The sequence below is a fragment of the Pseudonocardia sp. ICBG601 genome, assembly GCF_020496245.1.
In genome coordinates this window covers 851,502-908,976 of record NZ_JAHLJA010000148.1, presented here as the reverse complement: position 1 = coordinate 908,976, position 57,475 = coordinate 851,502, and the positions used below count along the sequence as shown (strand labels likewise).

51 protein-coding genes (2 of these 51 only partly in view) are annotated in these 57,475 nt (G+C 75.1%); 29 read left to right on the top strand and 22 right to left on the bottom strand.

The window, feature by feature from the left end; translation table 11 throughout:
* Positions 1-294, bottom strand: partial view of a GtrA family protein gene (locus tag KPL57_RS33475; protein ID WP_308016874.1) — the 5' portion only. Its footprint begins 162 nt before the window's first position; the window shows 294 of its 456 coding nt (coding positions 1-294); its start codon is at positions 292-294; its stop codon lies off the left edge, out of view.
* Between the two features lie 160 nt (positions 295-454).
* Here KPL57_RS33475 and KPL57_RS33470 point away from each other — a divergent pair, with 160 nt between their 5' ends.
* From KPL57_RS33470 to KPL57_RS33455, 4 genes are read left to right on the top strand one after another with little or no spacing between them, the layout of a single operon-like run.
* A complete protein-coding gene (locus KPL57_RS33470) occupies positions 455-1,066 on the top strand; it encodes a hypothetical protein (RefSeq protein WP_226354595.1) in 612 nt (203 codons plus the stop codon).
* Positions 1,063-1,380, top strand: coding sequence for a transcriptional regulator (locus KPL57_RS33465; protein ID WP_226354594.1), 318 nt, complete (start codon positions 1,063-1,065; stop codon positions 1,378-1,380). Before KPL57_RS33470 ends, KPL57_RS33465 begins: the two co-directional genes overlap by 4 nt.
* Positions 1,377-2,249: an ABC transporter ATP-binding protein gene (locus tag KPL57_RS33460; protein WP_226354593.1), complete on the top strand. Its 873-nt coding sequence runs from the start codon at positions 1,377-1,379 to the stop codon at positions 2,247-2,249. Before KPL57_RS33465 ends, KPL57_RS33460 begins: the two co-directional genes overlap by 4 nt.
* Positions 2,246-2,986 carry an ABC transporter permease gene (locus KPL57_RS33455; RefSeq protein WP_226354592.1) on the top strand — a complete coding sequence of 247 codons (741 nt, stop codon included), beginning with the start codon at positions 2,246-2,248 and terminating at the stop codon, positions 2,984-2,986. Before KPL57_RS33460 ends, KPL57_RS33455 begins: the two co-directional genes overlap by 4 nt.
* Positions 2,987-2,995: 9 nt before the next feature.
* Here KPL57_RS33455 and KPL57_RS33450 read toward each other — a convergent pair whose 3' ends face one another.
* A complete protein-coding gene (locus KPL57_RS33450) occupies positions 2,996-3,586 on the bottom strand; it encodes a DUF1707 domain-containing protein (RefSeq protein ID WP_226354591.1) in 591 nt (196 codons plus the stop codon).
* An 18-nt stretch (positions 3,587-3,604) separates the two neighbouring features.
* Positions 3,605-5,401, bottom strand: coding sequence for a hypothetical protein (locus tag KPL57_RS33445; RefSeq protein ID WP_226354590.1), 1,797 nt, complete (start codon positions 5,399-5,401; stop codon positions 3,605-3,607).
* Between the two features lie 52 nt (positions 5,402-5,453).
* Between KPL57_RS33445 and KPL57_RS33440 the strand changes: the two genes are divergently transcribed.
* Both KPL57_RS33440 and KPL57_RS33435 read left to right on the top strand, forming a co-directional pair.
* Complete coding sequence (locus KPL57_RS33440; protein ID WP_226354589.1) at positions 5,454-6,860, top strand: FAD-binding oxidoreductase; 1,407 nt, start codon at positions 5,454-5,456, stop codon at positions 6,858-6,860.
* Positions 6,861-6,880: 20 nt separating this feature from the next.
* Positions 6,881-7,636 carry a decaprenylphospho-beta-D-erythro-pentofuranosid-2-ulose 2-reductase gene (locus KPL57_RS33435; RefSeq protein ID WP_226354588.1) on the top strand — a complete coding sequence of 252 codons (756 nt, stop codon included), beginning with the start codon at positions 6,881-6,883 and terminating at the stop codon, positions 7,634-7,636.
* A 13-nt stretch (positions 7,637-7,649) separates the two neighbouring features.
* Here KPL57_RS33435 and KPL57_RS33430 read toward each other — a convergent pair whose 3' ends face one another.
* The 3 genes from KPL57_RS33430 to KPL57_RS33420 all read right to left on the bottom strand — a co-directional run bounded on the left by KPL57_RS33430 (position 7,650) and on the right by KPL57_RS33420 (position 11,411).
* On the bottom strand, positions 7,650-8,300 hold the full coding sequence (locus KPL57_RS33430) for a nitroreductase family protein (protein WP_226354587.1): 651 nt from the start codon (positions 8,298-8,300) through the stop codon (positions 7,650-7,652).
* Between the two features lie 10 nt (positions 8,301-8,310).
* Complete coding sequence (locus tag KPL57_RS33425; RefSeq protein ID WP_226354586.1) at positions 8,311-8,997, bottom strand: hypothetical protein; 687 nt, start codon at positions 8,995-8,997, stop codon at positions 8,311-8,313.
* 245 nt (positions 8,998-9,242) lie between these two features.
* Positions 9,243-11,411, bottom strand: coding sequence for an acyltransferase (locus KPL57_RS33420; RefSeq protein ID WP_226354585.1), 2,169 nt, complete (start codon positions 11,409-11,411; stop codon positions 9,243-9,245).
* Positions 11,412-11,741: 330 nt separating this feature from the next.
* Here KPL57_RS33420 and KPL57_RS33415 point away from each other — a divergent pair, with 330 nt between their 5' ends.
* On the top strand, positions 11,742-14,966 hold the full coding sequence (locus tag KPL57_RS33415) for an arabinosyltransferase domain-containing protein (protein WP_226354584.1): 3,225 nt from the start codon (positions 11,742-11,744) through the stop codon (positions 14,964-14,966).
* Positions 14,967-15,021: 55 nt separating this feature from the next.
* A complete protein-coding gene (locus KPL57_RS33410; protein WP_226354583.1) occupies positions 15,022-16,926 on the top strand; it encodes a glycosyltransferase in 1,905 nt (634 codons plus the stop codon).
* Between the two features lie 18 nt (positions 16,927-16,944).
* On the opposite strand, the gene KPL57_RS33405 is transcribed toward KPL57_RS33410, so the two are convergent.
* The 4 genes from KPL57_RS33405 to KPL57_RS33390 all read right to left on the bottom strand — a co-directional run bounded on the left by KPL57_RS33405 (position 16,945) and on the right by KPL57_RS33390 (position 23,245).
* Positions 16,945-17,802 carry an SDR family NAD(P)-dependent oxidoreductase gene (locus KPL57_RS33405; protein WP_226354582.1) on the bottom strand — a complete coding sequence of 286 codons (858 nt, stop codon included), beginning with the start codon at positions 17,800-17,802 and terminating at the stop codon, positions 16,945-16,947.
* The gene (locus KPL57_RS33400) at positions 17,799-18,254 is read right to left on the bottom strand and encodes a MarR family winged helix-turn-helix transcriptional regulator (protein ID WP_226354581.1); all 456 of its coding nucleotides are present in this window, start codon (positions 18,252-18,254) and stop codon (positions 17,799-17,801) included. The genes KPL57_RS33405 and KPL57_RS33400 overlap by 4 nt, the downstream gene beginning before the upstream one ends.
* A 63-nt stretch (positions 18,255-18,317) precedes the next feature.
* On the bottom strand, positions 18,318-21,245 hold the full coding sequence (locus KPL57_RS33395) for an arabinosyltransferase domain-containing protein (protein ID WP_226354580.1): 2,928 nt from the start codon (positions 21,243-21,245) through the stop codon (positions 18,318-18,320).
* Positions 21,242-23,245 carry a glycosyltransferase gene (locus tag KPL57_RS33390; RefSeq protein ID WP_062399243.1) on the bottom strand — a complete coding sequence of 668 codons (2,004 nt, stop codon included), beginning with the start codon at positions 23,243-23,245 and terminating at the stop codon, positions 21,242-21,244. The genes KPL57_RS33395 and KPL57_RS33390 overlap by 4 nt, the downstream gene beginning before the upstream one ends.
* A 192-nt stretch (positions 23,246-23,437) precedes the next feature.
* On the opposite strand from KPL57_RS33390, the gene KPL57_RS33385 reads away from it, so the two are divergent.
* Complete coding sequence (locus tag KPL57_RS33385; RefSeq protein ID WP_226354579.1) at positions 23,438-23,824, top strand: nucleotidyltransferase domain-containing protein; 387 nt, start codon at positions 23,438-23,440, stop codon at positions 23,822-23,824.
* A 7-nt stretch (positions 23,825-23,831) separates the two neighbouring features.
* The gene (locus KPL57_RS33380; RefSeq protein WP_226354578.1) at positions 23,832-24,221 is read left to right on the top strand and encodes a HepT-like ribonuclease domain-containing protein; all 390 of its coding nucleotides are present in this window, start codon (positions 23,832-23,834) and stop codon (positions 24,219-24,221) included.
* Positions 24,222-24,225: 4 nt separating this feature from the next.
* On the opposite strand, the gene KPL57_RS33375 is transcribed toward KPL57_RS33380, so the two are convergent.
* Together KPL57_RS33375 and KPL57_RS33370 are read right to left on the bottom strand one after the other, a co-directional pair.
* Complete coding sequence (locus tag KPL57_RS33375; RefSeq protein ID WP_226354577.1) at positions 24,226-25,353, bottom strand: iron-containing alcohol dehydrogenase family protein; 1,128 nt, start codon at positions 25,351-25,353, stop codon at positions 24,226-24,228.
* The gene (locus tag KPL57_RS33370) at positions 25,338-26,450 is read right to left on the bottom strand and encodes a mandelate racemase/muconate lactonizing enzyme family protein (RefSeq protein ID WP_226354576.1); all 1,113 of its coding nucleotides are present in this window, start codon (positions 26,448-26,450) and stop codon (positions 25,338-25,340) included. Before KPL57_RS33370 ends, KPL57_RS33375 begins: the two co-directional genes overlap by 16 nt.
* Before the next feature lie 170 nt (positions 26,451-26,620).
* Here KPL57_RS33370 and KPL57_RS33365 point away from each other — a divergent pair, with 170 nt between their 5' ends.
* A complete protein-coding gene (locus KPL57_RS33365) occupies positions 26,621-27,403 on the top strand; it encodes an IclR family transcriptional regulator (RefSeq protein ID WP_226354575.1) in 783 nt (260 codons plus the stop codon).
* A 74-nt stretch (positions 27,404-27,477) separates the two neighbouring features.
* Here KPL57_RS33365 and glf read toward each other — a convergent pair whose 3' ends face one another.
* Positions 27,478-28,698: a UDP-galactopyranose mutase gene (gene glf, locus KPL57_RS33360; RefSeq protein WP_374203823.1), complete on the bottom strand. Its 1,221-nt coding sequence runs from the start codon at positions 28,696-28,698 to the stop codon at positions 27,478-27,480.
* 115 nt (positions 28,699-28,813) lie between these two features.
* Between glf and KPL57_RS33355 the strand changes: the two genes are divergently transcribed.
* The 4 genes from KPL57_RS33355 (at position 28,814) to KPL57_RS33340 (ending at position 35,922) form a co-directional block, all read left to right on the top strand.
* The gene (locus KPL57_RS33355; RefSeq protein WP_226354573.1) at positions 28,814-30,931 is read left to right on the top strand and encodes a DUF6541 family protein; all 2,118 of its coding nucleotides are present in this window, start codon (positions 28,814-28,816) and stop codon (positions 30,929-30,931) included.
* 135 nt (positions 30,932-31,066) lie between these two features.
* Positions 31,067-33,283 carry a DUF6541 family protein gene (locus KPL57_RS33350; protein WP_226354572.1) on the top strand — a complete coding sequence of 739 codons (2,217 nt, stop codon included), beginning with the start codon at positions 31,067-31,069 and terminating at the stop codon, positions 33,281-33,283.
* A 27-nt stretch (positions 33,284-33,310) separates the two neighbouring features.
* Complete coding sequence (locus KPL57_RS33345; RefSeq protein WP_226354571.1) at positions 33,311-34,075, top strand: bifunctional 2-polyprenyl-6-hydroxyphenol methylase/3-demethylubiquinol 3-O-methyltransferase UbiG; 765 nt, start codon at positions 33,311-33,313, stop codon at positions 34,073-34,075.
* Positions 34,076-34,077: 2 nt separating this feature from the next.
* Positions 34,078-35,922, top strand: a complete 1,845-nt coding sequence (locus KPL57_RS33340; RefSeq protein WP_226354570.1) for an arabinofuranosyltransferase — start codon at positions 34,078-34,080, stop codon at positions 35,920-35,922.
* Positions 35,923-35,926: 4 nt separating this feature from the next.
* Here the strand turns inward: KPL57_RS33340 and KPL57_RS33335 are convergent, their stop codons facing one another.
* Positions 35,927-36,325, bottom strand: coding sequence for a VOC family protein (locus KPL57_RS33335; protein ID WP_226354569.1), 399 nt, complete (start codon positions 36,323-36,325; stop codon positions 35,927-35,929).
* A 55-nt stretch (positions 36,326-36,380) separates the two neighbouring features.
* Here KPL57_RS33335 and KPL57_RS33330 point away from each other — a divergent pair, with 55 nt between their 5' ends.
* Complete coding sequence (locus KPL57_RS33330; protein WP_226354568.1) at positions 36,381-37,988, top strand: hypothetical protein; 1,608 nt, start codon at positions 36,381-36,383, stop codon at positions 37,986-37,988.
* On the opposite strand, the gene KPL57_RS33325 is transcribed toward KPL57_RS33330, so the two are convergent.
* Entirely contained in the window at positions 37,981-38,865 is an 885-nt protein-coding gene (locus KPL57_RS33325) for a glycosyltransferase family 2 protein (RefSeq protein ID WP_226354567.1), read from the bottom strand. The two genes, KPL57_RS33330 and KPL57_RS33325, sit on opposite strands and share 8 nt — an antisense overlap.
* 72 nt (positions 38,866-38,937) lie before the next feature.
* On the opposite strand from KPL57_RS33325, the gene KPL57_RS33320 reads away from it, so the two are divergent.
* Positions 38,938-40,005 (top strand): hypothetical protein, encoded by a 1,068-nt coding sequence (locus KPL57_RS33320; protein ID WP_226354566.1) that lies wholly within the window; start codon positions 38,938-38,940, stop codon positions 40,003-40,005.
* Positions 40,006-40,014: 9 nt separating this feature from the next.
* Here KPL57_RS33320 and KPL57_RS33315 read toward each other — a convergent pair whose 3' ends face one another.
* From KPL57_RS33315 to pseB, 3 genes are read right to left on the bottom strand one after another with little or no spacing between them, the layout of a single operon-like run.
* Positions 40,015-41,415, bottom strand: coding sequence for a lipopolysaccharide biosynthesis protein (locus tag KPL57_RS33315; protein ID WP_226354565.1), 1,401 nt, complete (start codon positions 41,413-41,415; stop codon positions 40,015-40,017).
* 13 nt (positions 41,416-41,428) lie between these two features.
* On the bottom strand, positions 41,429-42,559 hold the full coding sequence (locus KPL57_RS33310) for a DegT/DnrJ/EryC1/StrS aminotransferase family protein (RefSeq protein ID WP_226354564.1): 1,131 nt from the start codon (positions 42,557-42,559) through the stop codon (positions 41,429-41,431).
* The gene (gene pseB, locus KPL57_RS33305) at positions 42,559-43,542 is read right to left on the bottom strand and encodes a UDP-N-acetylglucosamine 4,6-dehydratase (inverting) (protein WP_226354563.1); all 984 of its coding nucleotides are present in this window, start codon (positions 43,540-43,542) and stop codon (positions 42,559-42,561) included. The genes KPL57_RS33310 and pseB overlap by 1 nt, the downstream gene beginning before the upstream one ends.
* 78 nt (positions 43,543-43,620) lie before the next feature.
* Between pseB and KPL57_RS33300 the strand changes: the two genes are divergently transcribed.
* Together KPL57_RS33300 and KPL57_RS33295 are read left to right on the top strand one after the other, a co-directional pair.
* Entirely contained in the window at positions 43,621-44,346 is a 726-nt protein-coding gene (locus tag KPL57_RS33300; protein ID WP_226354562.1) for a cytidylyltransferase domain-containing protein, read from the top strand.
* A gap of 2 nt (positions 44,347-44,348) precedes the next feature.
* Positions 44,349-45,872, top strand: a complete 1,524-nt coding sequence (locus KPL57_RS33295) for a bifunctional UDP-2,4-diacetamido-2,4,6-trideoxy-beta-L-altropyranose hydrolase/GNAT family N-acetyltransferase (RefSeq protein WP_226354561.1) — start codon at positions 44,349-44,351, stop codon at positions 45,870-45,872.
* 15 nt (positions 45,873-45,887) lie between these two features.
* Here KPL57_RS33295 and KPL57_RS33290 read toward each other — a convergent pair whose 3' ends face one another.
* From KPL57_RS33290 to shiA, 3 genes are read right to left on the bottom strand one after another with little or no spacing between them, the layout of a single operon-like run.
* Entirely contained in the window at positions 45,888-46,883 is a 996-nt protein-coding gene (locus KPL57_RS33290; RefSeq protein WP_226354560.1) for a C-terminal binding protein, read from the bottom strand.
* On the bottom strand, positions 46,880-47,746 hold the full coding sequence (locus tag KPL57_RS33285; RefSeq protein WP_226354559.1) for an oxaloacetate decarboxylase: 867 nt from the start codon (positions 47,744-47,746) through the stop codon (positions 46,880-46,882). The genes KPL57_RS33290 and KPL57_RS33285 overlap by 4 nt, the downstream gene beginning before the upstream one ends.
* Positions 47,747-47,772: 26 nt before the next feature.
* Positions 47,773-49,104 carry a shikimate transporter gene (gene shiA / locus KPL57_RS33280; protein ID WP_226354558.1) on the bottom strand — a complete coding sequence of 444 codons (1,332 nt, stop codon included), beginning with the start codon at positions 49,102-49,104 and terminating at the stop codon, positions 47,773-47,775.
* Here shiA and KPL57_RS67615 point away from each other — a divergent pair.
* The 9 genes from KPL57_RS67615 (at position 49,092) to KPL57_RS33240 (ending at position 55,790) form a co-directional block, all read left to right on the top strand.
* Positions 49,092-49,220: a hypothetical protein gene (locus tag KPL57_RS67615; RefSeq protein WP_264198700.1), complete on the top strand. Its 129-nt coding sequence runs from the start codon at positions 49,092-49,094 to the stop codon at positions 49,218-49,220. The genes shiA and KPL57_RS67615 overlap by 13 nt on opposite strands.
* Positions 49,221-49,318: 98 nt before the next feature.
* A complete protein-coding gene (locus KPL57_RS33275) occupies positions 49,319-50,038 on the top strand; it encodes a GntR family transcriptional regulator (RefSeq protein WP_226354557.1) in 720 nt (239 codons plus the stop codon).
* Positions 50,039-50,136: 98 nt separating this feature from the next.
* Complete coding sequence (locus KPL57_RS33270; RefSeq protein ID WP_226354556.1) at positions 50,137-50,718, top strand: biotin transporter BioY; 582 nt, start codon at positions 50,137-50,139, stop codon at positions 50,716-50,718.
* Complete coding sequence (locus KPL57_RS70520) at positions 50,715-52,037, top strand: class I adenylate-forming enzyme family protein (RefSeq protein ID WP_226354555.1); 1,323 nt, start codon at positions 50,715-50,717, stop codon at positions 52,035-52,037. Before KPL57_RS33270 ends, KPL57_RS70520 begins: the two co-directional genes overlap by 4 nt.
* Positions 52,034-53,149, top strand: a complete 1,116-nt coding sequence (locus KPL57_RS33260; protein WP_226354554.1) for a thiolase family protein — start codon at positions 52,034-52,036, stop codon at positions 53,147-53,149. Before KPL57_RS70520 ends, KPL57_RS33260 begins: the two co-directional genes overlap by 4 nt.
* Positions 53,146-53,823, top strand: coding sequence for an energy-coupling factor ABC transporter ATP-binding protein (locus KPL57_RS33255; RefSeq protein ID WP_226354553.1), 678 nt, complete (start codon positions 53,146-53,148; stop codon positions 53,821-53,823). Before KPL57_RS33260 ends, KPL57_RS33255 begins: the two co-directional genes overlap by 4 nt.
* Entirely contained in the window at positions 53,820-54,437 is a 618-nt protein-coding gene (locus tag KPL57_RS33250) for an energy-coupling factor transporter transmembrane protein EcfT (RefSeq protein WP_226354552.1), read from the top strand. Before KPL57_RS33255 ends, KPL57_RS33250 begins: the two co-directional genes overlap by 4 nt.
* Positions 54,438-54,465: 28 nt before the next feature.
* On the top strand, positions 54,466-54,939 hold the full coding sequence (locus KPL57_RS33245) for a GbsR/MarR family transcriptional regulator (protein ID WP_226354551.1): 474 nt from the start codon (positions 54,466-54,468) through the stop codon (positions 54,937-54,939).
* A complete protein-coding gene (locus tag KPL57_RS33240; RefSeq protein ID WP_226354550.1) occupies positions 54,936-55,790 on the top strand; it encodes an alpha/beta fold hydrolase in 855 nt (284 codons plus the stop codon). The genes KPL57_RS33245 and KPL57_RS33240 overlap by 4 nt, the downstream gene beginning before the upstream one ends.
* Here KPL57_RS33240 and KPL57_RS33235 read toward each other — a convergent pair.
* Complete coding sequence (locus KPL57_RS33235) at positions 55,787-56,227, bottom strand: Rrf2 family transcriptional regulator (protein ID WP_226354549.1); 441 nt, start codon at positions 56,225-56,227, stop codon at positions 55,787-55,789. The two genes, KPL57_RS33240 and KPL57_RS33235, sit on opposite strands and share 4 nt — an antisense overlap.
* 163 nt (positions 56,228-56,390) lie before the next feature.
* On the opposite strand from KPL57_RS33235, the gene KPL57_RS33230 reads away from it, so the two are divergent.
* A protein-coding gene (locus KPL57_RS33230) for an NADH:flavin oxidoreductase (protein WP_226354548.1) crosses the window boundary here: on the top strand, positions 56,391-57,475 show its 5' portion. Its footprint extends 40 nt past the window's final position; 1,085 of the gene's 1,125 nt are visible here — the first part of the coding sequence; its start codon is at positions 56,391-56,393; its stop codon lies off the right edge, out of view.

The window sequence follows — 57,475 nt, the reverse complement described above, 5'->3', positions numbered from 1 at the left end:
GGCCACGAAGCCGGCGAACCTCGCGCGGCCGCCGGTGTTCGCGCCGGTGAAGGTGAAGCGCTTGTTGAGCAGGTACGCCGTCGTCGTACCGAGGATGAAGCTGATGCCCTTGGCGAACGGCACCCACAGGCCCGCGTTCAGGAGCAGGTGGTAGACGCCGAAGTCGACGATCGCGGAGAGCACACCGATCGCGACGAAGCTGCCCAGCTGGCGGACGAGGCCGAGGCGCGGGGCCGGGGCGTCGGCCGGACCGGTGGCCGGGGGCTCGGCCCGGGTGGGCTCGGTGGCGGTCACCCATCGAGGGTAGCGGCGCGCGCCGCAACGACGGCGTCGACCCACCGGAGCGCAGGTCGTACCCCTCCGACCTGCCGATCCGTACGCGGCCGTGGACAACACAGTGCACTTTGCCGTACAAAGTTGATGACAGAGCAAACCAGTTGGCAGTGGGGGAAGCATGCAGGACCGGACGGACACCGACGTCGACGACCAGCCGCCGCGCTCACCGGCCGACGCGCTCGCGATCATCGAACGCGAACAGGCCCGGCAGATCCCGCCGTACTGGATCTTCTATCTGATCTGGGGCGCGGCCTGGGCGGTCATCGGGCTCGCCTGGTTCGCTAACGGGACCGGCGCGGTCACCGCGACCACCGCGGGCGTCCTCACGGGGCTGGCGATCGCCGGGGGGTCGATCGGCAGCGGTCTGGTCGGCGCCCGGATGGGACGCGGCGTCACCGGGCCGAGCCAGCTCCACGGCGCCCTCTACGGCTGGGTGTGGCCGGTGGCGATGATCGGCGTCGTCGCACTGACGGTCGGCCTGGGCCGGCTCGGGGCGCCGGTCGGGTTCGCCATGCCCGCGCTGTTCGTGTTCGTCACCGGCGGTCTGTTCGCGGTCGGGGCCGCGGTCTGGCGCAACATCCCCGACTACGCGCTCGGGCTCGGCCTGCTGGTGCTCGGCGCGGCGCTGCCGTTCGTCCCGGCGCCGTGGCACGCGCTGGCACTGGCCGTCGTCGGCGGGGGCGCACTGGTCGCCACCGGGCTGTGGACGCGGGCGCGGGCGGTCCGGTGACCGAGCTCGACCCCGTCATCCACGCCCAGGCCCGGCTGCGGGTCACCGCCACCCTCGCCGCCCTCGACGACGGCGACCGCATGACCTTCCCGCGCCTGCAGGAGCTGCTCGGCATGACCGCGGGCAACCTGTCCACCCACCTGCGCAAGCTGGAGGACGCGGGCTACGTCGCGATCACCAAGACCCACCAGCGGCGCACCCCGGTGACCTTCGTCGAGCTGACGAGAACGGGCAGGCGGGCCTTCGAGGACTACACGGCCGCGCTGCGGACGCTGCTCGACCCGGCCGCCGACCCGTCGGAGGTGCCGTCGTGACCGCACCGGTGGAGCTGCACGGGGTGACCCGCCGCTACGGCGACACCGTCGCCCTCGACGACGTCGACCTCGTCCTGGAGCCCGGCAGTCTGACCGGCCTGCTCGGACCGAACGGGGCGGGCAAGTCGACGCTGGTCAACCTCGTGTCCGGGCTGCGCCGACCGGACACCGGCACGGTGCGGCTGTTCGGCGGGGACCCGCGCGACGCGGCGAACCGGGTCGCGCTGGGCACCACCCCGCAGCAGACCGGGCTGCCGGACACACTGCGCGTCGGGGAGATCGTCCGGTTCGTCGGCGCCCACTTCCCCGACCCGGTCGGGGCCGGTGAGCTGCTGGAGCGCTTCGGCCTCGACGGGCTGGAACGACGCCAGGCGGGCGGGCTGTCCGGCGGCCAGAAGCGCCGCCTCGCACTCGCGCTCGCGTTCATCGGCCGCCCCCGGCTGGTGCTGCTCGACGAGCCGACGACCGGCCTGGACGTCGAGGGCCGCCGTGCCCTGTGGGACACCGTGCGCGCGTTCCACGCCGGCGGCGGGACGGTCCTGTTGACCACCCACTACCTGGACGAGATCGAGTCGCTGGCCGAGCGCGTCGTCGTCCTGGCGGGTGGCCGGATCCGCGCCGACGGCGACGTCGACGCCGTCCGCGGGGCCGTCCGGGTCGGGCGGGTGTCCTTCCGTGCGGCGGCCCTCCCCGACCTGCCCGGCGTCGAGCGGACCGAGCGCGACGGCGACCACGTCACCCTGCACACCGCCGACGCCGACGAGCTGGTCCGCACCCTCGTCCGGCACGACGTGCCCTTCACCGGCCTGTCGGTGTCCCGGGCGTCGCTGGAGGACGCGTTCCTGACCCTGACCGGAGGCCCGTCGTGAGCATCGCCGCAGCGCACGCCCGCTACCTGATCCTGGAGCAGCTGCGGATCCCGGTCGCGGTGCTGTCCACCGCGCTGTTCCCGGCCCTGACCCTGTGCTTCTTCGTGCTGCCGTTCGACTGGGGCGACGACCCGGCCGCGGCGACCCGCGCGGTCGCCCAGCTCGCGTTGTTCGGCGTGCTCAGCGGGTTCCTGTTCACCTTCGGCGTGGGCGTGGCCGACGACCGGGAGAAGCCGTGGGACCCGTACCTGCGGACGCTGCCGGCGCCGCCGTCGGCCCGGGTCCTGGGGCGGCTCGCGGTCGGGGCGCTGTTCGCGCTGCTCGGGATGCTGCCGGTGGTCGTGCTGGGGGCGCTGCTCACGCCGGCGTACGTGGAACCGGTGCGGCTGCCGCTCGCGTTCGTGACGCTGCTGGTGGCCGGGCTGCCGTTCCTGTTCGGCGGGCTCGCGATCGGCTACTCGCTGCCGACCAAGGCCGCGCTGCCGGTGACCCAGCTGGCGTTCTTCCCGATGGCCTTCGGTGGCGGGCTGCTGCTGCCGCCGGAGCTGTTCCCCGGCTGGCTGGCCCGCGCGACCGAGGTGCTGCCCACCCGCGGGGCCCGTGACCTGCTGCTCTGGTCGCTCGGCGGACCGGTCCCGAGCGGTCTGGCGCTGGGCGCGTTCGCGGTGTGGACGGTCGGGCTGGCGCTGCTGGTGGGCTGGGCGTACCGCCGCGACGAGGGGCGCCGCTTCCGATGAGCCCGGCGCTCAGAAGTGGCGGCCGGCGAAGGTGTAGCGGGGCCGCACCGTGACCGAGCCGGCGGCCGTCCGGCCGTAGACGCGGAAGTGCGGGCGGCCGTGGACGGCGCGGCTGGGCATCTTCGAGCGGACCGAGCCGTACTGGGAGACGAGGCCGTCGACGTCGGCGGTGGCGTTCTCCGGGACCAGCAGCCGGGCCGACCCGGCGCCGAGCTCCAGCTCCACCTCGACGACGGGCATGGGCAGCTGCGCGTCGCAGAAGTCCAGCAGGACCGCGCCGAGCGAGGTCTGCACCCGCAGCCGGGCCGGGACCGCCCAGTCGCCGCGGCGCTTGACCCCGCCGACGCCGCCGCGCAGCACGGTCGGTGGGCCGACGGGGGTGGCGAGAACGTCCGCCGAGAGGTTCAACGGGTCGCCGGGCAGGTCGGACAGCACCGGCACGAGATCGGAGCCGAACCGGGCTCCGTAGACGACCGACAGCCGCTCCTGCAGCTCGTCGACCGAGATGCGGCCCTCGGCCATCGCGCGGTTGAGCCGCTCGGCGACGCGTTCGCGGTCGGCGTCGGAGATCCTGATCTCGTGGCTCCCCGGACCGGTCACCCGTCCAGCCTAGATCGGTCAGCCGACCGGGGCCGTGCCGGGCAACCGGAACAGCCACACCCCGCCGTCGAACCGGCCGGGGTCGCCGGTGACCCGCCGGGTCCAGTCCAGCGCACGGGCCTCGTCGCCGCCGGCGTACCCGGGGACGAACACGACGGCGGTGATCCCCAGGTCGCGCAGCTCGCGGTGGGCGGCGGCGGTGTAGTCGTCGCTGGGGTCGTTCTTGCCGTCGGCGACCCACTGCGCGCCGATCTGGTAGCGGTTCCAGCGGGACTGGATCGCGACGTCGTCCTGCGGGTCGGAGGCGATGAAGTAGCCGCCGCGGATGCGGAACGCGGGGCCGGAGGCGGCCTGCCAGCGCAGGCCCTGCGCGCCGTCGTCCCAGGCCGCGGTGATCCGCGGGTAGATCTCGACGACGTCGGCCGGGCCCAGCGGCGCCGCCCCGGCCGCGAAGAAGGCGGGCACCGGCGCGGGCCGGACCTCCTGGGCGTCGGCGGGCAGCCAGGACACCACCGCCAGCGCGGTCAGGGCGACGGCACCGACAGCCGTCGCCGGGGTGTCGAGCGGCATCCGGTCCACCCACAGCGCGACGACGACGGCCACGCACAGCGCCGTCACCACCTGGATGCGGACCGGCTCGACCTCCGACAGCAGCGGCACCTCGGCGAACCCGAGCCAGGGCAGCGGGATCCCCGTGTAGTCGCCCAGCAGCACCACGCTCGTGCCGAGCGAGGCGACCCAGGACAGGAACCCCACCGCGGCGACGACCCGCAGCGTCGTCGACCGGACGACCAGCACCGCGACGACGACCAGCGCCAGCACGGCGAGACCGACGTAGCCGCCCTGCTCGCCGATGTGGCCGCCGAGCTCGGTGTCGACGCCGTCGGGCGTCGTCCGCACGGCGGTCAGCCGGGTCGGGACGAGCAGGTTCGCCAGGTCCGCGCCGGTGGCGTGCACGTTGCGGATCGCGCCGCGCGGGCGGTTCGGCCCGGCCAGCACCAGATACAGCGGGTACGCGCCGAGCACCACGAACACCCCGACGCAGGCCAGCCCGGCCCGGACCAGCCCCGGCAGCTGCGCGCGGACCCGGCGCGGGAACCGCAGCGCGAGCACCACCGCGGTGACGACCAGGAAGATCACGCCGATGGCGAGGGTCTGGGTGTAGAGGACGAGCTGCCCGACCAGGGCGAGCCCGGCCAGCGCGCCGACCCGCCACGGCCGGCGCAGCGGCCCGCGCGCGAACAGGTGGTGGGCGAGCAGCAGGAGCAGCGGCGGCAGCACCGACCACGTGAGGTTGAGGTGCCCGGCGATCGCGTGCGCGAGGTGGAACGGGGAGAAGGCGTACAGCGCACCGGCGATCCCGCGGGCGGCCCAGCCGCGGCCGGTCCGGCCCACGTACGGGCCGAGCGCGGCGACCAGGACCAGGCCGGAGACGACCGGACCGAGGACCAGGCCGACGTTGAACGCGGTCACCGAGCCCGCGACCAGGGTCACCGGGGCGAGCGCCAGCGCCAGCAGCGGCACCGCGGTGTTCCACAGCGCGTTGAGCCCGTACGGCCAGTGCATCCAGTCGGTGACCAGCGGGTTCTCCCCGTGCGTCACGGCGAACGGGAACCAGTGGAGCCACCAGGCGAACATGTCGGCGTCGGCGGTGACGTGCCCGATCAGCAGGCCGCCCGGGTCGGCGAGCACCCGGCGCTGCAGCCACAGCGAGACCAGCAGGTAGCCGAGCCCGAGCAGCACGTACAGCCCCGCGGTCGCGCCCCGGCGCCGTGCCGGGGGCAGCGGGAGGCGGACCTGCCGCTCGTCGAGCACCCGCCCAGGGTCGCACCCGTCGTCGTCGGCGGCCCTCGCTACCCTGGCGACGATGACGGACACGACCGTTCCCAGCAGCACCAGGACCGACGCCCCGGCGCGACGGACCGCCTCCCTGCACGGCTGGGGACGGACCGCACCGACGATCGCCCAGCTCGTCACCCCGCGCGACGCCGAGGACGTGGCCGAGGCCGTCCGCACGGCGGGCGAGCGCGGCGTGATCGCCCGCGGGCTCGGCCGGTCCTACGGCGACCCGGCGCAGAACGCGGGCGGTGTCGTCCTCGACATGCCGGGCCTGAGCCGGATCCACGCCATCGACCCGGACACCGGCGTCGCGGACGTGGACGCGGGCGTCAGCCTGGACCAGCTCATGCGGGCCGCGCTGCCGCTCGGGCTGTGGGTCCCGGTGCTGCCGGGCACCCGCCAGGTCACGATCGGCGGGGCGATCGGCGCCGACGTGCACGGCAAGAACCACCACACCAAGGGCAGCTTCGGCAACCACGTCGAGTGGCTGCAGCTGGTGACCGCGGACGGCTCGGTCCGCGAGCTGACCCCGTCCGGGCCGGACTCGGAGCTGTTCTGGGCGACCGTCGGCGGGATGGGCCTGACCGGCGTCATCGTGCGGGCGAAGGTGCGGCTGCACCGGACCGAGTCGGCGTACTTCGTGGTCGACACCGACCGCACCGACGACCTCGACGGCCTGCTGGAGCTGCTCACCGACGGCTCCGACGACACCTACGGCTACTCGGCCGCCTGGTTCGACACCACCGCGACCGGCGCCCGGATGGGCCGGTCGGTGCTGACCCGCGGCTCGCTCGCGACCGTCGACCAGCTCCCCGCGAAGCTGCGCTCCGAGCCGCTGAAGTTCGACGCGCCGCAGCTGCTGACCTTCCCGGACGTCTTCCCGAACGGGCTGGCCAACAAGCTGTCGCTGACCGCGTTCTCCGAGCTGTGGTTCCGCAAGGCCCCGAAGCGCCAGCGCGGCTCGGTGCAGAACATCACGGCCTTCTACCAGGTGCTCGACGTGTTCGGGGACTGGAACCGGGTCTACGGCTCGAAGGGCTTCCTGCAGTACCAGTTCGTCGTCCCGATGGGGGCGGAGACCGAGCTGCGCCGGATCCTGGAGAAGATCGCGGCGTCGCCGCACAAGTCCGGGCTGAACGTGTTCAAGCGCTTCGGCGCGGGCAACGACGCACCGCTGTCGTTCCCGACGAAGGGCTGGACGATCACCGTCGACTTCCCGATCGCGAACGGGCTGTCCCGGTTCTGCACGGAGCTCGACGAGATGGTGCTGGCCGCCGGCGGGCGGCTGTACCTGGCGAAGGAGTCGCGCACGTCGCCGGAGGCCTTCGCCGCCGGCTACCCGCGGTTCGCCGAGTGGAAGGCGATCCGCGACGGCGTCGACCCGGCCGGCGTCTTCGCCTCCGACATGTCCCGCCGCCTCGCACTGACCCTCTGACGTCCGGAGCCAGCACCATCATGATCGACGCAGTCGGCAACCCGCAGAGCATCCTGCTCCTCGGCGGCACCTCCGAGATCGGCCTGGCCACCGTGCGCGCGTTCGCCGCGGACCGCCCGTTGCGGGTCGTGCTCGCCGCCCGCCCCGGCCCCCGGCTCGACGCCGCCCGCGCCGAGCTCGAGGCGCTCGGGTGCGGCGTGGAGACCGTCGAGTTCGACGCCAAGCGCATCGAGACCCACCCCGAGGTCGTGAAGAAGGCCTTCGCGGGCGGGGACATCGACGTCGCCGTCGTCGCGTTCGGGCTGCTCGGCGACAACGAGAAGGCCTGGACCGACGTCGACCACGCCGTCGAGCTGGCGCAGGTCAACTACACCGCGACCGTCTCCACCGGGGTCGCGCTGGCCGAGCGGTTCCGCGAGCAGGGCCACGGCTCGCTCGTCGCGATCTCCTCGGTCGCCGGGGAGCGGGCCCGCCGCTCGAACTTCGTCTACGGCTCCACCAAGGCCGGGATGGACGCGTTCTACACCGGGCTGACCGAGGCGCTGCGCGAGTTCGGCGTGACCGTGACGATCGTCCGGCCCGGCTTCGTGCACTCGAAGATGACCGAGGGCCTCGACGCCGCACCGCTCGCGACGACCCCGCAGGCCGTCGCCGACGTCATCGTCGACGCGGTGCGGACGGGCAAGGAGCTGGTCTGGGCACCGGCGCCGATGCGCTTCGTGATGAGCGCCCTGCGCCACGTGCCCCGGCCGATCTTCCGCAAGCTCCCGATCTGATCCGCGGGGCGGCCTACCAGCCGTCGACGTGCAGGACGGTGTCGAGCGGCTGGCGCTTCGCGGGCTTGAACGTGTCGCCGGTGTAGTACGCGACCGGCAGCAGGACGCCCTGCCGCACGTTCTCCGGGATGCCCAGCAGCTCGGCGATCTCCTTCTCGTACTGCAGGTGGAGCGTCGTCCAGGCGCTGCCCAGGCCGCGGGCGCGCAGCGCGAGCTGCAGGCTCCACGCGGCCGGCAGGAGCGACCCCCACATCCCGGCCTGGTTCGACGCCGGCAGCTCGGCCTTCGCGTTCATCGCGCCGATGACCAGCACCGGGACCTCCCCCATCCGGTCCGCGAGGTACTGCGCGCTGTCCGCGACGCGGAGCTGGGTGGCGTCGCGGTCGGCATCGCCGTGGGAGCGGGTCGTCGGGTACTGCGAGGAGTTCCGGTAGGCGGTGAACGCCTTCCGGTAGTACTCGCCGACGGCCCTGCGCTTCTCGGCGTCGGTGAGCACCAGCCAGTGCCAGCCCTGCTGGTTGGAGCCGCTCGGGGCCTGCAGCGCGACCTCGAGGCTCTCCCGGACCACCTCCAGCGGGACCGGACGCTCCAGGTCCAGGCGCTTGCGGACCGATCGGGTGGTGGTGAGCAGCTCGTCGGGCCCGAGGGGCAGCACATCGCTCATGCCCTGCACGCTACGGCGCCGCCGGTCTCCTCGCGATGATCACCGCGCGCTCCCCCGCGCCCGCCTCGCACGTGAGGCGCCCCGCGGACCGCTGCGCACGGGTCGCGGCCAGACGCGGGTCGGCCCAGGTGGGGACACCGCCGTAGGGACCGCGGGTCAGCCCGTCGGAGCCCTCCCGGACGATCTCGAACCCGGCGTCGACGAGGATCTCCCGGATCCGCAGGTGCCCGCGCGGGACGCGGGGCGGCACCCAGCGGGCACCGGCCAGCTCACGGCCGCGGCCCTCGGCGTCGGCGGCGACGACGAGTGCGTGCCCGCCCGGTTCGAGCGCCCGGAACCAGCCGCCCGGCCCGAGGTCACCGGCGAGCGCGGGGTCCGGGAGCCGGTCGAGCACCTCCACCGCGGTCAGCGACGCGACCGGACCAGGCAGCGCGTCGAGGCTCAGGTGCACGGGGCAGCCCGGCGCGCCCGCGCGCATCGCCCCGGCCTCGGCCTCCGAGCCGGCCAGCCCGGAGACCGGGCCGAGCCGGGCCAGCCCGGCGAGCAGGGCGCCACCGGCGCCCGCGACGTCGAGGTAGGGGCCACGGCCCAGGTGGTGGCGGGCCAGGCGCAGGTACCAGTGCAGCGCGGCCCGCTCCGGCGGTGCGGCACCGGCGGGCTCGGGCAGGTCGGCGAGGGGCGGGGTCGTGGGGATCATCGGTCCATCGCGTCGGTGGGCGGGGCCCGTCCTGGTCGCGACGGGCGGGCCCGTCCATTGTCACCGACGCGGCGCACCGCCGTGCCCGGGTACCGGCATCGCACCGCGGTCGCCGGGACCGCGTGCCCGGTCCGCCGCAGCCGGCGGACCCGGACGGAGGCGCGCCACGGCGGACACGACCGTGCCCCCGGACCACGACGGTGGTCCGGGGGCACGCCCGGTGTTCCCCGCTCCCCAGCGGCGTCTCAGGCCCCGTGTGCCGGCTTCTTCCGGCGGCGACGGGCCGCGGCCGCACCCGAGGCGGCGACGATCGGTGTCGCGGCGCTGGCGTGGGCGTCGTCGCGACGACGGCCGGCCCGCCCGCAGTTCTCGGCGCCGGTCCGCGTGCCGGGCAGCGCCGACGCGGAGCGGATCGCCCGCGGCGCCGGGACGACACCGCGGTCGTCGGCGAGCCCGCGGGCCGCGATGTGCAGCGACCGCAGCCGCTCCATCCGGTCGACGCCGGTGGTGGTGCCGGTGCCCTCGACGACCGGGGTGAACAGGTCCCCGCCGGTGCCGGCGCCGCCGCTGCGCATCCGGGCGACGGCGACCAGGTCGGCGGACAGGTCGCTGTGCCCGGCGCCGTCGAAGTCGGCGGCACGGGCCGCGGCCAGGCGCTCCAGCACCCAGCGGGCCGAACCGGCCGGGGCCGGGACGTGGATCTCGGCCGCGGCGGGCACGTCGGCGGGGTCGGCCTCGGGGCGTCGCGGTGCCCGGGTGGGCAGCGCGGGCGCCGGGACGACGATCGGGTCGGCCGGGGCCGGCTCGGACGCCAGGGCGGTGGGCTCGGGCTCGGCGACCGGCGCGGCCGGGGCCGCGACGGGCCGGACGACCGGCATGGCGGCGGTCAGCGCGTCGTCGGCGGGGGCCTGCTCCGGCGCCGTGGTGGGGGTCCAGCCCGAGGTCGTGGCGACGGCGGGGCCCGCCGGGCGGCGGCGGACCACGGGCAGCGCCTCGGTCACCGAGGGCACGTCGCCCTCCTGCATCGGCGCGAACGGCTGCGACGGCTGCGACGGCTGCGACGGCTGCGACGGCTGCGACGGCACGGACCGCGGCGCCACCCGCCGGGCGGGCACGGCCGGAGCCGCTGCGGCGGGATCGGCGGCCGGGGCGGCGGACACGACCGGCAGCACCGAGGTCACCGGCTCGTCGGTGATCATCGGCAGCACGGAGGTCTCCGGGTCACGGCGCGCCTCGTCGTTGTCGACGACGCGGCGGGCGGCCGGGACCGGGTCGGGGGCGACGACCGCCTCGACGGCCTCGGGGGCGGGCCGGGTCCGGCCCCGCATCCACCGGCGCGCGGGACGTTCGACGAGCGAGTACAGCAGGTGTGCCACGGGCAGAGTCCCCACGAAGACGGTGAGCGCGATCAGGTGCCCCGTCTCCCCGCCGCGGGGGAGGACACCGGAGTCGCTCAGGAACCAGAAGATCTCGAACATCGGGATGTGGACCAGGTAGAGGGCGTAGGAGATCCGCCCTCCGTGCACCATCGGGCCACGGGTCAGCAGGTGGTGCACCGGTCCGCGGTCGGCGAGCGCGATGGCTCCGACCAGGATCGGGAAGGCGACGACGGCCAGGCCGTGCAGCCCGCCGCCGACGACGGACCCCGCCAGCAGGACGAACGGCACCGTGGCGACGGTGAACGTCGCCGTCGCCGAGGCCGCGGAGCGGACCCGCTCGGTGGCGCGCAGCCGCCGCACGGCCAGCATCGCCAGGACACCGGCGGAGAACCCGCCGAGGATCCGGACCAGCCAGCTGTACGGGTAGTACGGCGACCCGACCACGAGGAACGCGGCCGCCATCGGCGCGGTGCACAGCAGCGACCCCGCCGCCAGCACCGCGAACGGCAGGTTCCGCAGCCGGAAGAACCCGAGCGCCAGCAGCGGGAACAGCAGGTAGGCCAGCCACTCGGCACTGATCGACCACGTCGGGCCGACCCAGGACGCGCCGTCGAGGTACTGCTCGTCCCACATCTGCACGAGGAACAGCTGCTCGAGCCACGCGCCGACGCCGAACGACGGCTGCACCGCCTGGTAGGCGACGTCGGTCGTCGACCCGAACACCAGCCGCGCCACCAGCCACACGCCGAAGAGGTGGAACACCACCGCGTAGGCGGGCCACATCCGCGCCGCGCGGGCCCACACGAACCCGCCCGCGTCCCGCAGCCGCAGCCGCGGGCCGAGCTGGTCGAGGTAGGTCCAGGCGATGACGAAGCCGCTCAGGACGAAGAACAGGTCGACGCCGAGCGCACCCTGTGTGATCAGCGGTCCGAGCCAGCCGTTCACCGTCTCCACACCCGCCATCGGGGTGAAGTGGAAGTGGAACGCGACGACCCAGAGCGCGGCGACGATCCGCAGACCGGTCAGCGCGAACACCTCACCGCCACCGTTGCCTCCACATCGGACGGACGAACCCCCCTGTTCCGGGGTGGTGCCGCCGGCGGCGGACGCGGCGGTGGCCGGGTCGTCGGCCGTCGCTCGCGAATCGGTGCAGATGCTCACACCGGGGCCAACGAGGCGAGATCACCACCGTCACCGGTGACACCCGAACAGTGCCCGAATGTCGCAGCTGGTCACACACGGTGATTGAAACCCGGAGTGACCGACCTTGAGACCTCGGGTGGGTGGACTACGCCGGACGGGTGGACGGTCGGGGGTCACGGGGGGATCACAGTTGATCACCGGGTGGCGTCTAGCCTCGGTCGTGTGCTGACCGCCGACACGGAGGCGGATCCCCGTCCGGGATCCGGCCCCACCGACCGCCGGTCGCGTCCGACCGACCGCCTGCTCGCCGCCGCGCTGGGCCTGCTCTCGGCGGTGCTGGCGCTGGCGATCCCGTTCCTGCCGGTCGTGCAGAACACGGCGACCGTCAGCTGGCCGAACGCCACGACCGGCACCGCGCCGCTGAACGCCCCCCTGGTCGCGTATCGGCCGGAGAGCCTGACCGCGACGATCGGCTGCGACGCGATCCGCAGCCTCGACGACCGCGAACCCGGCCGCGCGACCGTGCTGTCCACGACGCCCACCGGCGCCCCGGACGGCGACACGGTCGGGCTGCGCATCGCCGTCGCCGACGGGGTGGTCACCCTCGACAACCGCGGTCAGCGCATCGTCACCGCGCCGCTGCCCCCGCCGGGCGCGCCCTGCGCGCTCACGTTCACCTCGGACTTCGACGCGACGACGGCGACCCTGGGCGGGGCCACGCTCTACGAGTTCGCCGGCGACGGCCGTCCGCAGCTCACCGGGATCTACTCCGACCTCGACGCGGCCCGCGACCCGATGGGCGGCACGAGCGTCCGGTTCGACACCGACAACCGTTACGACACCGACGCCTCGACGCTCAAGCTCGGCGCGGGCGGTGTCGCGATCGTCGCGCTGTTCGGCTCGCTGTTCTTCCTGCGCCGGATCGACGACGCCGACGCCCGCCGCGTCGTGCACGGCCGCCGGCTGGCGCGCCGGCTGCGCGGGCAGGACGACCTGCGCGACGCCGTCGTCGTCGGCGTACTGGTCGTGTGGGCCCTCATCGGGTCGATGACCAGCGACGACGGCTACATCCTCGACATCTCCCGGGGCAACGACACCGCCGGCTACATCGGCAACTACCACCGCTGGTTCGACGTCCCCGAGGCGCCGTTCGGCTGGTTCTACCAGCTGTACTCGCTGTGGAGCGGGGTCTCGGAGTCCGTGCTGTGGCTGCGCATCCCGGCGCTGGCGATGGGCGTCGCGTCCTGGTTCCTGATCAGCCGGGCGCTGCTGCCGCGCCTCGGCACCCGGGTCCGGCGCAGCCGCTCCGCGAGCTGGGCCGCGGCCGGGGTGTTCCTGTGCTTCTGGCTGCCGTTCAACAACGGGCTCCGCCCGGAGACCGTCGTCGTGATCGCGGCGCTGGTGTCGTTCGTGATGCTGGAGCGCGCCCTGGCCACCCGGCGGCTGCTGCCGGTCGCGGGGGCACTCGTCGCGGGGGCGTTCGCCGTCGCGGCGACGCCGACCGGTCTCATCGCGCTGGCCCCGTTCCTGGCCGCGGCCCGGCCGCTGCTGCGGCTGTTCACCGAGCGGATCCGCACCACCGGGTGGACGGCCACCCTCGGGCCGCTGCTCGCGGCCGGGCTGATCGTGCTCACCGCCGTCTTCGGCGACCAGACCCTCGCCACCGTCGCCGAGGCCACCCGGGTCCGCCAGGACATCGGCCCGAACCTGCCCTGGTACCAGGAGCTCGCCCGCTACGACCTGCTGTTCAGCGACAGCCGCGACGGCTCGCTGCAGCGCCGCTTCCCGGTCCTGCTGCTGTGGCTGTGCATGATCGTCTCGACGATCGTGCTGCTGCGCCGCGGCCGCATCCCGGGCGCCGCGCTCGGGTTCTCCCGGCGGCTGCTCACGAGCACCGCGCTGTCGTTCGCGGTGCTGGCACTGACCCCCACGAAGTGGACGCACCACTTCGGCGCGTTCGCCGCGCTCGCCTCGGGCGTCGCGGCGCTGGCCGCGCTGGCGACGAGCACCGGTGTGCTGCGCTCGCGGCGCAACCAGGCGCTGTTCCTCGGCGCGGTGCTCGCGGTGACCGGTCTGGCGTTCCGCGGCCCGAACACCTGGTGGTACGTCTCGAACTGGGGCGTGCCGTGGTTCGACAAGCCGGTGTCGGTGAGCGGGATCCAGGCGACGACGGTGCTGCTGGTCCTGGCGTTCCTGTCGCTCGTCGTCGCCGGGGTGGAGCACCTGCGCTCGACCTCCGGGGTGCCGCGCCCGGTCCGGCGGACCCTCGGGCGTCGGCGCGGCCGGATCGGCACCGCCCAGGCCGTCCGGCTCGGGTCGGCGCCGATCGCGGTGATCTGCGCGTTCATGGTGCTGTTCCAGGTCGCCTCGATGGCCAAGGGCATGGAGAAGCAGGAGGGCTCCTACTCCCTGGGCGCCGACATCCTCACCGACCCGACCGGGTCGCGCTGCGGGCTCGCCGGGCGCATCCAGGTCGAGACCGACCCGGCCGCGAACGTGCTGCCTGTCGCGCCGGAACCGGCCGGCGTCCCCGATCCCGGTCCGCTGGCCGAGGGCTTCACGCCGGACGGCCTGCCCCCGACCGGGCCGGGGTCGCTGCGCGACAACTCCGGCGACGGCGACGACCGGCCCGGCGTCACCGGCACCGGCCCGCTGGGTGGGCCGGTCATGGGCAGCTGGTCGCCGAACCCGGAGAACGTCGGCGACTACCGCTCGGTGTGGCACGCGCTGCCCGCCGCGGCCCGCGACGGCTCCGCGCCGCTGGTGCTCGGCGTCGCCGGGACGATCGGCGGCGGCAACACGGTCACGCTGCAGTTCGCCCGCGACGGCGCCGTCGTCGACGAGTTCGAGCCCGGCGGGGCCGTCACCAGCACCTCGGACTACTCCGGCGGAGCCTCGGGCGGCCAGGGGTGGCGGGACCTGCGCGTCGACCTGGCGGGCCGTCCGGCCGCCGACGCCGACCGGGTGCGGGTGGTCGTGTCCGACCGCGGCATCGGGGCCGGGTCGTGGGTCGCCGTCGCCCAGCCCCGGGTCCCGCGGCTGACCCCGCTGACCACGATCGCCGCCCGCGGCACCGCGTACCTGGACTGGGCGACGTCGTTCGTGCACCCCTGTGTGAAGCGCTTCGGCGTGCACCGGGGCATCGCCGACGTACCGGTGTTCCGGATGCTCGCCGACCCGCAGCAGCGCACCGTCGCCGACGAGTGGGGCCGCAGCCGGTTCGGCGGCCCCCAGGGCTGGCTGCTCCGGACCGCCGCCCAGCGCTACGTCCCGACCTACCTTCCCGGGGCCTGGGACTTCGACTGGGGCCAGATCCGGCTCGTCGAGCCCTACGACCCGCGGGCGGTCCCGGCCCCGGTGCAGGAGGGCGACCGGACCCTGTGGGGCTGGCAGCAGGTCGGGCAGGCCGGGGCCCCGTCGCCGGACCCGACGCCGCTGCCGGGCTGAGGCCCCGGCAGACTCCGTGATGTCCGATCCGAGAAGTGAGGCGAGAGCGAGAGCCATGCTGGACACCGCCCGGCCCCTCCGCGGGGGCGAGCCCGCCCCGGCCGACGACCCCGCCGGCGGGACCCGCCCCGGACGGCTGGTCGTGCAGCGTGGCCCCTTCACCGGGCCGACGCACCTGGTGCCCGAGGACCTCTACGCCGAGGTCCTGCGCGGCGCCGCCCGCCGCGAGCGGGACCTGATCGAGCTGGTCCCGGCCACCCACGTCACCACCAACACCTACTGGGGGCGGCTGCACGCCACCTACTGGCAGCGCTGGACCGCGGTGCCCGAGGTCCGGGTGACGCTGCGCGCCGCGGGCCGCGGCCGGGTGTGGCTGATGGCCTCGGACACCAACAAGGTCGCCCGTGCCGTCGCCACCACCGGGGTCGACGCCACCGGGAGCACCACCGTCGAGCTGACCGGGGCGATCGACCGCTTCGTCGACGGCGGTGGGCTCTGGCTGGAGTTCGCGACCGACACCGGCACGCTGACCGTGTCCGACGTCGAGTGGACCGTCGCGGTGCCCCGCCCGCCGCGGCCCACCTCGATCACGATCTGCACCCACAACCGCGTCGAGGACTGCCTGGACACGCTGCAGGCGCTGCTCGACGACCCGGCCGCACTGGCCCGCGTCGCGATCGTCCGCGTGGTCGACCAGGGCAGCGACCCGCTGGAGTCGCGCGACCGGTTCGCGCCGCTGGCGGCCGCGTTCGGCGACCGGCTCGCCTACCAGCGCCAGCCCAACCTGGGCGGCGCGGGCGGCTTCACCCGCGGCCTGTACGAGGCGACCGCGGGCGACCCGGCCGACGACCACGACGTCCTGCTCATGGACGACGACGTGCTCCTCGACCCGGAGATCGTCGTCCGGCTGACCGGGTTCGCCGCCTGCACCACCGCGCCGACGATCGTCGGCGGGCAGATGCTGAACCTGCTGCACCCGGGCCACGTCCACATCACCGCCGAGTACGCCGAGCCCGAGAAGCTCCGCGTCGGCAAGCCCGTCCCCGGTGCCCTGGAGGAGGGCTTCCTCCTCGGCCGCGACGAGCGGCTGCTGCCGATCGTGCAGGAGCAGCGGGTCGACACCGAGTACAACGGCTGGTGGTCCTGCCTGATCCCCGCGCCGATCGTGCGGGCCGTCGGCTACCCGCTGCCGCTGTTCTTCCAGTGGGACGACGTCGAGTTCGGCTACCGCGCCCGCGAGCGCGGCTTCGCCACGGTGTCGCTGCCCGGGGCCGGCGTGTGGCACGCCGACTTCGGCTGGAAGGACTGGGACGAGTGGCACCGCTACTTCAACCAGCGCAACGGCCTGATCACCGCCGCCCTGCGGACCGGCTTCGACCGGCGCACGGTGTCCGCGACGGTCGTCGAGCTGCTGGCCCAGTACCTGGTCGCGATGCAGTACGGGCTGGCCGCGACGCTGCTGACGGCGGTGGAGGACTTCCTGCGCGGCCCGTCGGTGCTCGACGACGGCTCCGCCTCCGCGGCGGCGGAGATCCGCCGGATCCGCGCCGCCTACCCCGAGACGACGGCCGTGCCGCTGGCGGAGGCCGGGCTCGACGTGCGCGAGTCCGTGGTGCACCTCGCCGGGGGCAAGCCGTCGAAGATCGTGCGGACCTGGGTGAAGCGCGCCCTGCTGCAGGCAACCGGGCGGGTGCCGTTCCGTTCCGGGATGGTCCCGGCCGGTGAGGCGCACTGGTGGCACGTGTCGCTGTTCGAGCGCGCGATCGTCACCGACATGGCCGAGAACGGCGTCCGCATCCGGACCCGCGACCAGGAGCGGCTGCGCGAGCTCACCACCCGCGGGGTGCACACGGTGCGCCGGCTGTGGAACGAGGGGCCGCAGGTCGCCCGGGAGTGGAAGGCCGCGGAGCCGCGGCTCACCTCGCGGGAGACCTGGGCGCGGCTCTACGACGCGGGCTGACCGGCCCGGGGCGGCGGCTCACGGCGTGATCCCGACGGCCTCGGCGGTACGCCGGTGGACGAGCTCGGCGAGTGCCGCGTCCCGCGCCGTCCGCGACGGCGTCGCGGGACGCGAGGATGCGAAGTACCCTTCGCCGGCCGCCGGTGCCGGCCGGGAGGTGGCCAGCATGAGGGGGGTCGCGACGCCCTCCTCCACAGTGCGCGCGAACAGCCGCGTCAGCGGTGCGACCAGCGCCATCGCCCCGCCGGCCGTGCCGGTGAACCCGGTCCGGACCATGCCGGGGTCGGCGTTGTAGACCCGCAGGCCCGGTGCCGACCGGGAGAACCCGTTCATGGCCAGCAGGGCGAGCAGCTTGCTCGTCGCGTAGACCCGGTTCTGGGACCACCGACGCCCGGCCCACGACGTGCCCCGCACATCCGGATCGGTCGGGGCGACCCGCCCCTGCTTCTCCATGAAGCTCGACATCGTGATCACCCGTGCCTCCGGGACCAGCACACCGTTCGCGGCGAGGGCGTGGCTGAGCAGGACGGGTGCGTGCAGGTTGAGGGCGTGGGTCCGTTCGACCCCGTCCGGGGTGAGGGCGTAGCGGTCGAAGGCGGCCCCTGCGTTGTTGACCAGCACGTCGACGCGGTGGCCGTCGGCCGCCAGGGCGACGGCGAGCCCACGGACCTCGGCGTGCCGGGACAGGTCCGCCTCGTAGCGGCCCACCACGCGATGCCCGCCCAGCTCGTCGGCGGTGCGGCGGACGCGGCGCGCGTCGCGTCCGACGACGATCACGTCTGCTCCGCGCCCGACCAGGTCCCGTGCCATCGCACGTCCCATCCCCGACGTCGCCCCGGTGACGACCACCGTGACGCCGTCCATCCCACCGGTCACCGCCGGTCACCGCCGCCTGCGGCTCGCCCGGTCCCGGCCGGATCCAGAACCCGGTTCAGCAGATCCGCCAGCGTCCTCCGATCGGCGGGCGGGAGGGCCGCGACCGACGACGCGTCACGGCACCAGGCGTCCGCCCGATCACGCAGCTCGCACCCCGTCGGGGTGAGCTGCACGAGCTTCGCACGGCGGTCCCGGGGATGCGGCGAGCGAACGACGACCCCGTGGCGTTCCAGGCGGTCCACCAACGAGGTCACGGTGGAGGCATCGCAACCGAGCCGATCGGCCAGGGCCCGGCTGGTGAGTCCGTCCGGCTCGCGGGCGAGGCGCCACAGGAGACCGATCTGGGCATCGGTGAGGTCGAGGCCGTCGCACACCGTCCGCAGGTCGTCGCGGATCCGGTCACCCGCGGCGAGTATCCGGTCGATCAGCTCACGCGCTCCGTCGTCGTCCACGGCTCGAATATACATGGATCATCCAGTAGTCGGAGTGTCCAAGTAATCGGTCGGTGACCGGTCTCAGCCCAGGAAGTCCCGTCCGGTGTAGTCCTTGTCGGCCAGGGTCGGCAGCCGCTCCCAGCCCCACCGTCGCTGCGTGCCGACGGTGAGGTCCCAGCCGTCGGTCGGGTGCTCGTAGCGCACCCGCTCGACGTGCGCGGGCGCGAACATCGCGCGCCCGCCGGGCGGGTCGAGCCGCGAGGGCAGCTCGTCGAAGGTCGCGGTGCGGCCGATCCCGGCGAGCGTCCCGCCGTTCGCCGGGAAGAACGCGGTGGCCTCGGTCGCGCCCTCCAGGTCGTCGCCGGTGCGCAGCCGCCACTGCGGGGCCTGCGCGATGCCGTGGCGCACCGCGATCTGGTCCTGGCAGGGCCACAGCACCGCCGAGGCCTGGTCGGCGAACACCGGGGCGTCGCCGAGCACCGTGCGGGCGGGCAGGTCGCGGGCGGGCTGCGGGGCGCCGACGGCGAGCCAGGTGTCGGGGCCGTCGGTCCGGTCGTCGACGACGAGCCGGACCCGGTCGGCGGGCGCGGGCAGGGTGACCACCACGTCCCGCCAGTCGCCGGTCCGCTCCCCCGGCAGGTCGACCGTGACGGTGCCCGCGCCGGTGTAGACCCGGACGGTCTGGTCGCTCCGCAGGTCCCCGGTCAGCGGCAGGAGCAGCCGGGTGGTCCCGGCCGGGACGGGGAACCAGCCGGCGTCGAGGGTGCCGGTGCCGGCGTCCTCGGTGTGCCAGACGGGGCCGGGGATCGACGGGCGGTCGGGCGGCGGGCCGTCCCGCATCACCCCGGTGAGGCGGGGCGGGTCGCTGGGGAGCGCGGGCGTCGCGTCACCGGGGACGGTGACGGTCAGCGCGTCGGCCAGCCCGCAGCCGTCGCCGGTCAGCATGGCGAGGTTCATCGAGGCCACCGACGCGCCGGGGGCCTGGTGTACCGGGGCGACGACGAACACCGCGAGCATCAGCGCGACGCCGCCCGCCGTGGCGACGCGCAGCACCGCCCGGTCCGGCCGGGGCGTGCTCCCCCGCCGCCGGGCCCACCACAGCGCGGCGGCGACCACGAGCAGCCACAGCAGCGGGCTGCGCAGGTACAGCGGTCCGAGGTGCGGTGCGAGGACCTGCTGGTGGATCGGGGCGTCGACGACCGAGTGGTTCCCGAACGGCTGGCCCCAGTCGGAGAACGGGCGCCACAGGTTCGGGCCGGCGTAGATCACCGCGGCGACGACGCCGAGCACGGCCGTCCCCACCGCGACGAGCCGGGCCGGGGCGCGGCGCGGCAGCGGGCCGCGGGCGAGCGCGATGCCGAGCAGCAGCGTCGCGGGGGCGGCGACGGCGCCGAAGTGGTTGACCCACTTCGTCGGGCTGACGGCGACGGCGACGAGGCCGAGCGCGGTCGCGGCGAGCGCGAACCCGAGCGCCGAGCCGAGTGGGCCGCCGGTGCCGCGGCGCGTCGCGAGCCGCACCGCGCCCAGCGCGACGACGGCGACGGTCAGCAGGACCGGCAGGCGTCGTCCCCAGGTGCCCTGGTCGTCGGGGCCGAGGAGGTTGGCGTAGTGGACGTACTCCTGCCACCACTGGTACTGGAAGTAGTACCAGCGGTGCACGGCGAAGGACTCCCGTACGTCGGCGAGGGTCTGGTCGGCCAGCCCGAGCGGCACGGCCGCGCTCGCGGCGGCGAACGCGACGGCGGCCGTCGCGAGCCGGGTGGCCCACGGCGCGTGCGCGAGGTGCCACCACACCAGCGGCAGCGCGAGCAGCAGCGGCATCGCGGCGACCAGCGCGGTCGGCGCGGTCGTCACCCCCACCACCGCGACGACGACGGCCGGCGCGAGCAGCCCGACCGCCCCGGTGCGGCGGGCGGCGGCGACGAGCAGCAGCACCCCGGCGGCGGCCGCGGTCCCGGCGGGCTCGGGGCGCAGCGCGATGCCGTAGGGCAGGAACCAGGCCAGGTGCGCGACGGCGAGCGCGGCGACCACCCCGGGCCGGACGCCGGCCCGGCCCGCGAGCGCGGCGAGGGCGTACCGCAGCAGCACCCAGGTCAGCAGGCCCAGCACGACCGGCACCACACGCAGCGGCCCGAGGCCCCAACCGACGAGGCTCCCCCACCACTGCAGCAGGTACTGGCTGGTCGTGAACGGTGCCTCGGTGACGTCGAGCTGGTAGATCGCGTTGCCGATGGTCCCGGTCCGCGCGCCCTGGCGGGCCATCAGCGCGTACCAGGAGTCGTCGATGTTGAGCGGACCGAGCACCGCCCAGGCGCAGCTCACGACCAGCACCACGAGGTCGGCCGGGCCGGGGCGGACGGGCGCGTCGAACACCCGGCGGGTGCCGGTCCAGGTCCGTACGGCGACGGCGAGGGTGGCGGCCAGCGCGAGCAGGTGCGTGAGGAGCAGCGCGACCTTCAGCGGCGACGGCGACGACGCGTAGCGCGCGTCGGTGTGCAGGGTGACCGCGAGCCCGGCCGCGGCGGGCCCGGTGACGTCGGTGGCGAGCTCGGCGACCTGCGGCGGTGCGATGTCGAGGCGCTCGGCGAGGATCGCGCCGTCGCGGGCGACGACGGTGCCCCCGTCCGCGGAGGTCACCTCGAACACGCAGCCCGACCCGGCGGGCGCGGTGGCGAGCACCCGGTCGCCGGTGCGCAGCGTGAGCGTCCCGCCGGCCACGCTCGCGACGAAGCCCGGTGCGGTCACCGGGTTCTCCTCGGCGGCGGGCATCGTCCGGAGCACGTCGCCCTCGCCCAGGGCGGCCGCCGCGGCGCACGGGACGGTCGCGGAGAACTCCAGCGGCCGGTACGGCGAGAGCGGCAGCACCGTGCTCGCCGGTGCCTGTCCCGCCCGGGGCCAGGTCACGACCGGGTCCTCGACGTCGACGGGGGCGAGCGCGGCGGCCAGGCCGAGCAGGCAGGTGACGACGCCGAGCAGGAGCAGCAGCGGCCCCCGGCGGGCGGGACTCACTCGAAGATCTGCTTCCAACCGTCCTTGCCGGTCAGCACGGGCGCCGCCGCCCGGTAGCGGGCACGCAGGCCGTCCCAGTCCGCGGCGACGGCGCGGTGCAGCCGGAACGACTCCGCGACCATCTCCTTGAACATCGCCGGGTCACGACGGCGGAAGGTCACCCCGCGGCCGTCCGGGGTGGACACCGTCGCGGAGTCCAGGCCGGCCAGGACGAACCACTGGGCGTTCTTCCACGGCACGTTGCGCTGCGGGCGCTCGCGCAGCGCCGGGTCCGGGGTGCGCAGGTTGCGCAGCACCCCGCGGGCGAGTCCGACCGCGGCCTTCGCCCGGCCCACCGGGGGCTTCGGGAACAGCTGGGCGCCCAGCGCGTCGAGGTCGGCGAGCGGCACCTCGGTCGCGGAGTCGAGCGGGCGGCCGTCGTCGTACTGCGCCCGCAGGGCCCGGATCTCGTCGAGCACCACGGGCAGCTTCGGGAACAACGCCTCGGGGCCCGCCAGGAAGTCGGTGAAGCCCTTGATCTGCAGCGCGACCGCCGAGTACTCCATGAGCATCAGGTGGCGCAGGGTGCGCTTGAAGGTCTCCTTCAGCATCGCGCGCGGGTCGTCGGGGCCGTGCAGGGCCGCGGCGACGAGCCGGTTGCGGTAGTGGAAGTAGGCCTGCCAGTCCGAGGAGTCGTCCTTCTCGATGAAGGACATGTGCCAGATCGCGACGCCCGGGACGGTCGCCGTGCGGAACCCGGCGGCGCGGGCACGCAGGCCGTACTCGGCGTCGTCCCACTTGATGAACAGCGGCAGCGGCAGCCCGAGCTGCTCCGCGGCGCGGCGCGGGATGAGGCACATCCACCAGGCGTTGTAGTCGACGTCGACGCGGCGGTGCAGCCAGCGGGTCTGGCGCAGGGTGCGGGCGGCGAGGTCGTGATGGGCCTCGGTGTCCGGGGCGGGGCGCCACAGGAACTGGTTGCGGTCGACGACCTCGCCCATGGTGGACAGCTGCGAGCGCGCCTGCAGCGACAGCATCTGCCCGCCGACGAGCATCGGCTCGCGGGAGAACCGGCTGAACGCGATCGCGCGGAGCACCGACTCGGGCTCAAGCAGGATGTCGTCGTCCATGTAGAGGACCTGCTCGCAGTCGATCCCGCCCGCGTGCGGGCCGGTGCCGTGCAGGACCTCGTACATGATCCGGGCGTAGCCGCCGGAGCCGCCCAGGTTGGGCTGGTCGATGATCCGCAGCCGGTCCCCGAGCGCGGCCGCGGCCTGCTCGTAGCCGGCCTCGTCGCGGACCTTGCGCGTGCCCTGGTCGGGGAGGATCACCGCGGTGATCGCCTCGAGCACCTGCGGGTCGGAGCCGAGCGCGGTGAGGGTGGCGACGCAGTCGGCGGGCCGGTTGAACGTCGGCATCCCGACGACGACGGCCGCGCGGCCGGGCGCGTCGTGCGGGGCGTGCCAGCCGCCGCCGTGCAGGGTCAGGTCGGCGTCGTCGGTGGACAGGTCGAACCAGTACCAGCCGCCGTCCTCGAAGGGGCGCAGGTCCAGTTCCAGGGTGACCCGGCGGCGGCCCTCGACGACCTCACCGGCGACGACGATCTGCGACCCGTCGGCCTTGGTGCGGTAGACGTCGACGCGGCCCGAGCCCTCCAGGTCCAGGCGCAGCTCGATGCTGGTGAGCGTGGACCAGGCCCGCCAGTAGCCGGCGGCGAAGGCGTTGAAGTAGGCGCCGAAGGAGACCTCGGTGGCCGCGGGGACGGTGGCGCTGGTGCGGTCCAGGATGCGGGTGCGGCGGCCGCCGATGGTCGACACGGTCAGCGAGAGCGGGCGCGCGTCCTCGTCGGCGAGCGGCTCGACCGGGGCGAGCGTGGTGCCGGGGCGCTCGTCGAGGTAGAGCGCGCGGACGGCGGTGGGGTCGGCGGGCCGGGGCAGGACCACCCGCTGCAGCAGCGTCTCGCCGCTGGTCGTGGCCGGGGTGGTGGGGGACACCTGACCTCGCTGGTCCGTCGTGGTCATCGCAGGAGCTGCCTCTGTCGTCGCGGGGGCGCGGGGGTCCCGGGCGGCGGCGCTGCCGGTCCGCCCGGGTCCGGGTGGAGTCGTGCGCGAGCGTAGCCGCGCGCGGTGCGGGAGCCGGGAGGCGGGCGGGCGCGGCGGGGAAGCGGTGTGGATCGTCCGGTTCTCCGCCGCGCCGCGTGCCAGACTGACGACATGGACGAACCGGCCCGGCGGGCGGAGGTCGCAGCGGTGCTGCGCGGCGCCGGGGCGCGGTTCGCGTTCGTCCACGGCAGCCGGGCGGCCGGTGGCCGCCCGCGGGCGGCCTCCGACCTCGACGTGGCGGCCTGGTGGCGGGACTCCGCCCCGGCGTCGTTCGAGGTCGACCTCCCCGACGACGTGGACCTGCTCGTCCTGAACTCCGCGCCCCTGGAGCTCGCCGGCCGGGTGGCGATGGACGGCGAGCTGCTCCTCGACGACGACCCGCCCGCACGGGTGCGCTGGGTCGCGACCACCCGCAAGATCTACGCCGACGAGCTGCCCCGGATCACCCGCGCGCACCGGGAGTTCCTCGACGCCGTGCGGGGCGGGCATGGTCGATGAGGCGCGGGTGGCCCGGCTGCTCCGGTCGGTCACCGACGACCTCGCCGTCCTGCGGGCGGAGTCGGCCGCGGACCGCGACCGGCGGGCCGACCGGCTGTGGCTCAGCGGGGTCAAGTACCTGTTCGTGACGGCGATCGAGGGCTGCGTCGACGTCGCCCAGCACGTGTGCTCGTCCGAGGGGTGGGGCCCACCCGCGACGAACGCCGACGCGGTGCGGCTGCTCGGCCGGCACGGTTTCGTCGACGACGACGTCGCACAGCAGGTCGCCCGGGCGGTCGGCTTCCGCAACGTGCTCGTGCACGACTACGTGGACGTCGACGACGACATCGTCGTCGCCCGGCTCGCGGACCTGTCGGACCTCGACGCGTTCGTCGCCGCGGTCGCCGCCCGGCTCTGAGCCGCTACCAGGCGGCGTCGAGGATCTCCCGCACGTCGTCCTCGGTGGGAGTGCGCGGCGCGTTGGCCGTCACCGGGTCGACGACGGCCGCGGCCGCCAGCACCGGCAGCAGCTCCCGGTCCACGCCGAGCTCGTGCAGCGGGCGCCGGACGCGGATGCCCTCGACGAGCGCGGCGATCCCGGCGACGGCGTCGGCGGTCCCCAGCGCGGCCCCGGCGCGGGCGTACGCCTCCGCCGCCGCGTCGGCGCTCCAGCGCATGACCTGCTCGTTCACCGAGGCGAGCGCGACCCCGTGCGGGGTGCCCGTGTGCGCGGTGACCGCGTGCGCGATGCCGTGGACCAGGCCGAGCCCGGACACGGTCAGCGCCTGGCCCGCCAGGTGCGCGCCGAGCAGCAGCTGTGCGCGGGCCTCGAGGTCGGTGCCGTCGTCGACGGCGACCGGCAGCCACCGGCCCACCAGCGCGACGGCCTGGGCCGCGGCGGCCTCGGAGATCGGGTTCGCGCCGCGGGAGGCGAGCGACTCGACGCCGTGGACGAGCGCGTCGAAGCCGGTCGCGGCCGTCGCCGCGGGCAGCAGGCCGACGGTGAGCTCGGGGTCGAGGACGGCGACGCGCGGCCGGACCGAGGCGTGGCCCAGGTAGACCTTGCGCTTGGCGCAGGTGTCCTCGACGACGCCGAACCCGTTGGTCTCCGCGCCCGTCCCGGCGGTGGTGGGGACCGCGATCAGCGGCAGCCCCGCGACGGGTGAGGACCACAGGTCGTCGGTCGCGCGGGCGCCGTGGTGGGTGGCGAGCAGCGCGATGCCCTTGGCCGCGTCGAGGACCGAGCCGCCGCCGATCGCGACGACGACGCAGGAGCCGAACGCGCGCAGCGCCGTCGCGCCGTGCTCGACGGCCGTCGTCGACGGGTTGGGGCCGATGCCGTCGAACACCTCGGTCCACAGCCCGGCCGCGCTGAGGTCGCCGACGACCCGGTCGACGATGCCGGTGGCGCGCAGCCCGGCGTCGGTGACGACGAACGCCGCCGCCCCGCCGAGGCCGTCGACCAGCGCGGGGACCCGGGCGACCGCGCCGGGACCGAACTCCAGGGCGCAGGTCGCCTCGACCGTGAACCCGTTCACCGGACCCGCCACCGTGCGATCGCCTCCTCGTCGAGGGTGAACCCGAGGCCGGGGGCGCTCGGGACCGCCAGCATGCCGTCGTCGCCGACGGTCAGGGGTTCGGCCAGCGGGAAGTCGCGACGCGCCGGGGTCCAGTCCGGCGGGTCGTAGGGGAACTCGAAGTACGGTCCGCCGCCGACGCCGGCACAGACGTGCAGGTTCGCGAGCACGCCGATGCCGTTAGTCCAGCTGTGCGGGGTGAAGGCGCGGTGGCGCAGCAGCGCGAGCTCGGCGAGCGTGCGGACCCGGCTCATCCCGGCGGCCAGGACGACGTCGGGCTGGTGGACGTCGAGCGCGTCGCCGTCGAGCAGGCGCAGCAGCTCGCCGAACGAGCGCTGCATCTCCCCCGCCGCGATCCGCAGGCCCGGGTTGTCGGCACGCAGGGTGCGCATGCCGTCGGCGTCGGCGTAGGGCAGGGGCTCCTCGACCCAGAACACGTCCAGGTCGGCGAGCCGCCGGACGAGGCGCCGGGTCGCGGCGAGGTCGGTGGCGGGGGCGACGTCGCCGGCCATCCGCCACGCCTGGTTGAGGTCCACCATGATCGCGAAGTCCGGGCCGAGGGCCTCCCGCACCGCGGCGACGGCGGCGACGCCCTCGTCGGCCCGGTCCCGGTCGACCCGGATCTTGACCGCGCGGAAGCCCTCCTCCGCGACCCGGTGCGCCACCTCGGCGCGCTCGGCAGGCGGGCGCAGCACGCAGAACGACGCATAGGCGGGCACGGCGTCGTAGGTGCCGCCGAACAGGGTCGCGACGGGCAGGCCTGCGACCTTGCCCGCGAGGTCCCACAGCGCCGCCTCCAGCGGCCAGTAGTGGCCGCCGTGCAGCGCGCAGGTCTCGATCGCGCGGACGTGCCGGGCGATCGCGAGCGGGTCGGTGCCGACGAACAGGTGCCGGTAGGCGTCGAAGCCGTCCATGGTGTCGCCGGAGCCGATGCCGACGACGCCGTCGTCGGTGTGGACGCGGACGACCGTCGCGTCGAACACGGTGCGGGGGTCGGGGTCCCAGGCGGCGCGCAGCGGCGGGTCCAGCGGGAGCCGCACCCGGTCCAGCGTGATGTCGGTGATCTTCATCGGTCCGGGATCGTGTCGGGAGCTGGTTCCGGCTCGGGGCGCGATCGGGGGCGGTGCGCCCCGAGCCGGTTGAGCGCAGAATCTAAGGAAGTCCGCGCGGCCACGGCCAGGTCCGGACGGGAATCGAGATCATGGTTGCGCTCAGGGCAACCGGGACTAGCGTGGCCGGGGTGCGCAACGGCTACGGTCTCGGCCGCGACATCGGGCTGCTGGAGGCGCTCGCGTCGGACGAGGCCGTGCGCACCGACGGGCTGGGCGTCACCGCCGTCGCCCGGCTGACCGGGCGGGAGAAGAGCCAGGTCTCGCGCGCGCTGCGGACCCTCGCCGACGCCGGTCTGGTCGAGCGGGACGAGGACACGCTCGTCTACCGGCTCGGGTGGCGGCTGTTCTCGCTGGCCGCGCGGGGCACCGACAGCCGGCTGACGGCCGTCGCCGAGCCGGTGCTGCACCGGCTGGCCGCCGAGACCGAGGAGACCGTGCACCTGTGCGTGCTCCGCGACGACGCGCTGCTGACCGCGCGGACGGTGTCCGGGCACTCGTTCCGCACGACCGGCTGGGAGGGCAGGCGCGCGCCGCTGCCGTGCACGTCGGCGGGCCGGGTGCTGCTCTCCGACGCGACGCCCGACGAGCTGTTCGTGCGCTTCGGCGCCGTCGAGGACCTCGTCCCGGACTACCCGGACTCGTCGGTGCGGACGGTGCCGCAGCTGTGGCGGGCGATCCACGAGGCCGCCGAACGCGGCTGGGCCGAGTCGCGCGACGAGTTCGAGCCCGGGGTGTCGGGGGTGTCGTCGGCGGTGCGCGACTTCCGCGGCCGGGTCGTCGCGGCGCTCAACGTCTCGGGGCCGACCGCCCGGCTGGACGGCCGGTTCGACGAGACGGGCCGGGCGACGGCGGCCGCCGCGGCCGCGGTGTCGGCGGAGCTGGGGTGGACGCCGGGGCGTTCCGCCCCATGATCACCGGTTGTGGAGCGGGCGGCCCGCCTCGCGGACGCTGCGCTCCACAACCGGTGATCATGGACGGGGCGTGATCAGTCCTCGGCCTCGGTGCCCGACAGCGGGCGCCCCTCGGTGAAGTGCGGGACGAGCCGGTTCTCGTACATCGTCAGCGCCGACCCGATGGCCATGTGCATGTCGAGGTACTTGTAGGTCCCCAGCCGCCCGCCGAACAGCACGCCCCGGTTCGCGGTCTCCTTGCGGGCCAGCTCGCGGTAGCGGTCCAGCTTCGCCCGGTCGTCGGGGGTGTTGATCGGGTAGTACGGCTCGTCCCCGGACTCGGCGAAGCGCGAGTACTCCCGCACGATCACCGTCCGGTCCTTCGGGTAGTCCCGCTCGGGGTGCATGTGGCGGAACTCGAGGATCCGGGTGAAGGGGACCTCGGCGTCGTTGTAGTTGATCACCGAGGTGCCCTGGAAGTCGCCGGTCGGCTCGACCGACATCTCGAAGTCCAGGGTGCGCCAGCCCAGCTCGCCCTCGGCGTGGTCGAAGTAGCGGTCCAGCGGGCCGGTGTAGACGACCGGCACGTCGGCGGGCAGCTGCTCGCGCACCGCGAAGTAGTCGGTGTCGAGGACGACGTCGATGTCGTCGTGGTCCGCCATCCGCTCCAGCCACGCGGTGTAGCCGTCGGTCGGCAGGCCCTCGTGGGTGTCGTTGAAGTAGCGGTTGTCGTAGGTGTAGCGGACCGGGAGCCGGGTGATGATCGAGGCGTCCAGCTCGGTGGGGTCGGTCTGCCACTGCTTGGCGGTGTAACCCTTGACGAAGGCCTCGTAGAGCGGGCGCCCGACCAGCGAGATCGCCTTCTCCTCGAGGTTCGCGGCCTGCCCGGTCTCGACCTCCGCGGACTGCTCGGCGATCAGCGAGCGCGCCTCGTCGGGGGTGTGGGCCTTCCCGAAGAACTGGTTGATGAGCGCGAGGTTCATCGGGAACGCGTAGACCTGCTCGCCGACCCGGGCGAACACGCGGTGCTGGTAGTTCGTGAAGCTCGTGAACCGGTTGACGTAGGCCCACACGCGCTCGTTCGAGGTGTGGAACAGGTGCGCGCCGTACCGGTGGATCTCGATCCCGGTCTCCGGCTCGGCCTCGGAGTAGGCGTTGCCGCCGATGTGGTTCCGGCGCTCCAGGACCAGGACGCGCTTCCCGAGGCCGTCGGCCACGCGCTCGGCCACGGTGAGTCCGAAGAACCCGGACCCGACGACGATCAGGTCGTAGCTGCTCAGGTCGTAACCGTTCAGGTCGGCACTGTCGTCGCTCACGGCCATCGAGGGTAGGGCAGGCGTGATCCGGGGCACCCGGCGGCTTCGGTACCCTCGCAGACAGGTCGGAGAAGCGGACGTATCCGGCACCGTCGTGGCCCGAGGAGAAGATGGCGTGAGCTGGCTGTCCGCCGTCCCCCTCGTGGTGCTGGCCGCTGCCTGGGTCACGCTCCCGGGACTGGTCGTCGGCCTCGCCGCCGGCCTGCGCGGGATCGCCGTCTGGGGCGCCGCCCCGATGCTGTCGGTCGGCGTGATCGCCGGGTCCGCCGTCGGCGCGAGCATGCTCGGTGTGCCCTGGAGCGGGGCCGCACCGGCCACCGCGGCGGCCGCGTTCGCGCTGCTCGTGGTGGGTGTGCGACGGCTGGTGCTGCGCCGCCCGCTGCTGCCGCGGCCCACCGTGGTGCGGGCCGCCGTCGGGGAGTCGGTCCGGACGCTGCTCCGCGGCGGACCCGACCGGCGCTGGACCGGGCTCGCCGCGCTCGGCGGGCTGACGATCGCCGCGGTGCTGGGCCTGCGGGCCGTGCTGCGCGGGATGGACCGGCCCGACGCGCTGTCCCAGACCTTCGACGCGAACTTCCACTACAACGCCGTCGCCCGGATCCTCGGGACGCACGACGCGTCGTCGCTCACCGTCGGCGGCCTGGTCAACTCCCCCGGCTTCTACCCCGCGGCCTGGCACGACGTCGTCTCGCTGGTGGCGCCGCTGGCCACCGGGCCGGGCGGGATCGTCGTCGCGTCGAACGTGGTCGCGCTGGTCACCACGCTGCTGGTGTGGCCGCTGTCGGTGCTCTTCCTGGTCCGCACCCTGGTCGGGCGCTCGGCCGGTGCCGCGCTGGCCGCGCCGGTGCTCGCGCTCGGGTTCGTCGCGTTCCCGTGGACGCTGGTCACCTACGGCGCGCTGTGGCCGAACCTGCTGGGCGTCTCGCTGGTGCCGGCCGCGCTGGCCAGCGTGGCGGCGGCAGCCCGGCCCGGCAGCGGCACCGTCGCGCTCGCCGCGCGGCCGGGTCTCGGCCCGGACCCGGTGTCGCCCGCCCGGCCGGGCCCGTACCCCCCGGGACGGGTGGCGCGCTGGTTCCCGGCGGGGGCCGCCGTCGTCGCGCTGGGGTTCGCGCACCCGAACGCGCTGTTCGGCGCCGTGGTCGTCGCGGTGCCGCCGATCCTGTGGGGCCTCGCGGGCGCGGTGCGCCGCGGGCTGCGCGGCGGCGTGTGGCCCACCGTGCGCGCGGTCGTCGCGGTACCGGTCGTGCTCGCCGCGCTCGGCGGTGTCGGCTGGTTCATGTTCGTCTCCCCCGCCCTCGACGGGATCCGCGGCTACTACTGGGAGCCGGAGGTCTCGGTCACCGACGCCGTGTGGAACGCGGTGCTGCACAACCCCGAGGACAACGCCCCGGCCTGGTCGATCGCGGTGCTCACGGTGGCCGGTGCGGTGTGGGCGCTGCGCCGGGCCCGGACGTCCTGGCTGGTCCCGGCGCACCTGCTGGTCTGCACGCTCTACGTCGTCGGCGCCACCACGTGGTCCTCGGTGTGGACCGGTGTCTGGTACAACGACTCGCCCCGGATCGCCGCGCTCGTCCCGGTGACCGCGGCCCCGCTGGCCGCGCTCGGCCTGGTGGCGCTGTGCTCGCTGGCCCGCACCCTCGCCTGCCTGGTCCGCGACCGTCTCACCCGGGCCGCGCCCGCCGTCGCCGGGCTGCCCCGGCCCCGGGCCGCGGTGCTCGTCGCGATCGGGGTGATCGCCGTCGTCGTCACCTCGGGCGGGCTCTACCAGCGCTCGCACATCGACTCGCTCGCCGCGATCTACCAGACGCCGGAGGAGGTGCTGGTCGGCCCGGAGCAGGCCCGGTTCCTGCGCGAGGCGGGTGACCTGCTGCCCTCGGACGCGGTGGTGGCCCAGAACCCGTGGGCCGGCACCGCGATGCTGTGGCCGCTCACCGACCGACAGGTGCTGTTCCCGCACCTCACCGGGGTGTGGTCGCCGGACCAGCGGATCATCGCCGAGCGGCTGCGCGACGCGTCGAACGACCCGGCGGTGTGCGCGGCGGTCGCCGAGACCGGGACCGGGTACGTGATCACCGCCCCGCCGACGTTCTGGCAGCCGGACCCGCTGGCCGCGCAGTGGCCCGGTCTCGACGCCCTCGCCGACGCCGACGGGTTCGAGCTGCTCGCCCGCGACGGCGACAACGCGTTGTGGCGCATCACCGCCTGCGACGCCGGCCGGGTCGTCGGGTCCTGATCACCCGGTCGGGCACGGGACCGGCGGGGCCGTACGACCGCCGGTAGTCTCCGAGACCGGCCAGCGCCGGGGAATCGGGTCCGGTGGGTCGTCGACGGCTCCGGGTTCGGCGCCGGGAGAGGAGCCGCGACCTCGATGGCCGGACCCACCTGGCTGTCCGCGCTGCCCACCGCACTCGTCGCGGTGTTCTGGGTGGTCGGGCCCGGTCTGCTCGTGCTGCGGGCGTGCGGGGTCCGCGGGATCACCGCCTGGGGCCTGTCCCCGCTGGTGTCGACCGCGATCGTCTCGTCCTCGGCCGTGCTCGCACAGCTCGTGGGGGTGCGCTGGGGACCGTGGGTGCCGCTGGGCGTCGCGGTCGTGCTCGCGCTGTTCGGCGGGCTGTTCCGGGCCTTCGTCGCCCGCCGCCCGGCCGGCAGCGCGCTGCACCGGGGTTGGCGGACGGCGCTGCGGTCGTGGACCCCGGGCCGGCGGATCCGGGCCTCCCTGGCCCGTCTCCGCACCCCGAAGGGCCGGTTCGCGAAGCGCCCCGAACCGATGACGACCGCGATGCCCCAGGTGTGGCGGACCTCCGCCCAGCGGGCGGGCACCGACGGCCGCCGGGCCGGGGTGGCCGCCGCGGCCGGCGTCGTCGTCGCCGCCGGGCTGGCGTGGTGGACGGTGGTGCTGGGGTTCGGCCCGGTCGACGCCCTGTCCTCGACCTACGACGGCGTCTTCCACTACAACGCCGTCGCCCACATCCTGCAGTCCGGCGACGCGTCGTCGCTGACGCTGGGCTCTCTGACGAACCCGTCGTCGGCGGTGGCGCTGTACCCGGCGGGCTGGCACGACCTCGTGTCGCTGGTCGCGATGCTGTCCGGCAGCGGGGTCCCGGTCGCCACCAACCTGACGGCCTGGGTCGTGGCGGGCGTGGTGTTCCCGCTGTCCGTGGCGGCGCTGAGCCGCCAGGTCATGGGCCCGTCGCCCGGTGCCGCCCTGGTCGCGCCGGTGCTGGCCACCGGGTTCACCGCCCTGCCGTGGGCGCTCATGTCGTTCGGGGTGCTGTGGCCGAACCTGCTCGGGGTGGCGCTGCTGCCCGGGTACCTGACGTTGCTGCTGGCCGTCGTCGGGGTGGCCGAGCGCAGCGTCATCGGCGCGGCCGGCGCGGCGACCACCCTGGTCCTGACGCTGCCCGCGCTCGGTCTCGCCCACCCGAACGCGCTGTTCAGCCTCGCGGTGCTCGGCCTGTTCCCGGTGCTGTGGGGGATCGGCGTGCTGGCCCGGCGACGGCTGCTCACCCGCCGGTTCTGGCAGCCGGTGCTGGCCACGGTCGGCGTCGCCGGGATCGTCGCCGCCGTCCTGTGGTTCATGACGGCCTCGCCGCTGACCGCCGGTGTCCGCAGCTTCGACTGGCCCGCGTTCACCGACGTGCCGACGGCGATCCTGCAGGTGCTGTTCAACTCCTCCAACGGCCGTCCCGACCTCGTCGTGCTGTCGGTGCTGGTCGTGATCGGCGCGGTGGCCGCGCTGCGGCACGTCGCGACGTCGTGGCTGGTGCCCGCGCACGTCGCCTCCGGCGCGCTGTACGTGCTGGCCGCGGCCGACGACGGCACGACCTCCGCCGCCCTCACCGGTGCCTGGTACAACGACTCCTACCGGCTGGCGGCGATGGTGCCCGTCACCGGGGCCGTGCTGGCCGTGGTCGGGCTGTGCGCCGTCGCGTCGGTCGTGCGCCACGTGCTGCTGCGGATCCCGCCGACCGCGGCCCTGGCCCGTCGGCGGGTGGTCGCGCCCGCGCTCGCGGCGGTGCTGCTCGCGGTCGTCGTCGCCACGACCGGCGGGATGTCGGTGGCGACGCACGCCGACGTCCTGGCCGGGCCGTACCAGCGGCCGTCGGACGCGATCCTCGAACCGGGGCAGCGCGAGTTCCTCGACGAGGTCGGCCGGATCGTCGGCCCCGACGACGTCGTGGCCGCGGACCCGTTCACCGGCAACTCCCTGCTGTTCCCGCTGACCGGCCGCCGGGTGCTGTTCCCGCACCTCATCGGCAACTGGACCCCGGAGCAGACGCTGCTGGCGACCCGGTTCCGCGACGTCGGGACCGACCCGGCGATCTGCACCGCGGCCGCCGACCTGGGCGTCGACTGGCTGCTGACGGGGCCGATCACGTTCTGGCCGAACCACGGCGGCGCCCGCTGGTACCCGGGGCTGCACGACATCGCGCCGGTGCCCGGCTTCCAGCTCGTCGCGACGGGCGGGGGCCAGGAGCTGTGGCGGCTGACGGCCTGCACGCCGGGCGCGCCGGCCGCCCCGGATGCCCAGGCGTTCGCCCCGCCCGGTCCCGGCGCCGTGGCCCCGTCCCCGTACGGTGGGTGACCCCCCGACGCCCTCGACGGAGCCCACGTGACCGAACTCCCCGAGTACGAACGCTCCCTGCGGATGGTCGAGCGCCGCAGGCTCGCGACCGGCTTCGCGAAGCAGATCGCGATCACCACCGAACCCGCCCTCGACGTGCCGTTCCGTGACGCACGGGTGGTCGATCTCGGCTGCGGCTACGGCTACACCGCACTCGAGCTCGCGGGCCTGTGCCGGGAGGTCGTCGGCATCGAGCCGAACGGTGCGCTGGCCGCCGAGGCGACCCGGCTGGCCGCCGAGGGCGGCCGGGACAACTTCACGTTCCGTGTCCAGGGCATCGGCGACTTCGGCCACGGCGACGACGCCGGCGCCTTCGACGTGGCCGTGCTCGACAACGTCCTGGAGCACCTCGACGACCAGCCCGACGCGCTGGAGCGGATCGCGTCCTGCCTGCGGCCCGGCGGCGTCGCCTACATCCTGGTGCCGAACCGGTGGTGGCCGATCGAGGCGCACTACTCGCTGCCGTTCCTGGCGTGGCTGCCGCTGCCGCTGGCGACCCGCTACCTGCGCTGGTCGGGGCGCGGCAGCGACTACACCGACGCCAGCTACGCGCCCGGCTACCTGCGGATGCGCCGGCTCCTCGCGCGGCGCCCCGACCTCGACGCCCGGTTCACCGTGCCCGGCGACGTCAGCCTCGCCGAGGGCGGCGGGTCGCGGCTGTACTCGCTGGGGGTGGCGGCGCTGCGCCGGTTCCCGCCGCTGTGGGCGATCTCGAAGGCGTTCCTCGTCGTCGCCGTGAAGAAGCAGACCTGACCGTGACGCGACGGCTACTCGCCGCGGCCGACCTGGTCGTCGGCCCGGTCGTCGCCGTCGGGGTCGTCGCCGCGGGGCTGCTGCTCGCGGACCGGATCACGGTCCCGGCCGGGTCGAACGTCGGGCTGGCGCTCACCGCGACCGGTGGCGCGCTCGTCGCCGCGGTGCTGGCCGCCGCCGCGTGGAGCCGGTCGCCGCTCGTCGCCGCGCCGCTGGCGTGGGTGGGGCTGGCGGCGCTGCCCGCGCTGCCGCTCACGCTGTTCCTGGCGAACACCCCGCACTACCTGTTCGGGGTCGGCGGCGACCAGCAGTTCCGGGTCGCGTTCCTGACCCGGTTCGCGGACTCGGCGCGGCTGGCGGACTTCGCCTACGCGGACATGCCGCCGTACTACCCGGCCGCGTGGTTCTGGCTCGGTGGGCGGGCCGCGGCGCTGCTGGGTGTCGACGCCTGGGCGTTCCACAAGCCGTTCTCGATCGCGACGCTGGCGGTCACCGCCGTCCTGACCTACGCGCTGTGGGCGCTGGTGACGTCCCGCCCGCGGGCGGTCGGGGCGGCCGTGGCCACCACTCTCGCCGGGTTCGTGACGCTGGCCGCGTACTCGCCGTACTCGTGGCTGACCGCGGCGCTCGTCCCGCCGCTGGCGGTGCTCGGGCTGCGGCTGGTGCGCCGGACCGGCGGCTCGTGGGTCCGGACGGCCCTGCTCGCCGGTCTCGTCCTCGGGCTGGCCGCGGTCACCCACACCCAGATCCTGGTGTTCGCCGGGTTCGTGCTCACGATGCTGGCCGTCGACGGCCTGGTGACGCGGACGGCCCGGCCCGCGACGCTCGCGGTGACCGTCGGCGTGGTCGTCGCCGCGGCGCTGCCGCTGACCCTGGTGCACTGGCTGCCGTACCTGCTGGCCTCGGCCGGGCAGCCCACCTACAGCGCGGGCCAGCACTTCCTCGCCGAGGCGGGGTCGCGCTGGCCGCTGCCGATGCTGGAGGCGACCCCGGCCGGGGCGCTGTGCCTGCTGGGCACGGTGTGGATCGTGGCGCGGTTCCGCACGGACCCGGTCGCCCGCGGCCTCGGGGTCACCGTGGCCTGCGGCTACGCCTGGTACCTGCTGTCGACGGCGGCGCTGGCGTTCGGGAGCACGCTGCTCGCGTTCCGCATCCAGCCGATCCTCACCGCGGCGCTGGCCTGCGGGGCGGTGTGGGCGATCGTCCCACTGGCCGGCGTCCTGCGCGACCGGGGCGTGCGCGCCGGGGCCTGCGCGGCCGTGGTGACGGTGCTGGCCGCGGCGGTCGTCGTCGGGCAGGTGCAGTCGGTGCCGCAGGACTACGCGTGGACCGGGACGGCGCAGGACTACCGGCCCGACGGGACGCGGCCCGACGGCTCGCGGGACCCGGCGGACGCGAACGCCTGGCTCGGGGACCTGCGCACGACGATCGACGGCCTGACCGGCCGCCCGCCGCGGGAGGTCGTCGTCGCGAGCGCGAACGCGACCCTGCTCAGCTACGTGCCGTACTTCGCGTTCCAGGCGTCGCAGCCGCAGTACGCGAACCCGCTCGCGGACTACCCCGCCCGCACCGACGAGGCCCGCCGCTGGGCGGCCGCGGCCGACCCGGGCCGGCTGCTCGACGCGCTGGACCGCGGCCCGGTGCGGGCGCCCTCGGTGTTCGTGCTGGAGCGGGCCGCCGACGGGACCCTGCGGCTGCCGCTGGCGCAGGACCGGTTCCCCGACCCCCGCCAGGGCGCCGACCCGGCGGTGTTCGCGCCGCAGCTGTTCGACGACCCGGCCTGGCAGCGGCGTGACGTCGGCCCGTACGCGGTGCTGGTGCGGGCCGACGTCCCCCCGGTGCCCTGACGGCTCAGACCTCGACGACGGTGATCACGTTGCCGTCCGGGTCGCGCAGCATGAACAGCCGCGGGACGCCGGGGGTGTCGTCGGTGGGCAGCGGCTCCAGGTCGGCGACGCCGAGCTCGGTCAGCCGGGCGTGCTCGGCGGCCAGGTCGGAGGTCTCGACGCCGATCGCGCTGCCGCCGGGCTCGTCGAACATCGGGGGGTTGAGCGCCAGCCGCGCGGTCGAGCCGGGCGGGGCGACCTCGAGCCACCGGTACTCGTCGTTCTCGCCGAACCGGGTGTCGCCGCGGACCTCGAACCCGAGCACGCGGGTGTAGAAGTCCAGGGCGGCGTCCTGGTCGGCGACGGTGAACATGACGACGCCGATGTTGTTCAGGGTGGTGGGGCGCCGGGTGGGTGTGCTCATGCCCGGTACGACCGCGGCGCGGGACGGAACTCATCGGTGCGCGAGAATCGCGCACATGTCGACCGCGACCGACGACCGCGACACCGCGGACCCCCCGGACGAGGGGTGGCCGACGGGGCGCCGTCGCGACCCGGTCAGGCGCACCCGCCGGTGGGCGACCGACCGGCCGGCGCTGCTCGCCGCCGCGCTCGCCGCGCTCGCGGTCGGGGTGTGGGCGTGCTGGTCGGTGACCGTCGACGACGCCTACATCACCTACCGCTACAGCGCGAACCTCGCGCACGGCTTCGGCCCGACCTGGAACCCCGGCCAGGACCCGGTGGAGGGGTTCACGAACTTCACCTGGATGGTGTGGCACGCGCCGTGGGTGTGGCTCGGTGTGCCGCTGCCGGTGGTGTCGAAGCTGACCGCGGCCGCCTGTGCGGCGGCGATCGTGTGGGTGCTCGTCACCGAGCCGCGGACCCGCTCGGGCGCGGTGCTCGCGGCCGGGTCGTTCGTGCTGTTCCTGCCGACCTGGGTGCACGTCGACTCCGGCCTGGAGACCGCGCCGTTCGCGCTGGTCGTGCTACGCGCGACGGTCCTCGCGTCCCGGTTGCTGCGCGACCGGGACGCGGCGGTGCGGAGCTGGGAGATCCCGGCCCTGCTGCTGCTCGCGGGGACGCTGCGCCCGGACGGCGTGCTCGGCGCGCTGCCCGCCCTGGCCGTGCTCCTGTGGGTGCGGCGCACCGACCGGTCGGTGTGGGTCGCGACCGCGGGGGCCGCGGTGGCCGGCGGTGTCTACCTGGCCGCACGCTGGGCGTACTTCGGTCACCTGCTGCCGAACACGTTCTACGTGAAGGTCGGGGTGGAGGCCGCCACCGACGGCCGCTGGATCCAGACGACGGCGGCCACCCTGCTGCCGCTGCTGGCGCTCGCCGTCGCCGCGCTGCTGCGGCCGCGCACCGCCGCCCCGGCCGCGCTGGTGCTGGCGAGCTGCACCGCGCTGTGGATCATCCCGGCGCTGTCGGCTCCCGCCATGGACTACCTGTCCCGGTTCGCCTGGCACGGGTTCCCGATGTTGTGCCTGGCCGCGGCGTGGGCGCTGGACACCGTCGAGGTGCGGCGGGTCGCGGCCGGTGCCGCCGCGGTCGGGGTCGTGTGGACGGCGGCGGCGGGCGTGCTCGCCCCGGACGCCCGGACCCTGGTCAACTACGGCGACGACCTGCGCCGCTCCCACATCGCGATCGGTCTCGCGCTCGCCGACACCGACCTCCCGGCCGGCGAGCGGACCCTGGCAGTGACCGACGCCGGCGCGATGCCGTACTTCTCCGGCTGGCGGACCACGGACTACATCGGCCTGAACGACGAGCGGATCGCGCACGGCGCGAACCCCACCGATGTGCTGCTGGCCGACGACCCGCAGGTCGTGGTGGTCACCAGCTCCTCGCCGGTGCCGCCGCCGGGGTCGTGGCGGACCGACCTGCCGCGGGTCCTCGCGGGCCGCGAGCTCGTCGGCGTCGCGCAGATGCGCCCGGAGTACTTCCAGCTTGTGTTCGCGAAGCCGGACGTCGCCCCGCAGGTCCGGGCGGCGCTGGACCGGCGCCTCGCCGAGGGCCGCGCGGTCACCGACGCCCGCCTCGACCCCGGCTACTCCCGCTGGCTGGAGCGGATCCTCGGGCTCAGCTGAGACCGAGGGCGTGCCCGGCCAGGGCGCGCAGCGCGGCGGCGTCGCGGCGCAGCACCGCCCCGGGCAGCTGGACGGCGGCGTTGAGCCGCGACGACACGTGCGCCCGGGCGGCGCGGGCGGCCCGGGGCAGCCCCCGGGCGTCCATCCGGTCCGCCTCCGCCGCGAAGTAGCGGCGCTCCTCGGCGAACCGGTTCCCGGCGACGGCGCCCGACCCCGAGTCGCTGGAGCGGTGCCGCCGGTAGCGGAAGCAGACGTGGTCGTCGACGACCATCGTGCCGCCGTCGGCGATCACCGCGACCGGCAGCGCCAGGTCGAACACGTCCGCGGACTCCGGCATCGCGACCCGCTTGAGCGCGTCGGTCCGCCAGCACAGCGACGGGTTGTACAGCCAGTTCCCCCGCAGCAGGCTCACCAGCAGGTCCTCGCCGCCGACCGGGCGCGGGCCCGACCCGGACGGCGCCAGCAGCGCCTTGACCCGGTCGGCGAGCGGACGGACCGGACGGTCGTCGGCGTCCATCACGGCGACGCCCGGCTGCACCACCGCGGCGTCCGGCCAGCGCTCGTGCAGCGCGAGGACGGTGTCGAGGTAGTCGGGCTCCATCAGGTCGTCGGCGCCCATCATCACGAAGTACGGCAGCTCGACCGCCTCGATGCAGTACCGGTTGTTCGGCTGCGCGCCGAGCCGCTCGGGGTTGCGGCGGTACCGGATCCGGTCGTCGCCCAGGCCCGCGAACCAGGGGCCGATCGAGTCGTCGGGGTAGCCGTCGTCGACGACGGTGAGCCGCCAGTCGGTGCGGCGCTGCTCCTGCACGCTGCGGACCGCGCGGCGCAGGAGCTCCGGGTCGCCGTAGAAGGGGAGCATCACGTCGACGGGCACGCACCCGACGGTAGCGAGCCGCCCCCTGGCTAGGATCACCCGGCCTCACCAGCGACGACCCGGAGCACGGCGATGGACATCCAGAACCACTACTACGGCCACTCGGCCGTCCTCGCCGCCTACGCCGGACTGTCCCGGCCCCGGCACATCGCCGGTCTGCTGCAGCACGGCTGGACCGCGGTCTCGCCCGTCGCCGCGCACTTCGCGGACTTCCCGAAGGTCGGCACCGACCCCCGGCAGCGACGTCTGCTGGTGTGGTCGCACGGCTGCCGCGGCTGGTCCCCCGCCGACGAGGACCGCGCGACCACCCCGGTCGGGGCGCCGGTGCTCTACCTGGAGGCGCTGCTGCGCTCGCAGGGCTGGACGCCGTCCGACCGGCTCGGGCCGGTCTTCGTCCCGTTCCACGGCACCCGGCTCGTCCGCGTGACCGGCGCGCACGCCGATCTCGCCCGCCAGGTCGCCAAGGTCGACGGCCCGTCGACGGTGTGCCTGCACCACGAGGACATGACCGACCCGGAGATCACCACGGCCTGGCGCGACGCCGGGCACACGCTGGTCACCGCCGGGCGGCGCGACGACCCGCACTTCCTGCTGCGGATCATGCACCTGGTCGGGAACGCGAGCCGGGTCTCGTCGAACCGGCTGTCGACGGCCGTGCTGTACGCGGCCGCCGTCGGCACCCCCGCCGCGGTGTGGGGGGACCCGCTGACGTTCGGGGCCCAGTCGTCGTCGGCGGTGGACGAGCTGCGCGCGACCTGGCCGGAGTTCCACACGGTGGACCCCACCGACGGGGCCCGCCCGGAGGTGGGCGCCGCGGAGGCCGACGCCGCCGCGACCGCGCTCGCCCGCCGCGAGCTCGGCGCCGAGCACCTGCTCGCCCCCGACGCACTGCGCGCCGCGCTCGGCTGGGGCCGCACCCCGAGCGTCGGGCCCGGCCTGCAGTACTACGCGGCGTCGCCGCTGGCGAAGGCCGCGATGGTGCTCGGGCTGACGAAGCGCTCCGAGGCCAGCACCCAGGCGATGTTGGCGGGCAGCTCGAACCCGCTGCTGTGGCTGCGCCACCCGCTGGCCGCGCTGCCGAAGCCGCTGCCGCGCGGTCTGCCCACACCGGTCACGACCGAGGAGCCCCTCGACGCCTGACCAGGGCGGTCATGACGGTCGGAAGATCCGGCGCACCAGCACCAGCAGCGCCACCCCGAGCAGCGCGGCCAGCACGAACCGCACCGACAGCCACAGCACGCCCTCGGACGGCAGCAGCACGCCGGCCCCGCACACGACGACACCGACGGCCAGCGGCCCGGCCAGCACCGCCTCCCGCCAGCGGGTCGGCGACACCCGGCGGCGCAGCAGCGACGTCCCGGCCGCCAGGGCCAGGTAGATCAGCGGGAACCCGGCGGCAACGGCGGTCAGCGACCCGGTCCGGGCGAGCAGCACCGCCGCGACCACCCCGAGCACCAGGCTGACCGGGCTCGCGAAGGCCAGCCCGCCGCTGCGCCCGGACGCGAAGACCAGGTGCACGTTGGCCAGGTAGACGACGCTGACCACGGCTCCGAGCGTCGCGACCGCGGTGACCGGCACCAGCTGTTCGGGGGCGAACGAGGCCGGGGCGAGGATGCGCAGCAGGAACGGCGCGAGCAGCGCGACCCCACCGGCCAGGGCGGCGGTGACGACGCCGACGTCGCGGGCGGTGCGCTCCAGGGCGGCGCCGCGGGCCTCGGGCGGCGTCCGGTAGATCACCGGAGCCCAGGCGTTGTTCAGCGCCGAGACGATCATGGCGGGGGCGGAGCCGAGCAGCAGCGCGATCTGCATGCGGCCGCCGTCGGCGACCCCGAAGTACCGGTTCACGATCAGCACGAGCGCGTTCTGCACCAGCAGCAGCGCGACCAGGTGCGGGACGGCGGGGAGCCCGATCCGAAGCGCCCGGCCGAAGTCACCCCGCGCGGTGCGCGGACGGCCACCGCGCAGGGCCAGCACCAGCCCGATCACCGCGGCGGCGAGGTAGCCGAGCAGCAGGCCGAACAGGTAGTCGTCGGCGTCGCTGGCCCGCCACGCGACGAGGGCGAGCCCGGCGAGCGGGCCGCCGAGCGTCGCCACCCCGGACATGACCACGAACGGCACCGGCCGGTCCTGCACCCGCAGGAACGCCTGGGCGTTGAGCAGCACGACGAAGCCGGCGGCGGCGAGCCCGGCGCAGACGAGCCCGACCCGCCACGGCACCGACAGCACCGGGACGCTCCACCACGGCCCGGCCAGTACCGCGACGACGACCACCGCCAGGGACAGCGCGCTGCCCTGCAGCACCAGCGCCCGCGCGCCGTCGGCGCCGGAGCTCTCCAGGATCCCGTGCCGAGTGATCGACGACGCCAGGCCGAACCCGACGACCATCGCGCCGACCTGCACCAGGATCAGCCCGACGGCGACGACGCCGTACTCGGCGTCGCCCAGCAGCCGGGTGACGAACGGCGTGACGACGACGTTCGCGAGGATCGGGGCGACGCTACCCAGGGTGTAGAGCGAGCCGCGCCCGAGTACCTCCCGGCTGGCGTCCACGCTCACGTCTCCCTCACGCGGAGTGCCCGAAGAACTCCCGGACCAGGGCGGCGACCCGGTCCACGTCGGTGTCGGTGAGATCGGGGAACAGCGGCAGCGAGAGCTGCTGGGAGTAGTACTCCTCGGCGTTCGGGCACAGGCCGCGGCGGTAGCCGAGGTCGGCGAACACCGGGTGCCAGTAGGCGGGGATGTAGTTGACCTGCACCCCGATGCCCCGCTCGCGCAGGTACTCGAACAGCGCGCGGCGGCGGCCGTCGAGCACGCGCAGCGGGTAGAGGTGCCAGGCGGGCTCGGCGCCGTCGCGGCGGACCGGGGTGCGGACCTCGGGCACGTCGGCGAACGCGGCGTCGTAGCGGGCGTGGATCTCCCTGCGCCGCGCGGTGAACGCGGCCAGCCGCGTGAGCTGGGAGGATCCGAGCGCGGCGAGCAGGTCGGGCAGCCGGTAGTTCAGCCCGAACGCGTGCACCTCCTGGTGCCACGGCCCCTCGTCGGGGAAGCGCTGCTCGGCCTTGTCGCGGACGAGGCCGTGGTTGCGGAACGACCGGGCGCCCGCGACGAGATCCGCCCGCGGGGACACGACCGCGCCGCCCTCGGCGGTGGTGAGGTTCTTGGTCGGGAAGAAGCTCAGCGTCGTCAGATCGGCCAGGTCACCGACCGGGCGGCCGTGCCAGGTGCCGCCCACGGAGTGCGCGGCGTCCTCCAGCAGCAGGGCCCCGGCCTCGTGGGCCAGCGACCGGAGCGGTTCCGCGTCGATCGGGTGGCCCGCGTAGTCGACCCCGGCCACGACGGTGGTGTCCGGGGTGAGCGCGGCCTTCGCCGCGTCCGGGTCGAGGTTGCCGGTGTCGGGGCTGACATCGGCGAACACGACGTTCGCGCCGAGCAGCGCCGCGGCGCTCGCCGTCGCCACGAACGTCAGCGGGGTGACCACGACGTCCTGGCCGGGGCCGACCCCGGCCGCGGCGTAGGCGACGTGCAGCGCCGCGGTCCCGCTGGTCACGGCCACCGCGGGGTTCCCGCAGACCGCGGCGAGGTCGTCCTCGAACCGGGTCACGGCCGGGCCGGTGGTCAACCAGTCGGTCCCGAGGACCGCCGTGACCGCCTCGACGTCGGACGACGAGATCGACTGTCGGCCGTAGGGGAGCATCAGTCGAGCGCCTCGACCATCGCGCGCAGCTGCTCGGGCGAGAGCCACAGGTCGTTGGTGTCCGACCGGTACGCCTGCCCGTCCGGGACCGGCTCGCCGTCGGCCGGGGAGGTGTAGCCCCAGCCGGCGATGTAGGGCTCGACGACGTAGCGGTCGGCCAGCTTGAGGGTCCGCCGCGAGTCGTCGGCGGCGATCATCTCCTCGTGCAGCTTCTCCCCCGGCCGGATCCCGATCTCGTGGGTCGCGGCGCCGGGGGCGATGGCCTCGGCGAGGTCGGTCATCCGCATCGACGGGATCCGCGGCACGTAGAGCTCGCCGCCCTGCATCGCGTCGAAGGAGTCGATGACGAACTGCACCGCGTCCGGCAGGGTGATCCAGAACCGGGTCATCCGCTTGTCGGTGATCGGCAGCGACCGGCCCTCGGCGGCCAGAGCCTTGAACAGCGGCACCACCGAGCCGCGGCTGCCGAGCACGTTGCCGTAGCGGACCACGGCGAACCGGGTCTCGTAGGCGGCGGCGTAGTGGTTCGCGCTCACGAACAGCCGGTCGGCGCACAGCTTGGTGGCGCCGTAGAGGTTGATCGGGCTCGACGCCTTGTCCGTCGACAGCGCGACGACCTTCTTCACCCCGGCGTCGATCGCGGCCTCGACGACGTTCTGCGAGCCCTCGACGTTGGTCCGGATGAACTCGAACGGGTTGTACTCGGCGGTGTCCACCTGCTTGAGCGCGGCGGCGTGCACGACGTAGTCGACGCCGTGCATCGCGCGGCGCAGGCGCGGCTGGTCCCGGACGTCACCGAGGAACCAGCGCAGCCGCGGGTCGTCGCCGAACAGCGACCGGCATTCGTACTGCTTGAGCTCGTCGCGCGACAGGATCACCAGCCGGCGCGGCTCGTAGCGGTCGAGCAGGGTGCGGACGAAGGCCTTCCCGAAGGACCCCGTCCCGCCCGTGACCAGGACCGACGAGCCCTTGAGTACCGACATCACGCCTCCAGATCTGCGGAATTTCTTCCGCCCGGCATGATGGCACGCGATCGATCGGACGAATCGAAGCAGGTACGGGTGCGGGTCAACGCGGTCATCCAGGCGCGGACGGGGTCGACGCGGCTCCCGGGCAAGGTGCTCACCGACCTCGGCGGCACACCGGTGCTCGACCGGGTGGTCGCGGCCGCCCGCGCCGCCGAGGGTGTCGACCGCGTGGTGGTCGCGACCTCGACCGCCCCGGGCGACGACGCGGTGGCCGAGCGCGCCGCGGCGATCGGCGTCCCGGTGGTGCGCGGCTCCGAGGACGACGTGCTGGCCCGCTTCGTCCAGGCCGTCGACGAGCACCCCTGCGACGCCGTGGTGCGCCTGACCGCGGACTGCCCGCTGCTCGACCCGGCGCTGGTGTCGCTGGTCGCCGCGACCTGGCGGGACGCCCCCGGCCACGACTACGTCGCGACCACCCTGGTGCGCACCCTGCCCCGCGGCCTCGACGTCGAGCTGGCCCGCACCGGCGCGCTGCGCGAGCTGGCCGGCACCGCGACCGGCCACGACCGGATCCACGTGACGTCGGGCCTCTACGGCGACCCGGAGCGGTTCCGCTGCCTCGGGCTCGTCGTCGCCCCGGCGGCCGACGACCTGCGCGTCACCCTCGACACCGCCGACGACCTGCACGCCCTGCAGGGCCTGGTGGAGGCACTGGGCGGCCGGAGCGACTGGCGGTCGGTGGTGGCGGTGCTGCGGTCGCGACCCGACCTGGTGGAGCGCAACGCGCACGTCCGCCAGAAGTCCCTCACCGAGGGCTGACCGTGCGTCTGCTGCTGCGTTGCGACGCCGGGCCGTCGACGGGGGTGGGGCATGCCGTGCGGTGTGCCGCGGTCGCCGAGGCCGCGCTGCTGTCCGGGCACGAGGTGTCCTGGTCGGGACGGCTCGACGGGCTGGACTGGCTGTGGTCCGGGCTGGTCCGGGAGCCCGGACCCGTCCTGCCCCCGGCCGACACCGCGGGCGGGCTCGCCGCGCTGGCCCGTGAGCACCGGATCGACGCCGTGCACGTCGACCACTACCTGCTCGGCGACGACCTGCGTCCGGCCCTGTACGACGCCGGGGTCGTGCTGTCCACGGTGGAGGACTTCGCGACCGGCCGGCGTCCCGGCGACGTCGTGGTCGACCCCAACATGGGCGCCGGGGACCACCCCCGCCCCGACGACGGCTCCCCCGTCCTGCTCCGCGGCCCCGGCTACGCCCCGCTGCGGCTGGCGGCCCGCCGTGCCCGCACCCGGCGGGCCCTGCGCACCGCCGACGGCCCCGGCACCGGGCCGCCCCGCGTGCTGGTCGTCATGGGCGGGACCGACGCTGCCGGGCTGCTGCCCCGGGTGGTCGCCGCCCTCGCCGCCGCGGACGCCCCCGCCGCGGTCGACGTCGTCGTCCCCGGCGGGCGGCCCCTCGACCTGCCCGCCGGCGGGCCCGCCACGTTCCGCGCGGTCCCGCCGCTGTCCGATCTGCCCGCCGCGATGGCCGAGGCCGACCTCGTCGTCAGCGCGGCCGGGACGACGGTGTGGGAGCTGTGCTGCGTGGGCGTCCCGATGGCGCTGGTCCGGGCCGCGGACAACCAGACCGAGGGCTACCGGACCGTCGTCGACGCCGGTGCCGCCGCCGGGCTGGGCGGCACCGGGGACCTCACCGACCCGGCCGGAGCCGCGGCCGTGCTGCGCGCCCTGCTGACCGGCCCGGACGCCCGCGCCGCGCTCGCCGGGCGGGCCGCGACCGTCGTCGACGGCGAGGGCGCGGGCCGGGTCGTCGACGCCCTGGCCACCGCGGTGGGCACCTCCTCCGGCCGGGAGGCACGCGTCGCCGCCGAGGAGCGGGTGCTCGCCGGGGTGCTCCGCGCCCGCCGCGCCCGGACCGACGACGCCGAGCTGCTCCTGGCCTGGCGCAACGACCCCGACACCCGTCGCTGGTCGCGCAGCCACGACGAGGTCGGCCTCGCCGCCCACCGCCGCTGGCTCAGCGGCTCGCTGGAGCGCGACGACCGGCTGCTCCTCGTCGTCGACGACGTCCGCGGCCCGGTCGGCACCGTCCGCTGGGACCGCGACGGCAGCGGCTGGGAGGTCTCGATCACCGTCGCCCCGCAGCGCCGCGGCGCGGGGCTGGCCGGGCCGCTGCTGCGCGCCGGGGAGGACGCCCTGCGGGCCCGGACCGGCGCCGGGACCGCGGTGACCGCCGTCGTGCACACCGGGAACGACGCCTCGGCACGGCTGTTCGCCCGGGCGGGCTACGCCGATCCCACTCCGCCCGACGACGACGGCTTCCGGACACTCCACCGCACGCTGTGAGCCCGCGCGGCCCGGTCAGCCGCCCGCGGTCGCGGCCCGCGGGGTCTCCGGTCGGTTGACCGGGTAGGCCGGTGGCCGTCCGGTGAGGACGTCGATGACGTTCTGCGTGGTCTTGGTGCGGATCTCGGCCTCCGAGTCGACCGAGTACCACGCGCAGTGCGGGCTCAGCAGGACCGAGTCCAGCCCCCGCAGCAGGTGGTCGGCGGCGAGCGGCTCGCTCTCGAAGACGTCGAGCCCGGCGCCGGCGATCCGGCCGGTGCGCAGTGCCTCCACCAGGGCGGCCTCGTCGACGACCGGGCCCCGCGCGGTGTTGACCAGGTAGGTGGTCGGCTTCATCGCCGCGAACGCCGCGGCGTCCACCATGCCGCTGGTCTCCGGGGTGAGGGGGGCGTGCACGGACACCACGTCCGCCCGGCGGTAGAGCTCCCCGGGTGCCACGAGCTCGACCCCGGCGGCCGCGGCGGCGGACGCGTCCGCGTGCGGGTCGGTGGCCAGCACACGCATCCCGAACGCCTGCATCTTGACCGCCAGCCGCTGCGGGATCCGGCCGAACCCGACCAGGCCGAGCACGCGGTCGCGCAGCCGGTACAGCGGTCCCGAGGCCGCGTAGTCCCAGCCACCCGCCCGCATCGACCGGTCCTGGCGGCCCAGCCCGCGGGCGAGACCGAGGATCATCGCCGCGGCGTGGTCGGAGACGTCGTCGAGCGAGCCGTCGGGCACGTTCGCGACCAGGATGCCGGCCTGTGTCGCCGCGTCGACGTCGATCGTGTTCAGCCCGATCCCGTAGCGGGAGATGACCCGGGTCCGGGGCAGCCGGGCGATCACGTCGGCGGTGAGCTGGGCGTACTGGTTGATGATGCCGTCCGCACCGGCGCAGGCGGCCACGATCTCGTCCGGGGTGCGGGTACGGGCGGCGACGAACCGCAGCCCGGCATCCTCCACGAGGGTCCGTTCCAGCTCGAGGTCGGGGAACTCGTAGTCGGTGACGACGACGGTGGGCACAGCGGTCACGCTCCGAAGGAGTGGTCGAGGTCCTGGTGGTGGGCGAGGTCGACGACGCGGGTGAACTCGTCGTAGGTGTGACGGGCCGGACCGCCGGCGAGCGATCCGGTGGCGGCGATGCCCGCGAGCGCGTCCGCGGCGGCGCGGGTGGCGGCGAACAGCGTGGTCACCGCGAAGAGCGCCAGGTCGAAGCCCAGCTCCTGCAGGTCCGGCGCCGTGAGCCGGGCGGCGTCGGTCCCGTCGACGAGCGAGACGACCTTCGGCCCGGGGACCCCGGCGGCGATCTTCTCGACCTCCGCGACGGTCTTCACCCCGTCGACGAAGACGAGGTCGACCCCGGCGTCGGCGTAGCGGGCGGCCCGCTGCAGCGCCTCGTCGACACCGGCGGACTGCAGCGCGTCGGTACGGCCGATGATCACCAGGTCGTGCTCGCCGCGGGCCCGGACGGCGCAGCGCAGCCGCGCCGCGTTCTCCTCCGCGTCGATCAGCCGGACGCCGGCCATCTGGCCGCACCGCTTCGGCGCGACCTGGTCCTCCAGGTGGATGGCCGCCACGCCGGCCTGCAGGTGCTCGTGGACGGTGCGCTCGATGTTCGACGGACCGCCGTAGCCGGTGTCGGCGTCGGCCACCACCGGGATCCCGACCGCCCGGGTCATGTTGCGGGCGTGCTCGGTCATCTCGGTCTGGCTGAGCAGGCCGATGTCGGGGGTGCCCAGGCGGCTGGCGGTCGCGCCGAAGCCGGTCAGGTAGACGGCGGGGAAGCTGGCGGCCTGCACCAGGCGGGCGGTCACCGAGTCCGCCGCGCCGGGGGCGAGCACGATGTCCGGCCCGGCGAGCAGCCGGCGCAGCGCGGCGGCGGGGCTGGGAAGCATGATGTCTCTCTCCGTTTCCGGGTGGGTCAGGCAACCGTGGCGGCGGTGGGCGTCGTCGCGGCCGCGGGGCGCTCGATGCGCCAGGCCAGGACGGCCGAGACGAGGCAGCTGAGGAGGAGGTAGGCGGCGACCAGGTACCAGGAGCCCCCGGTCGCGACGACCAGCGCCGCGGCGATGAAGGGGGTGAACCCACCGGCGATCGCGCTGGCGACCTGGTAGCCGACCCCGGCGCCGCTGTAGCGGAACTCCGCACCGAACATCTCGGTGAACAGCGGCTGCTGCACGCTCACCGCCATGTCGTGCGCGATGTTGAACAGGATGACCGCGAGCAGCGCGACGGCGATCTGCGAACCGCTCTCGATCGCCAGGAAGAACGGCACCGCCGCGAGCACGCCGACGACCGACCCGGTCAGGTAGATGCGGCGACGGCCGAACCGGTCCGACAGCCAGGCGAACGTGGGGATCGACACGATCCCCAGGGCGCCGACCAGCAGACCGACGTTGAGCATGAAGTCCTTCGAGAACCCGTGCTCGTCGGAGGCGTAGCTGACCGCGAACGTGATCACGATGTAGCCGGAGACCAGCTCGACCAGGCGGAGCCCGAAGATCCGGCCGAAGGCGCCGGGGTGGCTGCGCAGCGCCTCCAGCAGCGGGACCCGGCGGCCGCCCGCGACCCGCTCGGCCTGCTCCACCCGCTCGGCGACCTCCTCGGAGTCCTGGACCCGGGCCCGGACGACGAGTCCGACCAGGACGAGCAGGACGCTGGCCACGAACGGCACCCGCCAGCCCCACGCCAGGAACTGCTCGTCGGTGGTGACCGCACGCATGAGCAGGATCAGGCCGGTGGCGATGATCAGGCCGACGGAGTAGCCGACCTGCACCCCGCTGCTGTAGAGCGCCCGCCGCTTCGGCGGGGCGTTCTCCACGGCCATGAGGGCCGCGCCGCCCCACTCGCCACCGACCGCGAAGCCCTGCACGGCCCGCAGCACGACGAGCAGGAAGGGAGCCCACCAGCCGATCGAGTCGTAGGTCGGCAACAGACCGATCAACGTGGTGGCCGAGCCCATCAGGATCATGGTCAGGACCAGCATCTGCTTCCGGCCGATCCGGTCACCGAAGTGCCCGAAGACCACGCCGCCGAGCGGGCGGAAGAGGAAGCCCACCCCGAAGGTCGCGAACGCGGCCAGGGTGCCGGCCACTGGGCTGATCCCGGGGAAGAACTGGGAGTTGAACACGAGGGCGGCGACCAGGCCGTACAGGATGAAGTCGTACCAGTCGATCACCGCCCCGGCGAAGCTGCCGAAGGCGGCCCTGCGGGCCCGGCGGTTGTCCTCGGGACTGAAGGTTGCGGCGTCCATGCCCCATCCGTTCCTACAGCCACGCCGTCGTCGGCGGGCGGATCGTCGTCGTGCACCCGGGCCCGGTGCTGCTCGACGGCGACACGGACGACGGGATCATCCCGCCGGGCAACTGAGACCCTAGATAGGAGAAAACTAGGATGCAAGTAGTGATGCGATGATGGGGCCGAGATCCGGCACCGCGGTCACCGCGGTCGAGCAAGGGACACCAGCGATGCCAGCGCGACGCCCCGACGGTTCCGGATCGCTGGCCGCCGACGTCGCCGCCCGGCTCCGGACCGCGATCATGGACGGGGCCTTCGAGCTGGGTGAGGCCCTGTCCGAGGACCTCGTCTCGTCCGCGTTCGGGGTCTCCCGGACCCCGGTCCGCGAGGCACTCAAGACGCTGCGCACCCAGGGGCTCGTCGAGATCGTGCCGAAGTCGGGGACCTACATCTTCCGGCCGAGCGTCGAGCAGCTCCACGAGCTGTGCGAGTGCCGCCTGCGACTGGAGTGCGCGGCGATCGAGCTCGCCCTCGAGACCGATCCCGAGCGGCTGCGGTCCACTCTGGACGAGCTGCTGGCCCCGATGCGCGAGGCGCTCGACGCCGCCGACTTCCTGCGCTACAACCAGCTCGATGCACAGTTCCACCTGGCGTTCCTGGACTGCTGCGGCAACCGCTACCTGCGCAGCGCCTACGACCTGATCTACGCACAGATCTCGGCGATCCGGGTGCACCTGTCGGTCCGGACCGCGGGCGCCTTCGACGAGTCGATGCGCGAGCACCACACCGTGGTCGAGCTGGTGGCCGGCCGTGATGTCACCGGTCTCGTCACCGTGCTGGGACACCACATCGACCGGGCGAAGCAGGTCTACGCGACCTCGCTGCAGGAGCGGGAGCGGAGTTCCCGGCTCAGCCGCGGGCAGCGGATCCGGAACAAGCTCTCGCTGTGACCCGGTGCCGACCGGTGCCGCCCGGCCGTCACCCGGCCCGGGGTGATGCCGCGCGCAACACCTGCCTGGGGCCGGTACCGGTGGCCTACCCTTCGCGCGTGTCCGGATCCCGTCCCGCGCTCCCCGCGGCCGACCTCGCCCGCGTGGTCGTGTTCGCCGCGTTCATCGCCGTCCTCGGGCTGTTCCCCGGCTTCGCCGGCGTCGCCGGGGTCCCGATCGTCCTGCAGAACGTCGGCCCGATCCTGGCCGGTGTGATCCTCGGGTGGCGGCTCGGCACGGCCTCGGTCGCGCTGCTGCTGGTGCTCACCGCGGTCGGGCTGCCGCTGCTGTCCGGTGGCCGCAACGGCGCCGCGTTCTTCGGCCCCAGCGGCGGCTTCCTCGTCGGCTGGCTGCTGTCCGCGCTGGTCGCGGGCCTGGTCGTGCAGCGCTTCCGGTCGCGGTCGCTGCCCGTGCTGCTGCTCGCCTGCCTGGCCGGGCTGCTCGCCGACTACGTGGTCGGCATGCCGTGGCTGGGCGTCTACATCGGCGACGTCACCGGCGGGATCGTGCAGTCCCTGGTCTTCGTGCCCGGTGACCTGATCAAGATCGTGCTGGCCGCGCTGATCGCGTCGCTGGTGCACCGGGCCCTGCCGGACCTGCTGCCGGTCCGCTCCGCGTCGTCCGAGCCCCGGGTCCGGTGAGCGGGGCGGAACGCGAGACCGCCGACGACGCGGCCGCGCCCGTCGTCCCCGCCCCCTGGCTCCCGCGCGGGCTCGCCGACGCCGTCGCCGCGGCCGGGGAGCGGCTCGCCCGGCTCGGGGTGCGGGCCGGGGAACGCGTCGTGCTCGACACCCCCACCCGGGCCCGCTGGGCGGTGCTGCCCTATCTGCTCGCCGCGGACCGGCTGGGCGCGGCGTCGCTGCCGGCCGACGCCGGCTGGACCGGCCGCGAACGCGACGCGGTGCTCGCCGACGCCGCGCCGCACCACGTCGTCGGCACCGACGGCCGGACCGCGACCGCCGACGGCGGAGCGCGGACACCCGGGCTGTTCCTGCTCCCGACGACCTCGGGCAGCACCGGCGTCCCCACCGTGCTGGCCCGCGACCGGCGCTCCTGGCGGATCGGGTTCGACATCCTCGGTGCGCTGCCCGGACCGGTTCTCGTGCCGGGGCCGCCGTCCTCGACGCTGTACCTGTTCGGGGCGCTGCACGCGCTGCACCACGGCCTTGGCCTGGTCACCCGCGGCCGGCTCGACCCGACCGACCTGCCCGACGGCGGCTCGGTCCACCTCGTCCCCGCCCAGCTCACCGCCCTGCTCGACGAGCGCGAGCGCCGCCCGGGCGGCCCCGCACCACGGGTCGTGGTGTGCGGTGGCGCGCACGTCGCGCCCGGGATGCGGGAGCGGGTCGCGCGGCTGCTGCCCGGCACCACGCTGCTCGAGTACTACGGCTCGGCCGAGCACTCGCTGATCGCCACCCGCCGCGACGCCGGCCCGCTGCGCCCCGTCGAGGGCGTGCACCTCACCGTGCGCGACGACGTGCTGTGGGTGGACAGCCCGCAGTCGGTGCGCGGCCGGTTCACCCGCGGCGGGCTCGTCCCGTCCGGTCCCGGTCCGACGACCGTCGGGGACCGCGCCGAGCTCACCGGCGACGGCGGTCTGACCGTCCTCGGCCGCGCCGCCACCACCATCTCCTCCGGCGGCACGCTGGTCGCCGCCGAGGAGGTCGAGCAGGTACTGCGCGGCGTCGCGGGCGTCGGTGACGTCGTCGTCGCCGGGACCCCGCACGCGTCGCTGGGGATGGTGGTCACGGCGGTCGTCGAGGCCCGCGACGGTGTCCCGGACCGGCGGGCGCTGCGCGCCGCGGCGCGGGCCGGGCTGTCCCCGGCGAAGCGGCCGCGCCGCTGGCTGGTCACCCGGGCGTTGCCGCGGCTGGGCTCGGGCAAGCCCGCCCGCGCCGCCGTCGACGCCGCACTGCGCGACGGGACCCTCGACGCGGTCCCGCTCGGGGGCCCAGAGTGACCGGCCCCGGCGACGACACCCCGGTCGTCGTCGCCGCGCGGCGCACCCCGATCGGCACCGCGGGCGGCGCGCTGCGCGCGGTGACCGTCGACGCGCTCGCCGCGCCCGTCCTCGCCGCGCTGGCCGGGACCCTCGGCGCCCCGGTCGACGACGTGCTGCTCGGCAACGTCTTCGGCCCCGGCGGCAACCCGGCCCGGGTCGCGGCGCTCGCCGCCGGGCTCGGCGACGACGTGCCCGGCATGACCGTGGACCGGCAGTGCGCGAGCGGGCTGGCCGCGATCCTCACCGCCGCCGCGGGCATCCGCGCCGGGGACGGCGCCGGCTACCTCGCCGGGGGCGCCGAGTCGCCGTCGACCGCGCCCACGCGGACCCGGGCCGACGGCACCGTCTACACCCGCGCGCCGTTCGCCCCGGCCGGCGACCCCGACCCGGACATGGGGCCCGCCGCCGACGACGTCGCCGCCCGGGCGGGCCTGTCCCGCGCGCGGCTCGACGCCTTCGCCGCCCGCAGCCACGCCCGCGCCGTCGACGCGCAGCGCTCCGGCCGCTTCGACGACGAGCTGGTCCCGGTCGGTGCGGTGCTCGCCGACGAGCGTCCCCGCGACCGCTTCACCCCCGAGCGGCTCGCCCGGTTCCGGCCCGCGTTCACCCCCGGCGGTGTGCACACGGCCGCGAACTCCTGCGGGGTGAACGACGGTGCCGCCGCCGTCGCGCTGGTGCCGGAGTGGCGACGCCGGGAGCTGGGCGTCCCCGGCCTCGCGCTGGTCTCGGCCGCCACCCGCGGCTGCCCCCCGGCCGACCTCGGGCTCGGCGCCGTCCCCGCGCTCGCCGCGCTCCGCGACCGACCGGCGGCCCCGGACGCCGTCGAGTTCACCGAGGCGTTCGCCGGGCAGGCGCTGGCCTGCCTCGACGCGGCCGGGATCGACGAGCACCGGGTGAGCCCGGACGGCGGTGCGATCGCGCTCGGCCACCCCTGGGGCGCCTCCGGCGCGGTGCTGGTCGTGCGGCTGTTCCACCGGCTCGTCGTGCAGGGCCGCGGCGAGACCGGGATCGCGGCGCTGTCCTCCGGCGGCGGCCTCGGCGTCGCGACGAGCTGGCGGGTGGTCCGGTGATCGAGTTCGAGGCGGTCGGGCACCACTACGGCGAGCGCACCGTCCTCGACGGCGTCACCCTCACCCTCGCCGAGCCCCGGGTCGCGCTGGTCGGGGCGAACGGCTCCGGCAAGTCCACCCTGGCCCGGACCGTGAACGGGCTCGTCGCACCGAGCTCGGGCAGCGTCCGCGTCGACGGCCGCGACCCCGCCCGCGACGGCGCCGCCGTCCGCCGCCGGGTCGGGTTCGTCTTCAGCGACCCGGACTCCCAGATCGTCATGCCGACCGCCGGGGAGGACGTCGCGTTCTCGCTGCGCCGGACCGTGCGCGACCGGGCCGAACGCGCCCGGCTCGCCGCGGAGACCCTCGCCGGGTTCGGGCTGGGCGACCACGTCGAGCACCCCGCGCACCAGCTCTCCGGCGGTCAGAAGCAGCTGCTCGCGCTGGCCGCGGTGCTCGTGCTGGACCCGGACGTGCTGGTCTGCGACGAGCCGACCACCCTGCTCGACCTGCGCAACAAGCACGCCTTCGCCGACCGGCTCGCCGGGCTGCGCCAGCAGGTCCTGCTCGCCACGCACGACCTGGACCTGCTGAGGAGCTTCGACCGCGTCGTCGTCCTCGACGGCGGGCGGGTCGTCGCCGACGACGAGCCCGGTCCGGCCGTCGCGTACTACCGCAGGCTCTGCGGCTCGTGACCCCGCTGGGGCTCTACGCGCCCGGTGACAGCCTGCTGCACCGGGCGCCCGCCGGGCCGTCGCTGCTCGTGGTGCTGGCCCTCGCGGTCGGGGCGGTGCTCACCGAGGACCCGCGGGTGCTCGGCGGGCTGTGCCTGGCCGTCGCCGCCGGGTACGTGGTCGCCCGGATCCCGTGGCACCGGGTCCGGCCGGTGCTGCGCACGCTGGTGCTGCTGGCGGTGCTCCTCGGGGCGGTCCAGTGGTGGCTGCTCGGGCCGGAACGGACGCTGGTGATCGTGCTCCGACTGGTCGCCGCGATGGGCGCGGCGACCCTGTTCACCCTCACCACCCGGGTGGACGACCTGGTCAGCGCGGTGGAGCGGGGGCTCGGCCCGCTGCGCCGGTTCGGTCTCGCACCCGAGCGCCTCGGCCTTCTCGTCGGACTGACGGTGCAGTCGATCGGGACGCTGTCCGGCATCGCCGGGCAGGTCCGGGCCGCGGCGAAGGCGCGCGGGGCGGACCGGTCCCCGACGGCGTTCGCCGTGCCGTTCCTGGTGCGGACACTGCGGCACGCGGACGCGCTCGGGGAGGCACTGGCCGCGCGCGGGTGGGGCGACGACGACTCTGTGCAGTGATTGCTGCAAAGACTGTAAGGTCGGGTCCGTGGGCCCCACCGAACGGGAACTGGACCTCGTCGACGAGATCGCCGCGGCGTTCGAACGGGAGGGCCTGCCGCTCATCACCGGCCGGGTGATCGGCTGGCTGCTCGTCAGCGACCCACCGGAGCAGAGCGCCGCCCGGCTGGCCGAGGCTCTCGGAGTCAGCCGCAGCTCGATCAGCACGGCGACACGGATGCTCACCCCCGGTGGGCTCGTCGAGCGGGTACGCACCCGCGACTCGCGGGTGGAGCTGTTCCGGATCACCCCGGACGGCTGGAGCCGGATGCTCGCCGCCCGCTACGGCCGCACGACGGCGTTCCGGCAGGTACTGGAACACGGACTCGACGTGCTCGCCGACGCCCCCGCGGAGCGGCGGGAGCGGCTCCTGCGGGTCCACGAGCTCTACGCCTTCCTGGAGGCCGAGCTCCCGGCCCTCTGGGACCGCTGGGAGGCACACCGGAACGGGAGGCACCGATGACGGCCCTGCGCGACCACGTGATCCCCCGCCCCGAGGGCGACCTGCACGTCCACCTCGCGGGCGACACCGGCCCCCCGGTACTGCTGCTCTCCGGCGCCGGCCTCGACAACGCGCTGCTCAGCTGGCACCACCTGATCCCTGACCTCGCCCGCGACCACCGCGTCATCGCCCCCGACTGGCCGAAGCAGGGGCGCAGCCGCCCGTGGCGGGGCCGGGCCGGCCACGACGTGCTGCTCCGGACGGTCGTCGACGTGCTGGACGACCTCGGCGTCGAGCGGGCCGCGGTCGTCGGGCTCTCCCAGGGCGGCGCCCTCGCGCTGGCCACGGCGATCGAGCACCCGGAGCGGGTGGAGCGCGTCGTGGCGCTCGCACCGGCCGGGACGCTGAGCTTCCCGCCGGGGCTGCACCAGCTGCTGTGGCTGACCGCGCGGGTGCCGCTGCTCTCGCGGACCCTGCCGAACCTGGCGTTCCGGAGCCGGGCGGCGGTCACCGCGTTCACCCGGCGCGCGCTCTTCGGCGACGCCGGCCGCGTGGCCGACCTCGACGGGATCGTCGATCAGATCCTGGCCGAGGCCCGGGCCGGGAACGCGGGCAGCTCCGACTGGCAGAACGACTCGATCGGGTTCCGCAGGATGCGGGTCGACCTGCGTCCCCGGCTCACGGAGATCCGCTGCCCCGCCCTGTTCGTGCAGGGCGACCGGGACGCGGGCGTCCCCGTCGCGACGACGCGCGCGGCGGCCGCGGCCGTCCCGGGCGCCCGGTTCGTGGTGCTGCCCGGCCGTGGCCACTGGTCCAACCGGGAGTCCCCGGACGAGGTGAACGCCCTGGTCAGGGAGTTCCTCGACGGCTAGGTCGCCGCACGGTCCAGGCCCCGCATCTCGCGCAGCGCGTCGGCGAGGGTCCGGTACCCCAGCGACTGCAGCACCGCCCCCTCCACCTCGGCGGTCAGCCGGGCGAAGTACTCCGCGGCGTTCGTCGTCACCGGGCAGACGTGCTCGCCCTCCGGGCGGCACGCCCAGAGCGGCTTCTCGCCCACCGCGCAGCGGTAGACCTCGGCCAGGGTGATCTCCGCGGCCGGCCGGGCGAGCCGGGCGCCCCCGCTGCGCCCCCTGCTGGACTCGACGAGACCGTGCACGCCGAGCGGCACCAGCAGCTTGCGCACGACGCTGGCGTTCGTCCCGAGGGCCTCGGCGAGACGTCCGGAGCTGACCGTCGGACTGTCGCCCTCGGCCGCGGCGGCGAGGTACAGCATCGCCTGCAGGGCACTGGAGAACCGGATGTCCAGCACGACCTCACCTCCCGTCCCGGGCCGCCAGCGTACCCGTCGCGGCCGAAAAGGTGGTGGTCACTGTTGCAGTTCGCGGGGCCATATGTATCTTTGATCAGAACCATTTGACGCCTCCGCCCGGACCCGCCGACGTGCCTGGACGGCCTCACCCCAGGAGTGACCCGTGTCCACACGTGCCGCACGGCTTCTCGGCCGTCCCTACGCCCTCGGCTCCGCGCAGCTGCCCAACCGGATCGTCATGGCCCCGATGACCCGGGCGTTCTCACCCGGCGGCGTCCCCGGCGCCGACGTCGCGGCCTACTACGGCCGGCGCGCCGCCGCCGGCACCGGCCTGATCATCACCGAGGGCACCTACATCGACGACCCGTCCGCGGGCGACGTGCCGACCGTGCCGTTCTTCCACGGCGAGGCGTCGCTGGCGGGCTGGGCGGACGTCGTCGCCGCCGTGCACGGGGCGGGCGGCCGGATCATGCCGCAGCTCTGGCACGTCGGGATCACCCGCGAGGCCGGCAAGGCGCCCTTCCCGGAGGCCCCGTCGGTCGGCCCGTCCGGCGTCGCGCTGGACGGCACCGAGGGCGCGGGTGAGGCGCTGACCGCGGCCGGGCTGGACCGGATCATCGGCGCGTTCGCCGAGGCGACACGGCAGGCCGAGCGGATCGGCTTCGACGGCGTCGAGCTGCACGGCGCGCACGGCTACCTGATCGACGAGTTCCTGTGGGACCGCACCAACCGCCGCACCGACGGCTACGCGGGCGGCCCGGCCGAGCGGGCCCGGTTCGCCGCCGAGATCGTCGCCGCGGTGCGCGAGCAGGTCTCGCCGGACTTCCCCGTCGTGTTCCGGTTCTCGCAGTGGAAGGGCGGGAACTACGACGCGAAGCTGGCCCACACCCCCGACGAGCTGGGCACCGTCCTCACCCCGCTGGCCGACGCCGGGGTCACCGCGTTCCACGCGTCCGGGCGCCGCTACTGGGAGCCGGAGTTCCCGGAGTGGGACGCCGAGCTCAACATCGCCGGCTGGGCCCGCAAGGTGACCGGCCTGCCGACGATCACCGTCGGCTCGGTCGGCCTGGACCAGGTCTTCGCCCCGGAGATGTTCGCCGGCGGCGACGCGCACGCCGGGGTCAGCGGCGTCGAGAAGCTCCTCGACCGGCTGGAGGACGACGAGTTCGACCTCGTCGCCGTCGGCCGCGCGCTGCTGGCGGACCCGGAGTGGGCGCGGAAGGTGCTCGAGGGCCGCGAGTCCGAGCT

Excerpts from the sequence above, each read along its gene's own strand:
- KPL57_RS33240 (WP_226354550.1), top strand. The coding sequence starts at position 54,936 with ATGACGGCCCTGCGCGACCACGTGATCCCCCGCCCCGAGGGCGACCTG.
- KPL57_RS33275 (WP_226354557.1), top strand. The coding sequence starts at position 49,319 with ATGCCAGCGCGACGCCCCGACGGTTCCGGATCGCTGGCCGCCGACGTC.
- KPL57_RS33440 (WP_226354589.1), top strand. The coding sequence starts at position 5,454 with ATGACGGACACGACCGTTCCCAGCAGCACCAGGACCGACGCCCCGGCG.
- KPL57_RS33335 (WP_226354569.1), bottom strand. The coding sequence starts at position 36,325 with ATGAGCACACCCACCCGGCGCCCCACCACCCTGAACAACATCGGCGTC.
- KPL57_RS33435 (WP_226354588.1), top strand. The coding sequence starts at position 6,881 with ATGATCGACGCAGTCGGCAACCCGCAGAGCATCCTGCTCCTCGGCGGC.
- KPL57_RS33370 (WP_226354576.1), bottom strand. The coding sequence starts at position 26,450 with ATGAAGATCACCGACATCACGCTGGACCGGGTGCGGCTCCCGCTGGAC.
- KPL57_RS33285 (WP_226354559.1), bottom strand. The coding sequence starts at position 47,746 with ATGCTTCCCAGCCCCGCCGCCGCGCTGCGCCGGCTGCTCGCCGGGCCG.
- KPL57_RS33390 (WP_062399243.1), bottom strand. The coding sequence starts at position 23,245 with ATGACCACGACGGACCAGCGAGGTCAGGTGTCCCCCACCACCCCGGCC.
- KPL57_RS33385 (WP_226354579.1), top strand. The coding sequence starts at position 23,438 with ATGGACGAACCGGCCCGGCGGGCGGAGGTCGCAGCGGTGCTGCGCGGC.
- KPL57_RS33330 (WP_226354568.1), top strand. The coding sequence starts at position 36,381 with ATGTCGACCGCGACCGACGACCGCGACACCGCGGACCCCCCGGACGAG.
- shiA (WP_226354558.1), bottom strand. The coding sequence starts at position 49,104 with ATGGACGCCGCAACCTTCAGTCCCGAGGACAACCGCCGGGCCCGCAGG.
- KPL57_RS33320 (WP_226354566.1), top strand. The coding sequence starts at position 38,938 with ATGGACATCCAGAACCACTACTACGGCCACTCGGCCGTCCTCGCCGCC.
- KPL57_RS33425 (WP_226354586.1), bottom strand. The coding sequence starts at position 8,997 with ATGATCCCCACGACCCCGCCCCTCGCCGACCTGCCCGAGCCCGCCGGT.
- KPL57_RS33410 (WP_226354583.1), top strand. The coding sequence starts at position 15,022 with ATGCTGGACACCGCCCGGCCCCTCCGCGGGGGCGAGCCCGCCCCGGCC.
- KPL57_RS33470 (WP_226354595.1), top strand. The coding sequence starts at position 455 with ATGCAGGACCGGACGGACACCGACGTCGACGACCAGCCGCCGCGCTCA.
- pseB (WP_226354563.1), bottom strand. The coding sequence starts at position 43,542 with ATGTCGGTACTCAAGGGCTCGTCGGTCCTGGTCACGGGCGGGACGGGG.
- KPL57_RS33310 (WP_226354564.1), bottom strand. The coding sequence starts at position 42,559 with ATGCTCCCCTACGGCCGACAGTCGATCTCGTCGTCCGACGTCGAGGCG.
- KPL57_RS33430 (WP_226354587.1), bottom strand. The coding sequence starts at position 8,300 with ATGAGCGATGTGCTGCCCCTCGGGCCCGACGAGCTGCTCACCACCACC.
- KPL57_RS33350 (WP_226354572.1), top strand. The coding sequence starts at position 31,067 with ATGGCCGGACCCACCTGGCTGTCCGCGCTGCCCACCGCACTCGTCGCG.